This is a genomic window from Lactiplantibacillus garii, assembly GCF_003885105.1.
GTDB classification, from domain to species: Bacteria; Bacillota; Bacilli; order Lactobacillales; family Lactobacillaceae; genus Lactiplantibacillus; species Lactiplantibacillus garii.
On record NZ_QWZQ01000017.1, the window covers coordinates 1 to 57,671 of the forward strand.

52 protein-coding genes, 1 rRNA gene, 1 pseudogene and 1 other annotated feature (1 of these 55 running past the window's edge) are annotated in these 57,671 nt (G+C 48.5%); of the genes and pseudogenes, 34 read left to right on the forward strand and 20 right to left on the reverse strand.

Features of this window, described 5'->3' with window-relative positions:
• The 4 genes from rrf to D1831_RS06430 all read left to right on the forward strand — a co-directional run.
• Nucleotides 1-92: ribosomal RNA gene (gene rrf, locus D1831_RS06415) — 5S ribosomal RNA — on the forward strand; the annotation flags it as partial.
• A gap of 369 nt (nucleotides 93-461) precedes the next feature.
• A complete protein-coding gene (locus D1831_RS06420; protein WP_158610640.1) occupies nucleotides 462-4,115 on the forward strand; it encodes a MucBP domain-containing protein in 3,654 nt (1,217 codons plus the stop codon).
• A gap of 181 nt (nucleotides 4,116-4,296) precedes the next feature.
• Nucleotides 4,297-4,557 carry a DUF2187 domain-containing protein gene (locus tag D1831_RS06425; RefSeq protein WP_125072109.1) on the forward strand — a complete coding sequence of 87 codons (261 nt, stop codon included), beginning with the start codon at nucleotides 4,297-4,299 and terminating at the stop codon, nucleotides 4,555-4,557.
• Nucleotides 4,558-4,764: 207 nt separating this feature from the next.
• Nucleotides 4,765-6,189, forward strand: coding sequence for an MDR family MFS transporter (locus D1831_RS06430; RefSeq protein WP_125072110.1), 1,425 nt, complete (start codon nucleotides 4,765-4,767; stop codon nucleotides 6,187-6,189).
• A 114-nt stretch (nucleotides 6,190-6,303) separates the two neighbouring features.
• Here D1831_RS06430 and D1831_RS06435 read toward each other — a convergent pair whose 3' ends face one another.
• Nucleotides 6,304-7,206 (reverse strand): metal ABC transporter solute-binding protein, Zn/Mn family, encoded by a 903-nt coding sequence (locus tag D1831_RS06435; protein ID WP_125072111.1) that lies wholly within the window; start codon nucleotides 7,204-7,206, stop codon nucleotides 6,304-6,306.
• 169 nt (nucleotides 7,207-7,375) lie between these two features.
• Between D1831_RS06435 and D1831_RS06440 the strand changes: the two genes are divergently transcribed.
• From D1831_RS06440 to D1831_RS06475, 8 genes are all read left to right on the forward strand, one after another.
• Nucleotides 7,376-7,906 carry a CvpA family protein gene (locus tag D1831_RS06440; RefSeq protein WP_125072112.1) on the forward strand — a complete coding sequence of 177 codons (531 nt, stop codon included), beginning with the start codon at nucleotides 7,376-7,378 and terminating at the stop codon, nucleotides 7,904-7,906.
• Nucleotides 7,907-8,057: 151 nt separating this feature from the next.
• Nucleotides 8,058-8,426: a dihydroneopterin aldolase gene (gene folB, locus D1831_RS06445; protein ID WP_125072113.1), complete on the forward strand. Its 369-nt coding sequence runs from the start codon at nucleotides 8,058-8,060 to the stop codon at nucleotides 8,424-8,426.
• Complete coding sequence (gene folK, locus D1831_RS06450) at nucleotides 8,416-8,928, forward strand: 2-amino-4-hydroxy-6-hydroxymethyldihydropteridine diphosphokinase (RefSeq protein WP_125072114.1); 513 nt, start codon at nucleotides 8,416-8,418, stop codon at nucleotides 8,926-8,928. Before folB ends, folK begins: the two co-directional genes overlap by 11 nt.
• The gene (gene folE / locus D1831_RS06455; protein ID WP_125072115.1) at nucleotides 8,921-9,490 is read left to right on the forward strand and encodes a GTP cyclohydrolase I FolE; all 570 of its coding nucleotides are present in this window, start codon (nucleotides 8,921-8,923) and stop codon (nucleotides 9,488-9,490) included. Before folK ends, folE begins: the two co-directional genes overlap by 8 nt.
• Before the next feature lie 69 nt (nucleotides 9,491-9,559).
• Nucleotides 9,560-10,837 carry a bifunctional folylpolyglutamate synthase/dihydrofolate synthase gene (locus D1831_RS06460; RefSeq protein WP_404819886.1) on the forward strand — a complete coding sequence of 426 codons (1,278 nt, stop codon included), beginning with the start codon at nucleotides 9,560-9,562 and terminating at the stop codon, nucleotides 10,835-10,837.
• The gene (locus tag D1831_RS06465; RefSeq protein ID WP_125072117.1) at nucleotides 10,834-11,442 is read left to right on the forward strand and encodes a non-canonical purine NTP pyrophosphatase; all 609 of its coding nucleotides are present in this window, start codon (nucleotides 10,834-10,836) and stop codon (nucleotides 11,440-11,442) included. The genes D1831_RS06460 and D1831_RS06465 overlap by 4 nt, the downstream gene beginning before the upstream one ends.
• A 1-nt stretch (nucleotide 11,443) precedes the next feature.
• The gene (folP, locus tag D1831_RS06470; RefSeq protein WP_125072118.1) at nucleotides 11,444-12,595 is read left to right on the forward strand and encodes a dihydropteroate synthase; all 1,152 of its coding nucleotides are present in this window, start codon (nucleotides 11,444-11,446) and stop codon (nucleotides 12,593-12,595) included.
• Nucleotides 12,588-13,115: a DNA-3-methyladenine glycosylase I gene (locus tag D1831_RS06475; RefSeq protein ID WP_125072119.1), complete on the forward strand. Its 528-nt coding sequence runs from the start codon at nucleotides 12,588-12,590 to the stop codon at nucleotides 13,113-13,115. The genes folP and D1831_RS06475 overlap by 8 nt, the downstream gene beginning before the upstream one ends.
• Before the next feature lie 99 nt (nucleotides 13,116-13,214).
• Here the strand turns inward: D1831_RS06475 and D1831_RS06480 are convergent, their stop codons facing one another.
• Nucleotides 13,215-14,102 (reverse strand): cation diffusion facilitator family transporter, encoded by an 888-nt coding sequence (locus D1831_RS06480; RefSeq protein ID WP_125072120.1) that lies wholly within the window; start codon nucleotides 14,100-14,102, stop codon nucleotides 13,215-13,217.
• 253 nt (nucleotides 14,103-14,355) lie between these two features.
• Between D1831_RS06480 and trhA the strand changes: the two genes are divergently transcribed.
• From trhA to D1831_RS06495, 3 genes are all read left to right on the forward strand, one after another.
• Nucleotides 14,356-14,994: a PAQR family membrane homeostasis protein TrhA gene (gene trhA / locus D1831_RS06485; RefSeq protein WP_125072121.1), complete on the forward strand. Its 639-nt coding sequence runs from the start codon at nucleotides 14,356-14,358 to the stop codon at nucleotides 14,992-14,994.
• 386 nt (nucleotides 14,995-15,380) lie between these two features.
• Nucleotides 15,381-15,689 (forward strand): DMT family transporter, encoded by a 309-nt coding sequence (locus D1831_RS06490; RefSeq protein ID WP_125072122.1) that lies wholly within the window; start codon nucleotides 15,381-15,383, stop codon nucleotides 15,687-15,689.
• A 16-nt stretch (nucleotides 15,690-15,705) separates the two neighbouring features.
• Nucleotides 15,706-16,083: a DMT family transporter gene (locus D1831_RS06495; protein ID WP_125072123.1), complete on the forward strand. Its 378-nt coding sequence runs from the start codon at nucleotides 15,706-15,708 to the stop codon at nucleotides 16,081-16,083.
• A gap of 67 nt (nucleotides 16,084-16,150) precedes the next feature.
• Here D1831_RS06495 and D1831_RS06500 read toward each other — a convergent pair whose 3' ends face one another.
• The gene (locus tag D1831_RS06500; protein WP_125072124.1) at nucleotides 16,151-17,272 is read right to left on the reverse strand and encodes a vitamin B12 independent methionine synthase; all 1,122 of its coding nucleotides are present in this window, start codon (nucleotides 17,270-17,272) and stop codon (nucleotides 16,151-16,153) included.
• Between the two features lie 73 nt (nucleotides 17,273-17,345).
• Nucleotides 17,346-17,591 (reverse strand) — a binding site (T-box leader).
• A gap of 127 nt (nucleotides 17,592-17,718) precedes the next feature.
• On the opposite strand from D1831_RS06500, the gene D1831_RS06505 reads away from it, so the two are divergent.
• Nucleotides 17,719-18,762 (forward strand): AI-2E family transporter, encoded by a 1,044-nt coding sequence (locus tag D1831_RS06505; RefSeq protein WP_125072125.1) that lies wholly within the window; start codon nucleotides 17,719-17,721, stop codon nucleotides 18,760-18,762.
• Nucleotides 18,763-19,642: 880 nt separating this feature from the next.
• On the opposite strand, the gene D1831_RS06510 is transcribed toward D1831_RS06505, so the two are convergent.
• Nucleotides 19,643-21,097, reverse strand: coding sequence for a glycoside hydrolase family 1 protein (locus D1831_RS06510; protein ID WP_125072126.1), 1,455 nt, complete (start codon nucleotides 21,095-21,097; stop codon nucleotides 19,643-19,645).
• A gap of 112 nt (nucleotides 21,098-21,209) precedes the next feature.
• A complete protein-coding gene (locus D1831_RS06515; RefSeq protein WP_125072127.1) occupies nucleotides 21,210-22,028 on the reverse strand; it encodes an AraC family transcriptional regulator in 819 nt (272 codons plus the stop codon).
• Between the two features lie 105 nt (nucleotides 22,029-22,133).
• Here D1831_RS06515 and D1831_RS06520 point away from each other — a divergent pair, with 105 nt between their 5' ends.
• Nucleotides 22,134-23,405, forward strand: coding sequence for a PTS sugar transporter subunit IIC (locus D1831_RS06520; protein ID WP_125072128.1), 1,272 nt, complete (start codon nucleotides 22,134-22,136; stop codon nucleotides 23,403-23,405).
• Between the two features lie 82 nt (nucleotides 23,406-23,487).
• On the opposite strand, the gene D1831_RS06525 is transcribed toward D1831_RS06520, so the two are convergent.
• The 3 genes from D1831_RS06525 to D1831_RS14540 all read right to left on the reverse strand — a co-directional run bounded on the left by D1831_RS06525 (nucleotide 23,488) and on the right by D1831_RS14540 (nucleotide 27,791).
• Complete coding sequence (locus D1831_RS06525) at nucleotides 23,488-25,539, reverse strand: KUP/HAK/KT family potassium transporter (RefSeq protein WP_125072129.1); 2,052 nt, start codon at nucleotides 25,537-25,539, stop codon at nucleotides 23,488-23,490.
• A 414-nt stretch (nucleotides 25,540-25,953) separates the two neighbouring features.
• Nucleotides 25,954-27,390: an amino acid permease gene (locus tag D1831_RS06530; RefSeq protein WP_125072130.1), complete on the reverse strand. Its 1,437-nt coding sequence runs from the start codon at nucleotides 27,388-27,390 to the stop codon at nucleotides 25,954-25,956.
• A 251-nt stretch (nucleotides 27,391-27,641) separates the two neighbouring features.
• Nucleotides 27,642-27,791: a hypothetical protein gene (locus D1831_RS14540; protein ID WP_179950298.1), complete on the reverse strand. Its 150-nt coding sequence runs from the start codon at nucleotides 27,789-27,791 to the stop codon at nucleotides 27,642-27,644.
• Nucleotides 27,792-27,922: 131 nt separating this feature from the next.
• Between D1831_RS14540 and cls the strand changes: the two genes are divergently transcribed.
• Nucleotides 27,923-29,368: a cardiolipin synthase gene (cls, locus tag D1831_RS06535; RefSeq protein ID WP_179950299.1), complete on the forward strand. Its 1,446-nt coding sequence runs from the start codon at nucleotides 27,923-27,925 to the stop codon at nucleotides 29,366-29,368.
• A 64-nt stretch (nucleotides 29,369-29,432) separates the two neighbouring features.
• Here cls and D1831_RS06540 read toward each other — a convergent pair whose 3' ends face one another.
• The 3 genes from D1831_RS06540 to D1831_RS06550 all read right to left on the reverse strand — a co-directional run bounded on the left by D1831_RS06540 (nucleotide 29,433) and on the right by D1831_RS06550 (nucleotide 32,755).
• Nucleotides 29,433-30,215 (reverse strand): tyrosine-protein phosphatase, encoded by a 783-nt coding sequence (locus D1831_RS06540; protein ID WP_125072132.1) that lies wholly within the window; start codon nucleotides 30,213-30,215, stop codon nucleotides 29,433-29,435.
• Between the two features lie 254 nt (nucleotides 30,216-30,469).
• Nucleotides 30,470-31,441 carry a GMP reductase gene (locus D1831_RS06545; RefSeq protein WP_179950301.1) on the reverse strand — a complete coding sequence of 324 codons (972 nt, stop codon included), beginning with the start codon at nucleotides 31,439-31,441 and terminating at the stop codon, nucleotides 30,470-30,472.
• Nucleotides 31,442-31,465: 24 nt separating this feature from the next.
• Nucleotides 31,466-32,755 (reverse strand): adenylosuccinate synthase, encoded by a 1,290-nt coding sequence (locus tag D1831_RS06550; RefSeq protein WP_125072134.1) that lies wholly within the window; start codon nucleotides 32,753-32,755, stop codon nucleotides 31,466-31,468.
• Between the two features lie 317 nt (nucleotides 32,756-33,072).
• Between D1831_RS06550 and purB the strand changes: the two genes are divergently transcribed.
• A complete protein-coding gene (purB, locus tag D1831_RS06555) occupies nucleotides 33,073-34,371 on the forward strand; it encodes an adenylosuccinate lyase (RefSeq protein WP_125072135.1) in 1,299 nt (432 codons plus the stop codon).
• A gap of 143 nt (nucleotides 34,372-34,514) precedes the next feature.
• Here purB and D1831_RS06560 read toward each other — a convergent pair whose 3' ends face one another.
• From D1831_RS06560 to D1831_RS06570, 3 genes are all read right to left on the reverse strand, one after another.
• Nucleotides 34,515-35,852, reverse strand: coding sequence for a dihydrolipoyl dehydrogenase family protein (locus D1831_RS06560; protein WP_125072136.1), 1,338 nt, complete (start codon nucleotides 35,850-35,852; stop codon nucleotides 34,515-34,517).
• A gap of 147 nt (nucleotides 35,853-35,999) precedes the next feature.
• The gene (locus D1831_RS06565) at nucleotides 36,000-36,458 is read right to left on the reverse strand and encodes a nitroreductase family protein (protein ID WP_125072137.1); all 459 of its coding nucleotides are present in this window, start codon (nucleotides 36,456-36,458) and stop codon (nucleotides 36,000-36,002) included.
• A 73-nt stretch (nucleotides 36,459-36,531) separates the two neighbouring features.
• The gene (locus tag D1831_RS06570) at nucleotides 36,532-37,167 is read right to left on the reverse strand and encodes a class I SAM-dependent methyltransferase (RefSeq protein ID WP_125072138.1); all 636 of its coding nucleotides are present in this window, start codon (nucleotides 37,165-37,167) and stop codon (nucleotides 36,532-36,534) included.
• Between the two features lie 140 nt (nucleotides 37,168-37,307).
• Between D1831_RS06570 and D1831_RS06575 the strand changes: the two genes are divergently transcribed.
• Entirely contained in the window at nucleotides 37,308-38,432 is a 1,125-nt protein-coding gene (locus D1831_RS06575; RefSeq protein ID WP_125072139.1) for a glycerate kinase, read from the forward strand.
• Nucleotides 38,433-38,507: 75 nt separating this feature from the next.
• On the opposite strand, the gene D1831_RS06580 is transcribed toward D1831_RS06575, so the two are convergent.
• From D1831_RS06580 to D1831_RS06590, 3 genes are all read right to left on the reverse strand, one after another.
• Nucleotides 38,508-39,452 (reverse strand): alpha/beta hydrolase, encoded by a 945-nt coding sequence (locus tag D1831_RS06580; RefSeq protein ID WP_125072140.1) that lies wholly within the window; start codon nucleotides 39,450-39,452, stop codon nucleotides 38,508-38,510.
• Between the two features lie 486 nt (nucleotides 39,453-39,938).
• A complete protein-coding gene (locus D1831_RS06585; protein ID WP_158610641.1) occupies nucleotides 39,939-40,565 on the reverse strand; it encodes a DUF3862 domain-containing protein in 627 nt (208 codons plus the stop codon).
• A 631-nt stretch (nucleotides 40,566-41,196) separates the two neighbouring features.
• Nucleotides 41,197-41,895: a zinc metallopeptidase gene (locus D1831_RS06590; RefSeq protein ID WP_125072142.1), complete on the reverse strand. Its 699-nt coding sequence runs from the start codon at nucleotides 41,893-41,895 to the stop codon at nucleotides 41,197-41,199.
• 171 nt (nucleotides 41,896-42,066) lie between these two features.
• Between D1831_RS06590 and D1831_RS14545 the strand changes: the two genes are divergently transcribed.
• The 4 genes from D1831_RS14545 (at nucleotide 42,067) to D1831_RS06605 (ending at nucleotide 44,872) form a co-directional block, all read left to right on the forward strand.
• On the forward strand, nucleotides 42,067-42,234 hold the full coding sequence (locus D1831_RS14545) for a hypothetical protein (protein ID WP_179950300.1): 168 nt from the start codon (nucleotides 42,067-42,069) through the stop codon (nucleotides 42,232-42,234).
• Between the two features lie 463 nt (nucleotides 42,235-42,697).
• Nucleotides 42,698-43,537, forward strand: a complete 840-nt coding sequence (locus tag D1831_RS06595; protein ID WP_125072143.1) for a DegV family protein — start codon at nucleotides 42,698-42,700, stop codon at nucleotides 43,535-43,537.
• 176 nt (nucleotides 43,538-43,713) lie between these two features.
• A complete protein-coding gene (locus D1831_RS06600) occupies nucleotides 43,714-44,442 on the forward strand; it encodes an LrgB family protein (protein WP_125072144.1) in 729 nt (242 codons plus the stop codon).
• A gap of 10 nt (nucleotides 44,443-44,452) precedes the next feature.
• Entirely contained in the window at nucleotides 44,453-44,872 is a 420-nt protein-coding gene (locus D1831_RS06605; RefSeq protein WP_125072145.1) for a CidA/LrgA family protein, read from the forward strand.
• A 401-nt stretch (nucleotides 44,873-45,273) separates the two neighbouring features.
• Here D1831_RS06605 and D1831_RS06610 read toward each other — a convergent pair whose 3' ends face one another.
• Nucleotides 45,274-45,825, reverse strand: coding sequence for a GNAT family N-acetyltransferase (locus tag D1831_RS06610; protein WP_125072146.1), 552 nt, complete (start codon nucleotides 45,823-45,825; stop codon nucleotides 45,274-45,276).
• A gap of 190 nt (nucleotides 45,826-46,015) precedes the next feature.
• On the opposite strand from D1831_RS06610, the gene D1831_RS06615 reads away from it, so the two are divergent.
• Nucleotides 46,016-46,861: a metallophosphoesterase family protein gene (locus D1831_RS06615; protein WP_125072147.1), complete on the forward strand. Its 846-nt coding sequence runs from the start codon at nucleotides 46,016-46,018 to the stop codon at nucleotides 46,859-46,861.
• Between the two features lie 66 nt (nucleotides 46,862-46,927).
• Nucleotides 46,928-47,158, forward strand: a complete 231-nt coding sequence (locus D1831_RS06620; RefSeq protein ID WP_125072148.1) for a PLDc N-terminal domain-containing protein — start codon at nucleotides 46,928-46,930, stop codon at nucleotides 47,156-47,158.
• 73 nt (nucleotides 47,159-47,231) lie between these two features.
• Here D1831_RS06620 and D1831_RS06625 read toward each other — a convergent pair whose 3' ends face one another.
• A complete protein-coding gene (locus tag D1831_RS06625; protein WP_125072149.1) occupies nucleotides 47,232-47,717 on the reverse strand; it encodes a Fur family transcriptional regulator in 486 nt (161 codons plus the stop codon).
• Nucleotides 47,718-47,914: 197 nt separating this feature from the next.
• Here D1831_RS06625 and D1831_RS06630 point away from each other — a divergent pair, with 197 nt between their 5' ends.
• Nucleotides 47,915-48,496, forward strand: coding sequence for a hypothetical protein (locus tag D1831_RS06630; protein ID WP_125072150.1), 582 nt, complete (start codon nucleotides 47,915-47,917; stop codon nucleotides 48,494-48,496).
• A gap of 116 nt (nucleotides 48,497-48,612) precedes the next feature.
• On the opposite strand, the gene D1831_RS06635 is transcribed toward D1831_RS06630, so the two are convergent.
• On the reverse strand, nucleotides 48,613-49,872 hold the full coding sequence (locus D1831_RS06635) for a hypothetical protein (RefSeq protein WP_225422806.1): 1,260 nt from the start codon (nucleotides 49,870-49,872) through the stop codon (nucleotides 48,613-48,615).
• Between the two features lie 354 nt (nucleotides 49,873-50,226).
• Between D1831_RS06635 and D1831_RS06640 the strand changes: the two genes are divergently transcribed.
• From D1831_RS06640 to D1831_RS06670, 7 genes and pseudogenes are all read left to right on the forward strand, one after another.
• Nucleotides 50,227-50,484, forward strand: coding sequence for a hypothetical protein (locus D1831_RS06640; protein WP_125072152.1), 258 nt, complete (start codon nucleotides 50,227-50,229; stop codon nucleotides 50,482-50,484).
• Between the two features lie 156 nt (nucleotides 50,485-50,640).
• Nucleotides 50,641-51,093, forward strand: a complete 453-nt coding sequence (gene tnpA / locus D1831_RS06645; RefSeq protein ID WP_125072158.1) for an IS200/IS605 family transposase — start codon at nucleotides 50,641-50,643, stop codon at nucleotides 51,091-51,093.
• Nucleotides 51,074-52,213, forward strand: a pseudogene (locus D1831_RS06650) (RNA-guided endonuclease TnpB family protein). Before tnpA ends, D1831_RS06650 begins: the two are co-directional and overlap by 20 nt.
• A gap of 148 nt (nucleotides 52,214-52,361) precedes the next feature.
• Nucleotides 52,362-53,012: an endonuclease III domain-containing protein gene (locus tag D1831_RS06655; RefSeq protein ID WP_125072153.1), complete on the forward strand. Its 651-nt coding sequence runs from the start codon at nucleotides 52,362-52,364 to the stop codon at nucleotides 53,010-53,012.
• A gap of 156 nt (nucleotides 53,013-53,168) precedes the next feature.
• A complete protein-coding gene (treC, locus tag D1831_RS06660; protein WP_125072154.1) occupies nucleotides 53,169-54,815 on the forward strand; it encodes an alpha,alpha-phosphotrehalase in 1,647 nt (548 codons plus the stop codon).
• Between the two features lie 22 nt (nucleotides 54,816-54,837).
• On the forward strand, nucleotides 54,838-56,838 hold the full coding sequence (locus tag D1831_RS06665) for a glucose PTS transporter subunit IIA (RefSeq protein WP_125072155.1): 2,001 nt from the start codon (nucleotides 54,838-54,840) through the stop codon (nucleotides 56,836-56,838).
• A gap of 142 nt (nucleotides 56,839-56,980) precedes the next feature.
• Nucleotides 56,981-57,671 carry the 5' portion of an SDR family oxidoreductase gene (locus D1831_RS06670; RefSeq protein ID WP_125072156.1) on the forward strand. The gene runs 170 nt beyond the window's last position, so 691 of the gene's 861 nt are visible here — the first part of the coding sequence; the start codon lies at nucleotides 56,981-56,983; its stop codon lies beyond the right edge, outside the window.

Sequence of the window (57,671 nt, forward strand, 5' to 3'; positions counted from 1 at the left end):
CACCTGTTCCCATGTCGAACACAGAAGTTAAGCTTCTTAGCGCCGAGAGTAGTTGGGGGATCGCTCCCTGCGAGGGTAGGACGTTGCCATGCAAAGTTAGGAATCAGCTGCGGCTGGTTCCTTTTTTATATCCTAAAATTATTCAGCTGAACGCCGCTCGTTAACCGTGAAGAAACGGCAACAAGCGGCGTTTTTTGGTTAATTAATGGAAAATGAGAATAAGGATGCGATTGGTGTCATTAGTGGTGATATTGAAATCCCTATGATAGCATATGAAGATGTAGGTAGTTGTTTATTATTACAATTAACTGTTTTAACAAATAATTATTTTTGAGAATGATTTATAAACGAATAGTTAATATTAACAAATTTTAAAGCAATGCTTGAATGAATTTAGTTAATGTAAATAAACATCATAGGTAGCTTGCAACTTATTATTCACTAAAATGGAGGGGACCATTATGAGGTTAGTAAATGATAAATTACACTATAAGATGTACAAAAAAGGTAAACTTTGGCTATTTGCCGGAATGACCGTCGCGACACTCGCAAGCGGCGTACTGGTCGCTAGTGCGGATATGGGAGAAAATGTAAGCGCAGCCAACCAAGCGGCAGAAACGGTGGCAACGGAAGTACCCGCGGCAACCGTTGCGAAAACTGACACCGCAGTCACCTCTGCAACGGTTGCTAGCCCAACTGCCTCAGCATCTCAAACGAATCGGGAGCCATCAACTACGGCGAAGTTAGCAACTTCCGAAGCCGCGCCGCAATCTGCGCAACAGTCAACGCAAATTGATCCGGTTACGCCAACTGATAAACAGGATTCAACTACCCTTGTGTCGGGTACGGAACCGACTAGTAGTACACCCAAGTCAGAACCGGTAAGTGGTTCTACCGAACCCGAATCCACCAGTACGGAATCAACAGTTTCAGCTACCAGTGATGAACAATCGGAACAGCTTGCGACTACGGATAAAGTTGTGGAACCGGCACCGGCAAATACCCCGGACAAGGCTGAGTCAGCGGTACCCGCTGACCCAACGTCATCTGAACAAAAAGCGCCAGTCGTTTCGTCAGCTCCGGCTAAAAAGGCCCGGGCAGTGGCGAAGACCAAAGCGACGGTCGTCGACGCAAAGACGTTATCGGTCGCTAATGGGAGTAGCTGGACCATTGACGATACGGGTGTTTTAACGATTAACAGTGGGACGTGGGAATCCGTGGCTGGTGACGCCAATTCCTGGGTCAAAAGTAATTATTGGCGGACGGTCACGACCGTTAACATTACGGGACCGATTACCGTGACGGGTGGCACCCTTGTCAACGCGTTTTTTAAGCAAATCCAACCGATCATTAAGCCGATTACCAAGATTACGGGTCTGGAATACATTGATACGAGCAACGTGACGAGTCTAAGCGGCATGTTCTCAGGTAATAAAATTTCAGATTTTACGGGCATTCAAAACTGGGATACCAGCAAAGTAACGGTAATGACGTCCTTATTTTCTTCCAACAACGTGACCGACGAACGAAATATTCCGGTTCAAAATTGGAACGTTGGGAACGTCACGCAAATGGATAACATGTTCGCAAATACGCCCCTTCAAAGTCTCGACCTAAGTCGGTGGCGTCCGGTTAACCTGATGTCGGTTGGTGGCATGTTTAATAACTGTCCCAATTTAACGCGGGTCAACTTTACAGGGTGGCAGACGGCGGTTATTACGCAAGCTGCTAACATGTTTGCGGGTAATAGCAGCTTGGTGGAACTTGATCTATCCGGCTTTAACCTGACCCAATTGAAGGAAAATGGTGTGTGGAACGCCCTATTAGGAACTACTAGTCTGAAAACTTTGACCCTCAGTGACCAGTCCCGGTTATTGGTTGGAACACGGGACGCCGGGTTACCAACTATTCCAACGAGTGGGGACTACACTGGTAATTGGGTCGTTGCCAAAAAGGATGCTAACGGTAACTGGGTCGCGGCCACTAAGGAAAAGACGGGGAGTAGCGCCGACCTGATGAACTTATACAGTGTGAATAGCACGATTCCAACGGGAAACGTAACTTACATTTGGCAAGAAGCCGATCCCGTTGCGGCCGGTAAAGTTACGGTGAACTACGTGGACCAAGCTGGTAACGTGCTGAAATCGGGTGAGGCAACGTACCCCAACGGTCAGTGGGTCGGCAAAAGCTATACGACGCAAGCTGAGAACTTTGTCGGCTACGAACTAGTTGGTTTGAGTAGTAATAGTTTGGCCGCTAACGGCACGTTAACGCTGAACGGTGGAACGGTGACTTACGTTTATCGTCAGGCCGCTGGTAAAGTTACGGTGAACTACGTGGATGAAGCTGGCAACGTGCTGAAAACGGGTGAAGCGACGTATCCCAATGGTCAGTGGGTCGGACAGACCTACGTCACGGAACAGCAGAACTTTGCCGGCTACGAATTTGTCCGGGTGGCGAGCAGCGGTTTAGCGGCCAACGGGACGTTGACCGTCAGTGGTGGAACGGTGACCTATGTTTATCGCCAGGCCGCTGGTAAGGTCACGGTGAACTATGTGGATGAAAATGGGAACATTTTGGCAACGGGTGAAGCCACTTACCCGAATGGTCAGTGGGTCGGTCAAGACTACTCTAGTGCACCCAAAACGATTGCTGGGTACCAGTTTGATCGAATCGATAGTACCGGCTTAGCCGCAAATGGGATCCTGAATGCTAGTGGCGGAACGGTGACCTACATTTATAAGCAAACGGCGGGTAAAGTGACCATCAACTACGTGGACGAAGCTGGCAACGTGCTAGGTACTGGCGAGGCCACTTACCCGAACGGACTATTCGTTGGCAATCAGTACACCACTGACCAAAAGCAATTTACCGGCTATGAATTTTTACGGGTAGCAGGTAACGGACTGGCGGCTAACGGTACGTTGACCGCTGCTGGTGGGACGGTGACCTATATTTATCGGCAAGCTGCTGGCAAAGTCACGGTGAACTACGTGGATGAAAACGGCAATGTTTTGGTAACGGGTGAAGCAACCTATCCGAATGGTCAGTGGGTTGGTCAGGAGTACCAAACAAAACAGAAAACCATTAGTGGTTATGAATTTGTCCGGGTGGCTAATAATGGACTGGTGGCTAACGGCACGTTGACCGCTGCCGGTGGGACGGTGACGTACGTTTACCGGGTTATTAAGGCTGAAGGAACCGTCACAATCAATTTTATTGATGATACCACGGGAAAAGCCCTCACTGCTAAGACGGTGAGTGGGGATGAAGGGACGCAAGCAAATTTCAGTACGGCGGAACTCATTCGGTTTTATGAAGGTTTAGGCTACGTTCTGGTGAGTGATGATTACCCGGAAAATGGTGTTACCTATAACGACGGGACCCAGACGTTTAACGTTCATTTAAAACATAACTTTGTGAGCGTACCTGCAGAAAGTAAAACGGTCACCCGGACCATTCGCTACGTATACGCAAATGGTCAGTCTGCGGCGGCGGATCACGTTGCCCAATTGACCTTTACGCGGCGGGGCTACCGGGATCTCGTGACGAACACCGTAACTTGGGACGCGTGGACGGCCGATTCAACAACCTTTGCGGCGGTGGCGTCACCGATCATTACCGGTTACCATCCGGATCAGGACACCGTAGCTGCAATTACTAACGTGATGGCGGATAGTCAGGATCTGGTCGTGACGGTGACTTACACGGCTAATCCAGTTGACCCAGTTGACCCAGTTGACCCAGTTGACCCGGTTGACCCGGTTGACCCAGTTGACCCGGTTGACCCAGTTGACCCAGTTGACCCGGTCGATCCGGTTGACCCGGTTGACCCAGTCGATCCGGTTGAGCCAAATAAACCGGGACATTCAACGGGGACGTCGACGACACAGGCAGACGGTCTGACTACCCGTGTTAGGACAACAACGGATACTAACCATGACGATGTTTCCAGCGTGAATGCAACAACGGCTAATCAGCAAACCAAGACGCCCGCCGCTGCCGCAACCGACCTGCCACAAACCAATGAAACGACTCGTGGTGGTGCCTGGTCATTAGTGGGTGCGACGTTGTTGACCCTGCTTGGTTTGGTTGGGTACCGCCGTAAATCGTAATTCAAATTGATGATAAGGTTTTGAAAGTGGTGCGGCGCGCACCACTTTTTTTAGTGGACGTTTAATTTGAACGTTGACCGTCGTAACGATGTAAAAAGAATGTAAATTCGGGACCAATAATTGTTATTACCAGCATTAAGTGCTATGTTATTAGCATATTTTATGAAGTGGAGTGATGGTAATGGCTAATATTACTGTGGGAGACCGGGTTAAGTGCCAGAAGAATGGCAATACCGATCACGATTTCTATGCGAAAGTGGAAAAAATTTACGAGAACTCCGCGTACGTCACGATTACCCATTATGATCTGCGGGATGACATTAACGTGGCCGAACTTCAGTACCGGGCAGTCATCGCACTAAAGAAAATGAAGGTTGCTCAGCCAACTGATAGCGAAAAAGAAAAAATGCAGGCAGTTAGTGCGGCGATGTTAGCCGATTAAGCAGCTGCACGCTACTATATGGAAGATAAATTAACCGACTTGGGATACATTGTGCCCAAGTCTTTTTTTATGTAGCCAAACTTTATTGAAATGGTCTAGCAAATTTTTATTAACTAACCATGCGACTATCCCTGTACATCGAAACTTAGAATGGTACAATGGATTGTGATAGTTAATAACTGTTCTAAAGTAAGAGGGGGAATTATGATGAATGCAACCGATCAAACGGTGACCTTGACGGGTCGGCGACGGTTTTGGTTCATTTTTACGTTATTGACCGGGACGTGGACCATGTCGATCAGTCAATCGTCGTTGTCCACGGTTTACCCGACCTTCATGCGTGATTTTGGTATTTCAGCGTCAACGGTCCAATGGCTGACCACCGGGTTTATGCTGACGATGGTGGTGTTAATGCCGGTCAGTCCCTGGCTATTAAATAACATTGGGTTTAAGAAATTATTCTTAACGGTGTTGGTTCTATTTGACGCCGGCTCCATTATTATTTACTTTGCACCGAACTTTCAAGTTATGATGGTTGGGCGGCTGATCAAAGCGGCAGCGGTGGGAGTCCTGTTCCCATCCTACCAATCCATTCTATTGACGATCACGCCCGAGGAAAAACGCGGTACCACGATGGGGGTCGCGGGCCTAGTCATGGGTTCGGCCTTGGCATCGGGTCCCATTATTTCGGGGGTCGTTTTAAAGTTTACCGACTGGCACGGTTTATTTGCCGTTTTCATTACGGTCGCAACTATTTTGATTTTTCTTAGCTTTGTGACGATTAAAGACGTGATGGTCAACAAACCGTCTAAACTAGATCTGATTTCAATTGTGACCCTGCTTGGGTTTGCGGGTATTTTATACGTCGTAAATGAAATCGGCAAACCAAACGTTAACTGGACTTTCGGCTGGGTCTTACTCATCGTTTCAGTCCTAGCCGTCGCCTACTTTACGTACCGTCAGTTTCATTTGGAAACGCCGTTACTGGAGCTTCGCGTTTTGAAGACCTTTAACTATGATTTAGCCATTTTTCTAACGGCGATTTCCTACGTCGCACTGATCGTGGTGACGATCATCTTCCCACTGTATTACCAAGGGGTCTTGAAGGTGTCACCGTTTGTTTCGGGGATGTCGTTAGTTCCCGGCGCGGTGTTCCTCAGTATTTTGAACCCGCTCACGGGGCGCTTGGCTGAAAAAATCGGGTATAAGCAGATTATGTTACTCGGTATGGGAATGATCGTATTAGGATGGTTGATTCTCGCCGTAGTGACGGCGCAACTTAACCTAGTAACGATGATCCTAATTGCGGCGCTGATCGAAGGTGGGAACGCCTTTGTTATGATGCCCGCGGTTACGTTGGGTGCTAACTCGCTTCCTAACGAGTTGATTTCCCACGGAACGGCCGTGATTACAACGGTTCGGCAAATTCTGGGTTCGGCCGGGGTGGCCGTCGCCACGTTAGTTCTCTCTAACGTAACGGCTAGCCAGTTAAAAGCCGGTGTTCCTAGTTTAGCCGCAAACTTACACGGTTACCACGTCGTGTTCTGGATGATGTTAGGCATCGAGATTGTTGGGTTGGTACTCGCGTTAATGTTGCGTGACGGCCGCCAAACGACGAAGGATGAGCATTAGTATTTAAAATTAGAACGTAAATTGGTTTCGTTGAATTGAAAAGCCATCATTATTCTCCGCTCGGGGAATAATGATGGCTTTTATGGTTAGGCGTCCAAATTAAGGGCCCTTCAATTAACGCTGTTTTTGGATCTTAGCTAACTGCTGGTACTGACTTAACATCCAGCTTTCGTAAGTTTGGTTGGCGGGCAGCGTTTCGGTTACCTTTAAGACCGGTACGTTGTACTGTTTAGCCAACTTTACCATGTTCGTGATGATGTTACTGTCGGTTTGCGTGTTTTCCACAAAAAAGGCGATCCGGTGGTGCTTAATGTCTTGTTGCATTTGCTGAATATCTTTGGGGGACGGGTCGGCGCCTTCCTCAATCGACTTGGCAAAGTGGTTATTACTGATTTGATACCCGAGGGCCTTTAACGAGTAGTCAAAGACTGGCTCGCTAACCGCGACCTTTTGACCGGCAGGGTGATTTTTTAACCGGTTAAGTTTCGTAGTGATTGGTTTTAACTGCGTTTGGTAAGCTTTGGCCTGCTGATAAAAATACCGTTTATGCTGCGGCTGGATCTTAGCCAGGTCGGCCGCAATTTTGGTGGCCAGTTTAGGCATCGTGGTTGGGTCGTACCAGACGTGTTCGTTGGCCCCGTCCTTTTGGTTGGCAATTGACGTTCCCACTTCGATGACCCGGGCCCCGCTTGCCTTATTAACAATGAGCTTTTGCATCCAGTCGTCGTATCCCAGGCCGTTATAGATGATCAAAGCGGCGTTACTAGCCTGTTTGGCCGTTTTAACGGTGGGTTCAAAATCGTGTGGATCAATGCTCGGGCGGTTGATAACTGCCGTAACGTTACCGTACTTACCGGCCACTTTTTGAGCGGTTTGACCGTAAAAATCTAAACTCGTAATAATGTTGATCTTGCCACTACTAGTTTGTTGCGTGGCGTTTTTTGACTGGCAACCGGCCAACAGTGCGCTAATTCCCAGTAGTAGACCTAAGGTGACCCAGATTCGGCGGAAAGACATCGACAAAACCCCATCCTTTTTAAATCGTAATAATTACTGTTTACTTTAACTAAAAAACGGGTCAGCGTCAAGTATTAAGATAACGTTTAATCTTGGTCGTTATCGTATCCATTTGATCACCGACCTGCTAAAATAGCGGTACGATTGAAATAAAGGAGGCGGCGAACGCGTGATTTTTACAATTATCATTCTTTTTCTCTTAGGAACGGCAATCTTTAGGGGCTTTCACCGCGGATTCGTAATTGAAATGTTACATTTAATCGGGACAATTGGGGTCCTGATCTTTGCGCGGTTACTTTATCAGCCGTTAGGGACGACGATCAGCGGGCTGTTGACTAGTTTACATTTAATGACTGCGTCGGTTGGCAGTACCCTGATTATTAACCTAATTGCATTTTTCATTTTAACCTCGCTCGGTTGGGCCGTCATCCGAATGTTAGCGCGGGTTTCGCGCAGCGTGACCTGGTTACCCGTCATCAAGCAAGTGAACAGCTTAGCGGGTGGCGTCGTGGCGTTTGTCGTGTCGTACTTAGTGATTTTTGTTTGCTTATCACTAGCGAACTTATTCAATACGACCTTTATCCAAACGCAGATGGATAATTCACCGTTGGCGACGTTTATCGTTAAAAAAACGCCCGGTTTGACTAGTCAGTACTTGGGTGATTTGGTTAAATTTGACTCCGGTACGCAAAATTTATAATAAATACGGTTAGTTTGGCGCTCGGAAAACGATTCCGGGCGCCTTTTTACTGGGATTCCAAACGTTTCCGGTTTAAAACGGGTTATTTGTCGGATTACTCGCACGTTTCATGCTATCATTATAGGTAAAAACTAGCTTAAGAGGGATACTTATGGGAATGATTCGAATTAACAACTTACGCTTCCACACGTTTAACGGGGTACTACCAGAAGAACGCCGAAACGGGCAACAATTGGGTCTGGATATTGCCATTAAATACCCGATTGAAACGAAGGTCTTACACGACGACGTGCACGAAACGATTAATTACGCCGAAGTCCGGCACGTGACTGAACAATTTATTACGACCCACTCGTATAAGTTGATTGAATCGTTGGCGAACCACTTGTTAGAAACGTTGTTAGCCAGTTTTCCATCGGTTGATTTAGTTAACATTAAAATTCGTAAGTACAGTGTCCCGATGCCGGGAATCTTTGATAACGTCGAGATTGAGGTGGAGGGGGCGCCGGATGCCCAGTAATCAAGAACGGGTTTATTTAAGTGTGGGTTCCAACATTCACCCGCGGGTTCAAAACATTCAGCGGGCACTGCGACTACTCCGCGCCGTCGCGGCAATCACGGTGGTGGCCACCTCGCACTGGTACGAAACGGAACCGTGGGGCAACCGCGACCAGGCCAACTTTTATAACGTGTCGGTGGCACTGACGACGACGCTGACGCCGGACGAACTGTTAGCCGAATTACACGTGATCGAACAAGCCCTCCACCGGCGACGATTAATCCACTGGGGTCCGCGGACGATCGACCTCGACATTATCTTTTGGGGGGCACGGCAAATTCACACGCCACTATTAACGGTTCCCCACGCCCAAGCGGCCCACCGCAACTTTGTGTTATTACCGACCCAGGAAATTGCGGCGGATGACCCGCTGGTAGGCCCGCAAGTTGACCGACTGGTCGCAAAAAATCAGGATCAGAGTTGGATAAAAAAAGTGAGAAATGTGAGTGAGTTAGATGATTGATGAAAAGAACAAGGCTAAGATCGAACGTGCAGTCCGCGATATTTTAACGGCGGTTGGTGAAGATCCCGACCGGGCCGGACTGGTGGAAACACCGGAACGGGTCGCCCGGATGTACGCCGAGGTCTTTGCGACTAAGACGGCGGCACCGTTTGATAATTACAAGTTGTTTAAAGTGGAAGATCCAACTGAAATGGTGTTATTAAAGGATATTCCGTTCTATTCAATGTGTGAACACCACTTACTGCCATTTTTTGGAACGGTGCAAGTGGCTTACGTACCGCAACACGACCAAGTGATCGGATTGAGTAAGATTCCACGGCTGATTGACTACTGTGCGAAGCAGCCCAACGTGCAAGAACGCTTAACGGTCAACATTGCCAAGGAACTCCAGCGAATTTTGGACCCGGCCGGAATTGCCGTTTCCATTACGGCTCGCCACATGTGTATGGAAATGCGGGGCGTGTCGAAGCCCGGAGTTCATACGGAAAGCAGTTATTATAGTGGTCAGTTTAAGACGGACTTGGATTTAAAACGAGAATTTTTACAACGAATCGCAAAGTAGGGTGATTGGGTGGACACAGCAACCGTAACCAAAAAATATCAGGCGTTATTGGGTCGACTGAACCAGGCCATGTTAGCGGATAATCGTCAGCGCGTGCCGCTACTCCGGCGAATTATGGCTCATTTGGGGCACCCCGACCATTATTTTCACGTGATCCACATTGCGGGGACTAACGGCAAGGGCTCGACCGGAGCCATGTTAGCCAGTATTTTACGGGCCCAGGGTTATCAGGTCGGCCGGTTTAGCAGTCCGGCAATTAATGACGACCGCGAACAGTTACAACTTAATGGTCACTGGATCAGTCCGGCTGAATTCATTGATACTTACCACGAGATTGTGCCGGTTTTAAATAACATGGACTTACAGGCGCACGACGTTTCCATCTTCGAGTGGTTTTTCCTAATCAGTATGGTCTGGTTTCGTAACCATAACGTCCAGTGGGCCGTTGTGGAAGCCGGATTGGGTGGCCTGTACGATGCCACTAACGCGCTGGCGAGTCCCCAATTGACCGTGTTTACGAAAATTGCGCTGGATCACACCCGAATCCTGGGCCCGACGATCCGCGCCATTGCACAGAATAAGTCAAAAATCATCAAACCCCACACGACGGTCGTAACGTTGGCAGATCAACACCCGGACGCCCGCGCCGTTTTGCGGACGGAGGCCTTAAATCAGGGCGTGACCCTCGTAACGGCGGAGAAACTAACCATGACCACGCAACGCCAAACGGTCAACGGGATGGTCGTATCCGCGCACAGTCAACTATTTGACTGGTCAGACCTGCACGTGAATGTGAGTGGTGATTATCAGTTGCAAAATCTTAGTCTGGTTTTAACCGCCGTCGCGGTACTGCAACGGCAACAGGTGGCCCTGACTAAGGAAGCTGTTCGGGTCGGTTTACAACGAATCGTGTTACCGGGGCGGTTGACCGTTTTACAGCGGGAACCGCTAGTTATTGCGGACGGAGCCCATAATCCGGACGGAGTGGCCGCGTTGGTGCGTAGCGTCCAAACCCTATTACCCGGACGGGACTTGATTTACGTCGTAGGGGTTTTGCGTGATAAGGCCTACCCCCAGATGTTAAAACGTATTTTACCAACGGCAAGTTTATTGATTACTAATACACCGGCTAATCCAGAGCGAGCCCTGCCTGCCGGTGAGTTGGCACACACGGCCACTCGTTTAACGGTGACGGGGGGACCGGAGATCGTGGTGGAACCTACCATGGTCGCCGCTTTAGCCTTGGCACAACGACGGAGTACGGCTAACAGTGCGATTATCGTAACCGGGTCGTTTTACGTTGTACGGGAGCTCCAACAAGCCGGATGGAAGGGACTGGGACAATGAAAACGTGGTTGATTGCTTCCAACAATGGTGGTAAGAGCCGGGACTTGGCAGCTTGCCTGGCTTACTACGGCTTACGTGCGGAACCGTACTTGCAGCACCGACCCCAACTAATGTTCCCGCCGGAAACGACCACTAGTTACGTGGCTAACGCGCAGGCGAAGGCCCGCTTTGGCGCACAACGGCTAGGCGTGCCAGTTATCGCGGATGATAGCGGGCTAGAGATAGCGGCGCTACCCGACTTTTTGGGTGTGACGACCGCCCGCGACCTCGGCACGCACGTGGGTGGTTTTGACCGTAACCAGGAGATCATCACGGCAATGGCCGCGTTACCGAATGCGCACCGGCAAGCAACGATGCGGGCCACCTTAGCCGTTGCGTGGCCCAACGGTCGCGTATTAACCGCACAGGCAACCGTGGACGGTTACGTGACGCGGCACCAAGTCGGCGGATATTCCGGTGGCTTTGACCGGCTATTTTGGTTACCCCGTTACGGGCGGACTTTAGCAGAGCTGCCGGATCAATGGCGAATTCCGCTAACGCACCGCGGCCGGGCCGCTAGGAATTTGATTCAACAATTGCAGCAAACGAAAGGATCGGTGGAATAACATGCAAGTACAAGATATCACCAGTTCAATAGCACAAACCAAGGACTTTACCAGCGTTGCCCTCAACGCCCAAATTCAGCGGCAGCAACAGTTGGTATTACGTTTTAGTGACTATAATCGTGAGCAACAAGTTCAATTGACCCAGCTCTGTCAGCAACTGGACGGTACCGTCCAAGCGGGGCCGGAACAATTGACGGTCCTGTTAAATCAAGCGGCCGGCCGGCTATTGGCTAAACATTGGGCACGTTTCTTTAACGACCAGCCTACCGTTCAAATTCAACTGACCCAAATTATGAAACAGTATGATATTTTTTGGCAAGCCGGTGACCACCGCTTTAACCTGACGTCTAAGCCGTTAATTTACGGTATTATGAACATTACCCCGGATTCGTTTTACGATGGCGGGCAGTACAAAACGATGGCGGACGTTGTTAACCACGTTGGTGATATGCTGCAAGCTGGGGCGGACGTGATCGAAGTCAATGGTCAAACGACCCGTCCCGGGTTTAAGGAAGTTTCACCGGAAGTCGAATTAGAGCGGACGTTACCGTACGTCCGGGCAATTAAAGAACGTTTTCCGGAAGCCGTGATTGCTGTGGATACATATAAGTACCCGGTCATGCAAACGTTAATGACTGAAGGTGTCAGCATCATCAACGACGTTAACGCCTTTACGGATGATCCCCGTAAGTTGCGGTTGATGGCGGATAGTCGGGTGGGCTTACTGACGATGCATAGTAGTCGGGACCGTGAGTATCCTGATTTAACGAGTGGGATGCGGACCTTCTTTGAACAAAACTTAGCCGCGTTGACCGCTGCCGGGATCGATGTTGAACGAATTGCTTTGGACCAAGGTATTGGTTATTCACGGGTCGCGCATGGTGAACAGGACTACGTGATGATGCGGAACATCGACGAATTTAACTACTTGCGGCGACCAATGATGGTGGCGATTTCGCGTAAGGGCTACCTCGGACTGCTGCTCGGTTTAAAGAAAGAGGACCGCTTGCCAATGACCTTAGTCACCGAAACGGCTATGATGATGAAGGGCGGTCGGATCATCCGGGTGCACGACGTGGCCGAAACCCAGCAAATGGTCACCCTGTTAGAGCGAATTGAAAACGGCTACTGGTTGGTCAGCGACCATGATTAGTCCAACTGATTTTGACGACTTTACGGCTAACGGCGCCAAGGACTACGACGCCTACTTCGGAACGCCGACCCACGACGACCACGTTTTATTTGAATTGTTGACCGTAGGAATTTTACAAGTAGGTCTTAGTTGGCAGGCTGCGGCGGCGCAACTGCCCGTATTACGTCAATTCATGGACGGTTTGCGGGTCGAACGGGTCGCCGGGTACGAAGATCCCGAGTGGGAACGGCTGATGGCAACGCCGCAAGTCATCCATAACGGTCGGAAGTTGCGGGCGATTATTAAAGACGCCCGCGGAATCATCCTAATTCAGCGGGAATTTGGCAGCTTTAGCAACTACCTCTGGCAATACGTGGACGCCACGCCGTTATTGATGCCGGCCCCGGATGACGAGTTACCGCACCAGTCACCACTGGGCACACGGGTGGCAAAGGACTTGCATAAGCGCGGCTTTACCTTCGTTGGTCCGGTCGTGACCCACATGTTTTTGCTAGCGGCGGGGATCATTAAAGTTAATTAATGTGATCTGCTTAAGAATACTAAAGATGGTAATTACTTGTTTTTAAGCGTAAACAAAAATGATCAGCAATTAATGCTGGTCATTTTTTGGATGAATCAATTAAATCGAATCATCGGTGGTTTCAAAATCAACCTTGCCAAGTTCGACCTGGATGGTAATGTGGGTCAGCGGGAATTTTGAACTGAGTTCCTTATTCAATTTTTCCAAAAACTCGTTGTTGCCGTCCAAAGTGGAACGGCAAAGGTGAACCGTCATGGCGGTCTCTGTCGTACTCATGCCCCAGATATGGAGGTCGTGAACTTGGTTAACGGTCGGTTGGGCGACTAAGTAGTCGTGAATGGCTTGCTGGTCAACGTTACTTGGGACCGCCTCGAGTGAATAATTCATCGCGTCGCGCAGTAGGCCCCACGTCCCAATCAGAATAATGACGGCGATCAATAGTGAAACGACTGGGTCTAACCAGTACCAGCCGGTTTGTAAAATGATAAAGCCGGCTACGACCACCCCAACGGAAACGCCGGCGTCGGCGGCCATGTGCAAAAAGGCACCCTTAATGTTTAAATCGTGTTTTTGGCCCTTCATAAAGAGGAAGGCGGTAAAACCATTAACGAGGATCCCGATGGCCGCCACAATAATGACGTCCCATTCCGCGACCGGCCCGGGATGGGATAAACGCTGAATGGCTTCCACTGAAATTGCACCAATGGCGACCAGTAAGAAGACGGCGTTGAAGAGGGCGGCTAAGATTGACGAGCTCTTATAACCGTACGTGTACTTAGCGTTAGCACTCTTTTGACCGAGCCACAGGGCTAACCAGGAGATCAGTAAACCTAAAACGTCGCTGAGGTTATGACCGGCATCGGCAACGAGGGCTAACGAACCGCTGGCGAAACCGTACCCCGCTTCTAAAACGATGAAAACCGAGTTAAGTAGTACGCCAATTTTAAAGGCGCTGGTTTGTTGTTGAATTTGATGGTTGTGTTCCATAATTTAACACCTGCTTCTAGGTTAAGTTTACACCTTAAATGGGTGTATTGAATATATATGAATAAGCAAACATATGAATGACTGTTCATGTGTATTGTAACATGTGGAATAATTAACCACAATATGAAAGTAACGGGTGAAAATTCACTTTAAATTTACATTGACAAGATTATCTAGTTTTATAGACTAGATGTGTTGATATTGACATGTGATGATGGTATGCTAGTTACAACAAAAACATGAGGTGATCAACATGGGACAGTCGTCGCGGCGTTATCAAATTACGAACGAAGTTTTGAACTCAGCGACCCACGGAATTGGGATTGCGTTAAGCATCGTTGGGTTTGTTTTTTTGATGCTCAAGGCTTACGGGGACGGTTCCGCACTGGAATGGGCGGCGTTTATTATTTACGGTTGTTCGCTGTTTGTGTTGTATACCTGCTCAACCCTGTTTCACGGACTGTACTTTACCCGGGCCCGGGAAGTTTTTCGGATCTTTGACCATAGCGGGGTGTATATTTTGATTGCCGGAACATACACACCGTACAGTTTGTTGGCCATTAAGGGTTGGCTTGGTTGGACGATCCTACTCACGATTTGGGTTTTAGCAATTGCGGGGATCGTGGTCAACGCGGTGTGGCCCGGACGGTTACGTAAGGTCGAAACGGTCATCTACGTTTTGATGGGGTGGATGTGTCTCGCGGGTGGTAAACAGCTGTGGACCCACCTAGGCGTTACCGGTTTTTGGCTCCTCGTTGCCGGTGGCGTAGCCTTTACCTTGGGAGCTTTGCTATACAGCTTTCCGAAGATTAAGTACATCCACGTGATTTGGCACGTGTTTGTTTTGATTGGGACGCTACTCATGTATTTTTCGATTTATTTCTATATTTAAATAAAAATTGAAGGCGCTCAGTAAATCGTACAACGATTACTGGGCGCCTATTTTAGTGGAGAAAGGATTCCGGTTAGCGCCGCAGTCAGCCTGGTGCCAACCCCGCGTTAACTTACCCGCTCGGCTAATCTTCACCCGAAGTTCGCCTGAACCTCACACTTTATTGAAACGTGCTCGGGTCCGGCAACGGGTTCCGGTTAGCGACGCGGGCAAAATTATGCCCAGCCCGCATAACCTTGCCCGCTCGGCTAATCCTCACCCGAAGTTCGCCTGAACCTCACACTCTGTAACTAAACTGTAATCATCCAGGCGTTTCTTTTTATTGTGTTTTTTATAATTTTTCCGTAAAATGGTAGGACAACTGAAATTTTAGTGAGGTGAGCAAAATGGCATACGGTTTATTGTTTGGTGGCATTTTTATGGAAGTAGTCGGGAGCTTTTTCTTGAAGCGCGCGAACGGGTTTCGCAACTTGATACCCACGGTGATGGTACTAGTCGGGTATTTTAGTTCGTTAGTTTTAGTAACCTTAGCGATGCAACGCCTACCACTCGGGGTGACGTATGCCATGTGGGCCGGCCTGGGAACCTTTGCGACCGTCGTGTTAGCGGTAGTAGTTTACCGGGAACGGTTAAACCTGGCTAAAATTAGCGGGTTACTAGCGATCGTGATTGGAGCGATTCTGTTAAACGTTTAAAAAGGGGGAACTACAAATGCGAGCATGGGTACAATTAGTTTTTGCAATCGGGGTTGAAATTGCGGGTACCAGCCTGTTAAAATTATCAGCCGGTTTTAGCCACCCGTTCATCGGGATGGCCGGGATGTTACTATACGGCTTAGCTATTTTTAGTTTCTCCCGTGCGTTAAGTCGGATTCCGCTCAGTGTCGGCTACGCCGTTTGGGCCGGGGTGGGCACCGCGGTGACCGGACTCATTGGAATTTTACTCTTTGGCGAAATTATGACCGCAATTAAGGCAGTTGGGTTTTCGGCCATCATCGTTGGCGTAATTTTATTAAATGCGCCGGTTAAAGCCCCAACTAACGAGGCCACTGTGAGGCAATCTCGGTGGCGGACGCGGGTTAACCGTTAACTAATATAATCGGATTAATATTAAAAGGGTTTCCGGATAGTTTCCGGGAACCCTTTTAACGTAGTGGTTAGTCTTCTGGCCAGACGTCTTGAGCCGTTGCAATGACTAAGTTTAATTTAGCCCACTGTTGTGCTTCAGTTAACTGGTTACCCTCTTCGGTGGAGGCAAAGCCGCACTGCGTGGATAACGCTAAGTTGCTTAGTGGAACCTTTTCGCTGGCCGCTTGAATACGCGCCTTAACGTCGGCGGGATTTTCAAGTTCGGGGAACTTGGAGGTGATTAAGCCCAACACGATTTGTTTGTGATCATCGTGATTCCAAATTTGGTCGAGAACTTCGAACCCACCAGCCCGCTGGTTATCGTATTCGAGGAAAAGCCCATCGTAGTTCAACTGACCTAAATAGGGCGCAACCACGTCGTAACTGCCGGAGAAGAGGTAGGTGGACTTAAAGTTACCCCGACAAATGTGGGTAGTTACCGTCAAGTCGGCGGGTAAATCTTTTAACGCTGCGTTAATGACGGTCACCGCGTCTTCAGCCATCTTAGTGTACTTCGCGTGGTCTTCCTGATCGTCGTTAAGTTTACTAATCAAAAAGGCCCAGGTCGTGTCATCCAGCTGTACGTAACGACAGCCAAGGTCGTAAAAATGTTGGATGGTTTCGTGGTACGCCGTCGCCAGGTCGGTTAAATAAGCGTCCCAGCTATCGTAAAATTGCGCCCAGTTGTCACTGCGGTTGTCCCGAAACAGCATCGTCGGTGACGGAATTGTTTGCTTGGCTAAAACGCCGGCGGGAACTAGTGATTGTAAATATTTAAAGGCCGCAAAGAACGGGTGGTCCGGATTATAAGCAACTTTACCAACGAGTTCGGCATTATCGGTGCGGGTGTGGTCGCCCTTAAACTTATAACTTTTGTGGTAATCGTACTTACCGACACCGGTTAACCCCCAGAGAAAATCGAGGTGCCACCAGCTGCGTGAAAATTCGCCATCGGTGACCGCTTTTAAGCCGAGCTGAACCTGTTTTTCAACGATTCGTTTAATTTCGGTTTGTTGAATGGTGATTTCCTGTTCACGGGTAATTTCTCCGGCGGCTAATTGGGCGTGGGCCTTTTTGAGACTGGCCGGGCGGAGTAAACTGCCGACGACGTCGTAGCGGAAGGGTGCTTGTAAAGTGGTTGTAGTGGTCATAGATATCAAACTCCTTAGTTAGTGTAAAAGTTGGGAACGAAAAAAGCGTCGCCCTGAAATAATGTTTGTCATTATTCAGGACGACGCTGGGCCGTGGTACCACCTGGTTTTAAGCCGTATCACTACGACTTACTCAAGACAACTGCACGTGCAATTGCCAACTAGGCTAACGGCTAGTTAAACCGGCTTTGATTTGCTTAACTGTTCATCAAAGCGAACTGTACCCGAGACCATCTTCATTGGTTGCCCCGGTGTCGTTTCACCACCCCGACACTCGCTGTACGGTTTCACCAACTACTCATCTTTTAATCGTTCTTTAATTATTGAATTCTATCTTACGGGTCTTTACTCGGAAAGTCAAATTTAATTTAAAACCCCGACCAATCGTTCCCGTAAAACTTATCATAATGCTATAATGCAACTAATATATCAAATGGGGGTTCACGATGGATCGAATAATTCGTTTTTTCAAACGGGACGACGTTGACATGTACTTAACGCTGGCGTTTTTAATCGTTGTTATTTACTTGATGCGCGGCTTTGCGACCGTAATTTTGTTAACGACGATCTTTGCCTTTTTGGGGATTAAGGTTAGTCGTTGGTTAAATTTAAAAACGCACTTACCGTACTGGATCGCAGTCATTGTCGTTTACGTGCTGGTGATTGGAATTTTTATCGGTGCGCTTTCCTACGCCGCGCCGACGCTGGTCACCCAATTAAAGGTTATTCCGGACATGTTGGCTAAGGCGATTACGAATCACCCGGTCTTAAATAAAAATATCGATAAATGGGTTAACCAGGCTATTCATAGTAGTGAGTTAATTCAAAACGGGAAGTCAATTCTGGTCACGGGAATTAAGAAATTGGGGAACGTCGGGACCGGCTTTACGCACGTCCTCATGGCAATCTTTTTAAGCTTCATTTTTGCCGTCTCCCGTGGTCGGATGATGTTGTTTGGCCGCCAATTTTTAAAATCAAGATTTAAAAAGTTCTTTGGTAATATCTATTACTTAACGCATAAATTCATTATGATTTTGGGCCGCATCATTGAAACCCAACTAATTATCTGCACGATCAATACCGTCTTAATGACAATTGGGTTCATGATTATTGGCATGCCCAGTATCATGGTGTTAGCGATTATTGTCTTTATTTTAGGCCTCGTACCGGTTGCGGGGGTCCTGCTGTCCATGATTCCGTTAACGTTACTCGCGTTTGCCTCCGGCGGTATTATGCGGGTCGTTTGGATCATCATCCTCGTGATTTTAATCCACGCGTTTGAGTCCTACTTCCTACACCCCCGGTTAATGGCGGACCGGACCGATTTACCGGTTTTCGTAACGTTCATTACCTTAATCATCATGGAAAGTCTGTTAGGTGCCTGGGGCCTGATCATCGGGATTCCAATCGTCGCCTTCTTCCTAGACGTGTTTGATGTTCAAAACTCAGAACCAAGACGGGCGCCGTCAACCAATCATTCTGCTAAATAATATTAATAACGGCATACCAGTCCCCGGTCATTCCGGGGACTTTTTTTGAATTACACGCCCCGATTACTGAATGAAATCAAGGTTAAAATGGTTCTGGAAGTACGCTTAAGTTCTATAAGTTAGTGAGTGGTTTCCGCCTTCCGGTCGGCCGCGATTGGGCTGGAACGCGGTGGGCACAACTTGAAGCCAAGCACAGCCCGCTTGTCTCCAAGCTTGGCCTTTTACTAGGCCGAGAAAGGACCCCGGCCAAGTAAAATTTCACCGCTGAGCCCATCGCTGCTTTCCCTCCCGGCTAAAGGAGTCGTTGGCGCCGTGTAAAGTGGGCATAGGTTGTTATTAATTAGATTTCAATTTAAAAATTGCCCTTATGAAACTTAGAATAAACCAACTTAGTTATCATCGAAATTAAACTAGATTGCTAATTTTCCAATTGCCAAAACGCTACTACTTACCGGTTACGGGCGATTCCGTAATTAAAATTACAGAAACCGTTATTAAAAATAAAAACACCATTAAAGTTTTAAAAACGTGCACCAGCCGTAGCGCCAACGATTAGCTTAAGCCGGGAGCGACCGCGCTGATGAGCTCAGTGGTGAAATTTGACTTACGGTCGGTTTTTTCGACCGTTACGTCAAAGGCCGAGGTTGGAGACCGGCGTGGGTTTCGACGGGCTTCAACTCGTGCCCACCACGCTCCAGCTCAGTCAGCGCCGAGCGGGAGGCGAATATTGACACTAACTATGGAAATGTCGGCGCACTATGGCGTACTAGCATCACCGCAGTTTGACTAAGAGGGTAAAACAAAAAAACGGGCCGGCAGTGACCATGACTGCCGACCCGTTGAGATTCTCTTATTCAATTAGTAACCGACCACGAACGGGTTAATCTTGTAGCGTTTCACCATCGCTGGCGATGACCTTTTGGTACCAGTAGTAGCTGTCCTTGGGGTAACGGGCCAAGTCCTTAGCGTCCGTATCGTTTCGGTCAACGTAAACAAAACCGTAGCGTTTGTCGTAACCGTTGAGCCAACTTAATAGGTCGGTGAAGGACCAGGCACAGTAACCAAGTACGGGAACACCGTCGTCGAGGGCCCCCTTGAGGGCTAAAAGGTGTTGTTGCAGGTACTTAATACGGTAATCGTCGTGAACTTGGTGATCTTCCGTTAGTTGATCTAAGGCGCCCAAACCGTTTTCCGTTACTAGGATGGGTAACTGGTATTTTTCGTACAGTTGGCGGAAAGCGACTCGGAAACCAACCGGGTCAATTTCCCACCCGAAGGCGGTCTTTTCCAAATCGGGATTTTCAACCGAATGGAAAAGCAACTTTTCGGGACTAAGGCCGTTTTCGGCGTCACCGGCCATTAAGTACGGGTCGATGTTCGTCAACTGCTTGGTAGTCGTGGGAGTGTGGTGGGTTGGTGCTTCAACCGTCCCACCGTGGTAGTAATTTAGACCAATGAAGTCCGGGTGTGCTGATTTTAATAACTGGTCGTCAGCCGCCGTGACTTCGGGGGCGATGTTTAACGATTGCAACGTCCGCATAATTTTAACTGGGTAAGTGCCGCGGCAGTAAACGTCCATCCACCAGTCATTGTTGAACTGGTTGGCGTTGACGGCGGCTAACACGTCCGCGGGATTGCTGGTAGCCGGGTAAACTTCACCGTAGCCGAAGCTCGGACCGATTTTGCCACCAGGAACTAACTCGTGGAAGAGATTAATGGCCGTAGCGTTGGCCAAGTTGACCACGTGGTTCGCTGCGTACATCCGCTTGATGTCCTTGACGTTCGGTGGGTGTGATGCCCACCGGTAGCCTAGGGCGGTAAAAACGTTTTGTTCATTAAAAGTGACCCAATACTTGACGGCACTGCCTAAACGTTCAAAAACGACCCGACAGTACTTCGCAAAGGCGTCAACGACTTTGCGTGATTCCCAACCGCCATACTTATCTTGTAAGGCTTGGGGTAAGTCCCAGTGATAAAGGGTCACGACCGGTTCAACTCCGTGGGCTTTTAGGTCGGCGATTAAGTCGGCGTAAAATTGTAGTCCGGCTTCGTTGACCGCACCGTCGCCGTCCGGAATGATCCGACTCCACGCGATGCTAAAACGGTACGCTTTTAGGCCGAGCTGACCCATTAAAGCAACGTCTTCGTGGTAACGGTGGTAGTGGTCAACGGCCACGTCGCCGTTGGTTCCGTTCTTAGTCTTGCCCGGAATCTTAGCGAAAGTGTCCCAAATTGAGGGCCCTTTGCCGTCCGCGTGCGGGGCGCCTTCGATTTGGTAGGCCGCCGACGCCGCACCCCAGAGGAAATCGTGGGGAAATTGATTAGCAGGTTCCATAAATTAACAATGCCTCCTAAACTGACTTGTTAGCTTAAACTTAGCATAGCCGGTAGGCAAAGTAATTACCGAGATGTACGTAAAAATACCATAAAATGAAACTAACTCCAGCTTAAAAGTAAAAGTGCCTGAATTTACCGGGAGTCACCCGTTCCGCTCGTTTGAACATCATAATAAAGTAGCTGTAAGTATTAAAGCCAACCATTCTACCAATTTCTTCAACTGATAGATCCGGCTGATTAAGGAGTAGTTCCTTTGCTTTACGAATTCGCAAGTCAATTAAAATTTGGTGCGGAGTACTCCCGTAATAGGTCCGAAAAGTTTCTAGGATGTACTGAGTACTGTAGTGGGTGACCCGTTGAAAGTCGCGGTTATCTAAGTCGTCAGTGTAGTGGTCCCGAATCAGGTCCAGAATTGGCGCGATGATTTTCTGATAACCTTGCTGGTTACGCGGATTATCCAGCATGTATTTTTTCAATAGGAGTAAAAAACTGTAGACCAGTTCCGAGGACCCGTAGATGTGAAAGGGGTCGGTATTTTCGATAGCGTCGTAGTGGTTTTGAATGAAATCACGAATTTTAGCGTCGGGTTGACTAAGGTACAGGTAATCCCGAAAACCGAGGGTCGTGGTAATTTCACTCACCAGCGCCCCGCCAAACGTAAAGTAGCCCGTCCGCCAGTTGGCGTTTTCACCGGGAGTTGCACTGTGGTAACGATGCGGAATGCCCTGATTGATCAGGATACCTTGGCCCGGATTTAACGTGAGTGTTTGATTTTCAATCTCTACAATTCCACTGCCGCGATAAGTTTGTAGCCAGTGAACGTAGGGATAACCCTGAGGTCGATTAACCGCTTCCTGACGCCAATCGTAGCCAATACTATCTAAATAAAGTGGCAGTGAACGGTCTTTGTCTTTAAAACTATAGCGCATGGTTTCACCTTCAACTTGTGTTATTTAGTGAGCAATTTCTTTAATTACAATAACACAGGCCTATGGTATTGTGAACGCATAGAAAGAAATTAGGAGTTGATAAAAATGAAACCGCTAACTAATTGGTTCCAGAACAAATTTACCCCGGCACTAGCCAAGTTCGGGAACATGAAGTACCTCGTTGCGTTACGTGACGGGATGATTATTACCGTACCGTTTACGGTGTTCGGAAGTATTTTTATGATCATTGCCAACCTGCCAATCAATGGCTGGAGCAATCTGATCAAACCGATTCAACCGATGCTTCAAGCACCAGTTACCATGACCTTTGGTATTTTGGCCCTAATCGTTGCAATTGGGATGAGCTACCAAACTTCGAAGGCCAACCACATTGACCCGTTATCCGGGACCGCCATTGGGACGGTAGCGTTCTTAATGGCCATGCTGAACAATAAGGGGACCATTGATTTGGCCGACCTTGGTTCCGGCGGGATGTTTACCGCGATTGTGATCGCCATTTTATCTTCTGAAATTATGCGATTCTTTATTAAGCGTCACATCGTCATTAAAATGCCCGATGCCGTTCCACCGGCCGTTGCCAGTTCGTTTGCTTCCCTATTACCAGGGAGTGCCGCCTTATTAGTTGTTTGGGTCATTCGGGTCGTTTTCAACATTCAAATCAACAGTGTTATTCAAGCCATCTTCTCACCGCTCGTGGTCGGTTTGAACAGCTTCTGGGGTGTTGAATTTATTCTCTTCTTGACGTTACTCATGTGGACCGTTGGGATTCACGGTAACAACGTGATTGGGGCGGTTGCCTCACCAGTTTACCTGCAATTTTTGACTGCTAACATCAACGCCGTTTCGGCTGGCCGCGCTGCCACCCACGTTACGGCGGACGGTTTCCTAAACTTTGGGATGAACATCGGTGGGACTGGTGCCATCTTAGGATTAGTGATCTGTATGTTGTTTGCTAAGAGTCAACGTTACAAGCAGTTAGGCCGGTTAGGTTTTCTGCCTTCCGTCTTCCAAATTAGTGAACCAATTATGTTCGGGTTCCCGGTTGTTTTGAACCCGTCACTGATGATTCCGTTTATCTTAGTTCCAATGGTACTTCAAGGAATTAGTTACTTCCTAATCAAGTACGGTATCATTGGCATGATGATTGCCCAAGTACCGTGGACCACGCCAACCATGCTGAATGGGTACTTGATCACTGGTGGTGACTGGCGGGCACCGGTATGGCAGTTTATCCAGTTAGTCATTAGTGTGGCGTGCTACTGGCCATTCTTTAAAGTTTGTGACCGGAAAGCTTACGCTGAAGAACAACAGAGCGCGGCTGAAGAAGCCACTGCTGGGGAACACGCCCAAGCTTAAAACGGATTACGAATTTAATCTATAAAACGAAGCGTCCCCCGTAACCGGTGATCAAAATCGGTTGCGGGGGACGCTTTTTACGTTATTTTTTAGCGTGGTGACGCCCACCCTTTTGGGGGTGCATCGCGTGGTGGACTTGCAAACTAGTTAACGTAGGGTCGGTTGCCGGTGTCGTAAAGAGCGGAATGGTTTCTTCCAAAACGTCGCTGAATTCCAAGCCGTACCAGATGGCGGGGGACGGAGTAATGTTTTGGAGCAGGACCCGGCCGCCGATTAGGAGGCGGTCCAGTTGGTGCATCGTCGGGTAACTCGCAAGGTCCATGATCTGCTGGTTTTGAACGACGAACTTAAAGTCACCGACCCGCCGCGGTTTAGTCGTTCCGTAGTTGGAGCGTTGCGGGTCGATACTGCGATTGTTGATTAAGGTGGTGACGATCTGCCGCAAGTATAAATTGACGTGTTGGGATTTTCGAAATCCTAAGTTGAGCTGGACTTCCACAATATTGCGGGTCCCGAGCATGTCGATGCTGTAATTACAATCGTACGGGCGGTTCGTTTCGTTAATCGTAATGAACCAGTAAACCTTTGCCCGCTTGGGCCGCTTATCTAAGATGGAGTAGAGGATGGAACGTTTGACGCGGTGTTGGTGGTCAACCTTCGCCAAATAAACTAGGTTGGTCGCAAACAGTGGGATGCGGTCGTCGTGGCTGAGTTGGATCAGCTGTTGACGGTAGTCGAGGATGTTGATTTGTTCGTTGGCCCGGTTATATTTTAAGCGGCGTTTATTACCAAAGAACCAGGTGACCATGATTAAAAAGATGGTCAACGTTAGTCCGAGGGTCAAATACCCCCCGTGAATAAACTTAGTTAAACTGGCCGTTAAAAAAACGGTTTCCAGCAGGCCAAAGCCAATTAACAGCGCAAGTGCCGCGTGTCGGTGGCCCTTCATGCAGACCCACTGACTTAACAGAATGGTGGTCATGAGCATGGTGATCGTAATTGCTAAGCCGTACGCCGCTTCCATGCGGGCCGATGATTGGAAAATCCAAACGATACCCAGGGTCCCGGCACAGAGTAACCAGTTAATGGCACCGATGTAAATTTGACTGCGAACGTTGCTGGGATGGCGGATGATCATCCGGGGCAGAAACTTTAACCCGATGGCTTCATCGACTAAGGTGTATGAGCCGGTGATCAGGGCTTGTGACGCAATGATGGCGGCTAGGGTCGCAATGATAATCATCGCAATTCGCAAATTGGCGGGGACCATTTCGTAAAACGGGTTTAAGTTGGTCGCGTTTTGCCAGGTGGCCGTGTTGTAATGACCAATGATCCAAGCGCCCTGACCTAAATAATTCAAAATTAACGTGAGGTAAACGAAGGGCCAGGTCGCGTTAATATTGGCCTTACCAACGTGGCCCATGTCGGAATAGAGGGCCTCCGCCCCGGTCGTTGCGAGAAAGACGCTGCCGAGAATGAAGATGCCCATTTTGTTGGTGGGACTAAATAAGACTTGTAGGGCGTATAACGGGGAAAGGGCCTTTAAAATTTCGGGAGCTTGTCCAATGTTAATGACACCAAAAACACCGATGGCCGTGAACCATAACAACATAATCGGCCCAAACGAACGGCCAATTACGGCGGTACCAAAGCCTTGGATCATGAATAGAATTAATAGGATTCCGGTAACGGTCAGGGGGACTAACCACGGGTGTTGACTAAAAATCGCAAAGTTAGGAATTCCCCGTAAGCCTTCCACGGCGGAGGTGACCGTGACGGCTGGGGTTAGCGTTCCGTCGGCGAGTAGGGCGGCGCCGCCAATTAGTGCAATAAAAATTAGCCACTTAGCCCGGTGACGGACGAGGGCGTATAACGCAAAAATACCACCTTCATGGTGGTTATCAGCCCGCAAAGCAATGATGACGTACTTAACGGTGGTGATGAGCATTAACGTCCAAAAAATTAGGGAGACGCTCCCGATGACGTAGTCGGGGGTGGCCTGGTTTAGCGCCCCGTTATCGTTAATGATGGCGTTCATAACGTAAAGTGGTGACGTTCCGATATCGCCGTAGACGACCCCTAGCGTAATCAACATGCCAAATAGCGAACGTTTTTGCACTTTTTGCTTGTCCATCGTTGTCTTTCCCCCCCGTCGCGCCGTACTTGATTGGTGCCTCATACTATACTAGGTTTTGCGTAGGACTGGGAATTTTACCGCTCCAAACGGGACGTTTTCCCCCGTTTTTCCGGCGGGCTTTGTAAGCTGAATGAAGTTTCACGGTCAGAGTGTGCCAAAAGTCGGTTAGCTGGTGAGCGTTAACGGCGTATGGCGAATAATCCTGGGCTTGGATTGTTTGACATACGGGGTTAAGCGGAGCCCGCTGACTTTTGAAACCCGTTTCGACAATAATTATTCGGAGATGAAAACGAGACCGTGACTTTTGTCACAGCCTCATAAATTTAACGCGGTCAGGCTGCTTGGTTCAAAAAAAAGCGACCATCCCCAACCGGGAACGGTCACTTGTGAGTTGTCATCAGTTAGAAACCGTTACTTGGTGAACTTAGACGGCTTTTTAGCCAGAATACCGTTTAACTTGGAGTGCTTGATGGAATAGCTGAAGTAAACGATCATCCCGACGGCTAACCAAATAACGAACCGTAACCAGGTGACGGGTTTTAAGTTGATCAGTAAGAAAACACAGCAGATAATGGACATAATTGGAACAAATGGAACCCACGGGGTGCGGAACGGCCGGCGTAAATCGGGTTGGGTCTTGCGTAAGTGCAAAACGGAGAACGAAACGAGTACGAAGGCGGTCAACGTCCCAATGTTAACGAGTTCGGCCAACGCGGCGAGGGGAATGAAGCCGCCCATGACGGCCGCGATGACGCCGAATAGCAGGGTGGACTTTACCGGAGCGCCCGACTTTTTATCAATGGCACTGAAAACGGGAGGGAGTAAACCGTCGCGTGACATTGAGAAGGAGATACGGGTTTGGCCGTACAGGCAAACGAGCATTACGGTCGTCATACCCAGAATGGCACCTAAATCAACAATTCCGGCAATCCAGTTTTGACCAGAATAGACTAAAACCGCGGATACCGGGTGATCAATGTACTTCGCGAACATCCGAAACGGAACGACTCCGGTCATAATGGCGGATACGCTGACATAGAGGATGGTACAAATCCCCAGCGATAGGAGCATGGCTTTGGGCAACGTTTTTGATGGTTCCAAGGTCTCTTCAACGCTGGAAGAAATGGCGTCAAAACCGATGAAGGCGAAGAACACGCTGGAAGCTGCGCCGAAGACCCCCTTCATCCCATAGGGCAGGAGTGGTGTCCAGTTGGCCGGTTTAATAAACCGCATGGCCGTAAAAATGAAAAGGAGCACGATGGCAATCTTAATGACTACCATGACGTTGTTGACCCGTTTGGTTTCCTTGACCCCCACGGAAAGTAACGTCGTGATCAGTAAAATGATGGTGAACGCCGGTAAGTTAAAGAAGCTCGTCACGCCCGGTGTGGAACCCGCCGCGGCGCTTAAAACGGTCGGTAATTTGAGCCCGAAACCGGCAATGAATGATTGAAAGTACCCGGACCAGCCGGCCGACACCGTCGAAACGGCAAATAGGTATTCAAGCATTAAATCCCAACCAATGATAAACGCAATAATTTCACCTAACGTGGTATACGAGTACGTGTAAGCCGAGCCGCTTTCGGGAACCATTGCGGCAAATTCGGCGTAACAGAGGGAGGCAAACAAGCAGGCCACCGCGGCCATTACGAACGAGATCATTAAGCCGGGTCCGGCAGTCAGTGCCCCGGTCCCGGTCAAGACAAAAATCCCGGTCCCAATAATTGCGCCGATACCAAGCATGGTCAAGTCGAAGGTTTTCATTTCTTTACGGAGTGGACTGTGGTAGTGGGCTAACATGTCGTTGATATCCTTTTTTCGAAGTAATCGATTGTGTGATAAATCCATAAACATCGCCCCATTCGTTTTAATGATTCTTATTTTAATCGGATTATTAATTTTGATAATGGCTAATTAGCTTTAAAAATGGTGGAATTTTAGCTAATTTAGCTAAAATTAATTTAAATAAACGAATTATATGGGCTTCTGATAAGCGAATTGTTCTAGATAGTCACTATGGTGAACCTACCGGACTAAAAAGTTTTAAGGAATAAAAAAAATAGGCCCGGGTTTTACCGGAACCTATCTATAGAACGCTTTTAACGGTGTTTACGAAAGTAATTATAAGCTACGGACAGTAGAATGATGATCAAGAGTATCCCGATTGCGGCCCGCGGTCCGGCCGCCCGTTCCGTCATGTGAAACATCCGGATGGGACCGAGGCCGTGGACGCCAAACATTGCTAACATTTAAAAATCCTCCTTAGCGCGATTATTACCGTTTTTATTGAAAAATGCAAAAATTCCATTCGCAAAAGATTATTATTGCAATGGGTTCTGCGGTAGAATGAATTTATCATTAAAATAGGTGGGTGCCTTCATTGCAATATATTTTGCCAATTATAAACGTCATTGTGATTATTAACGCGGTGGCAGCGGTTATTACGGTTTTCCGTGACCGTCGGGATATTGCGGCGACCTGGGCTTGGCTGCTCGTGTTGATCATGATTCCGGTTGCCGGATTCGTGGCGTACGCGTTTCTGGGCCGGAAGTTGCCGAAAAACCGGTTATTCCGATTAAAAAAAGAGACCCAAATTCGCTTAGAGCAAATGATTCAACGCCAGCGTGACGAGCTCGGTTCGGAACTGATGCCGGCCGACGCGGTTACGAGTTCAGTGCGGGGGATGGTCAGCTTGTTCTTGAATTCGGACGGGGCGTTGCTTAGTCGGAAAAATCGGGTCAAAATTTTTACGGACGGCCACGAGAAGTTTCACGCCATGTTTCAAGATATTGAGGCTGCTAAAAAACATATTCACATTGAATATTACACCTTTTATAACGATCGAATCGGTAACGAGTTGCTGCACTTGTTAGAACGGAAGGCGGCCGAGGGAGTTGACGTCCGGGTTTTGTACGATCCGTGGGGGTCGATGGGCACTTTTCGGAGCTTCTTTAAACACCTGGAAGAACTGGGCGGGCACGCCCGACCATTCTTGGGCGCGCATTCGGCGATTCTCGACTTTCGGTTAAACTTTCGTGATCACCGGAAGATTGTGGTTACGGACGGGCGGGTCGGCTACGTCGGTGGTTTTAACGTTGGCGATCAGTACCTTGGGCGCGACAAGAAATTCGGTTATTGGCGCGACACCCATTTGCGGATCGTAGGCTCCGGCGTGTTCGAATTGCAGGAACGCTTCATTCGCGATTGGAACGCTACCGACGCGGAACACCGGATCGAACCGTCCGCCGAAATGTTCCCGGTGATCAAGGTTAAGGGGAACACGTCGTTACAAATTGTTTCGAGTGGCCCCGACAACGATGGCCAACAAATTAAAATGGGTTATATTAAAATGATCATGACCGCGCAACAACGTTTGTGGATTCAGTCACCGTATTTGATTCCCGATGATTCGGTACTGGATGCAATTCGCATCGCGGCCATGTCCGGGGTCGACGTACGGATCATGGTACCGGATAAACCGGACCACGCTTTCGTCTACCGGGCAACGCAATATTATGCCAGCGAACTCGCGGAAGCTGGCGTCAAAATTTATTATTATAATAATGGTTTTATTCACGCCAAAACGATGGTGATTGATGGGCAAGTGGCATCGGTCGGTTCGGCTAATATGGACTTTCGAAGCTTTAAGTTAAACTTTGAAGTGAACGCCTTTTTGTACGATACTGACTTAGCGAAGGAACTAGAAACGGTTTTCCTACGGGATCAGGACTTAAGCAGTCTGGTCACCGTGCAAGATTTCAAGGACCAGTCGTTCTGGTTGAAGTTTAAGCAAACCTTCTCAAGACTATTATCGCCAATTCTATAGCTTTAACTGGTAAGACCAAAAACGTACGGCTTAGTTAGGAAAGACAACTAAGACCGTGCGTTTTTTAATCCAAATAGAGTTTTTTCAAGTCGTTTACGTCGGCAACTGACAGACCTAAAACGTCGTGCAAGTAGCCCAGGCCACTTCCATAGAGGTCGTCAAAGACCCGGAAGACCATTTTTAAGTTATCGGCTTCAACGGACATGGCGACGTTGAACTGACTGGCAAGGTCACCGGCGTTAGCCTTAGTAATGATGGTGTCAGTATCCATGCTGTCCGCCGCCATGAAGACCGCGTTAGTCAGCAAGTAGTCTTGCATGATGGTTTCACGCGGGACGTCGAGGGCGGTCATGATCAGGGCGGCGGCGACACCGGTGCGGTCCTTGCCCGCTGCACAGTGGAAGAGGACGGATTGGTTAGGTTCGGTGTTTGCTAGTAAGGTGGCGAAGAGTGTTTGCCAAACTTTAACGGGATGACTGTCGGTCACCATCTGTGCGTACGTTTGGGCGTTAAACGAGTCGTCAACGACGAGCCGTTTGATCAGCCGTTTTAGGCGGCGGTCAAAGCGCCGGTTGTCGGTAAAGGGGTAAACGGACGTGTTGAGATACTTAGTCCGTTTAGGGTAGCGGTCCGGGGACATCTGGGCCTCGTTCTCCTGCCGCAGATCAATGTCGTACCGCAGGCCGTAATCGTCCAAGTAAGCTAAGTCCGATTTAGTTAAAAGTGACATGCCGCCGCAGCGAAGCAGCTTTTGCCACTTAAGGGTCTTGCCGGCCGCGTTTTCGTAACCGCCGAGTTCCCGAAAATTGATACCGTGTTCCAAGCGTAAAACCCGATTATGTTCCATAAGTGATTACCTCGATTAGTGATTTAATCTAAGTATAACCGCTTTCATTGCCGCTGTCAGGGGAAATTGAGGGCTAGAAGTATCAAAAAAATACGGAGACAAACTTTAAGGCGTGTAAATTACCCAAAGTAAACGGGAAAATTTACACGCCTTGCATTTTCGTGGCAATGGTGCAGAAAAGTGGGTCACAAGTCAGCTTGTCCCGCTTAACGTAAAACAATCTGACTTGTGACCCACTCTAATCTGTTAAAAGCTTAGTCGCCGTTATAGATGGAATTCTTCACAATCACGTAGTCGCATTTCGTGATGGCTTTTAAATCGCGTCCGCCGGCATAGGAAATGGAGGATTGAAGATCTTCTTGCATTTCATTTAACGTGTCGGCAAGGTGTCCACGGTAAGGGACCAACATTTGTTTACCCTCGACGTTTTTGTGTTCGCCTTTTTGGGTTTCACTAGCCGAGCCGTAATACTGTTTGTAAGTTTTGCCGTCGATTTTAATGACGTTACCCGGGGATTCCTGGTGACCGGCTAACATGGAGCCAATCATGACCATGGTGGCGCCAAAGCGAATGGACTTGGCGATGTCACCGTTAGTCCGGACACCCCCGTCCGCGATAATTGGTTTGCGCGCCGCTTTGGCACACCACCGCACGGCGGCTAGTTGCCAGCCACCGGTTCCAAAACCGGTCTTGATTTTAGTAATGCAGGCCTTACCGGGCCCGACGCCGACCTTGGTAGCGTCGGCGCCGGCGTTTTCTAAGTCACGAACCGCCGCCGGAGTGGCAACGTTCCCGGCAATCACAAAACTTGTTGGCAACACTTTTTTAATGTGCTTGATCATTTCAATCACGCTGTCGGCGTGGCCGTGGGCGATATCAATCGTCACATATTCGGGAACGCAGTCGTTCATGGCTAATTCGTCGATAAAGTCATACTCGGAAGATTTGACTCCCACGGAAATGGAAGCGAACAGGTTGGCAGTGTGCATACTTTCAACAAAGGCGCGCCGCGTTTCTGGCGCAAACCGGTGCATAATGTAAAAGTAATCGTGGCTGGCTAACCACTTTGCAAGTTCTTCGTTGATGACGGTTGCCATGTTGGCGGGAACTACCGGGATTTTAAACCGGCGGCCGCCGAGCTCCACGGTCGTGTCCGCTTCCGAACGGCTGTTGATGACACACTTGTTCGGAATTAATTGAATATCTTCGTAGTCAAAAATTTCCATTGCCATAAGTCCAGCACTCCTTAATTAGTTCCAGATATCGTGGTCGATAACGTTAGTTTGTTCGCGGTCGGGACCAACGGAGAAGGTCGCAATTTTGACGCCGACCAATTCTTCGATCCGCTTTAAGTAGTTGCGGGCGTTTTCTGGTAATTCAGCTAACGTCTTGACACCGGTAATATCTTCGTCCCAACCAGGCAGTTCGTCGTAGATTGGTTTGCAAGCTTCCAATTCTTTTAAGCTGGCTGGGTAGTGGTAAATCGTTTCGCCGTTTAAATCGTAGGCGGTACAGATTTTAATCGTCTTTAAGCCGGTTAACACGTCTAAGCAGTTTAAGCTGAGGTGGGTTAAACCGGATACCCGCTTAGCGTGGCGTAAAACGACACTGTCAAACCAGCCGATACGCCGGGGCCGTTTCGTAACGGTTCCGTATTCATGAGCGGTTTCGCGAATGAAGTTCCCGACTTCGTCAAATAGTTCGGTTGGGAACGGGCCGTCACCCACGCGGGACGTGTAGGCTTTGAGGACACCAACGCAGTTATCGATCTTAGAAGGGCCGACGCCGCTCCCGATGGTAACACCACCGGCGACCGGGTTGGAAGACGTGACGTAAGGGTAGGTTCCTTGGTCAATGTCTAACATGACCCCCTGAGCGCCTTCAAATAAGACCCGTTTGCCATCATCCAGTGCGTCGTTGATCACTACGGAAGTGTCGGTAACGAACGGCTTTAATTTTTGGCCGTACGCGTAGTATTCTTCAAAGATATCGTCAAATTTTAGTGGTTCCATGTCGTAAAGCTTGGTAATAATTTGGTTTTTTTCAGCTAAGTTTCGTTTTAGGAGGGTGGCAAAGGTGTCCTTATCCAAGAGGTCCGCGACCCGAATCCCAATTCGTTCGGCCTTGTCCATGTAGGCCGGACCGATCCCTTTGTTGGTGGTCCCAATCTTACCGCTGGCCTTGGCTTTTTCTTGTGCACCGTCTAGGACGATGTGGTAAGGCAAGATAACGTGGGCCCGGTTAGATACCCGGAGGTTGTCGGGGTTCACACCGTTATCACGTAAGTAATCTAGTTCTTCAACTAAGGATTTCGGGTTTAGAACCACGCCGTTACCAATAACGGCTAACTTGTCATGGAAGAAGATCCCGGATGGAATCAGTCGTAATTTAAAAGTTTTACCATTAAATACGATGGTGTGGCCAGCGTTGTCGCCGCCTTGGTAACGTGATACCACATCTGCTTCCTGACTTAAAAAGTCCGTGATCTTTCCTTTACCTTCATCGCCCCATTGGCTACCTACTACTACGACTGATGCCATGTTTTTCCACCTCATTAAATAGTTTTAATTATGAATGTTCAATAGCAAAGAGCAGTGAAACGTTCACCACTCCAACAGCAATGAGTATAGCAATTTTTATCGTAAAACGCAACTTTAAATCCGAATGTTCTTATTTAGCGTTCTTTTTAATGTTCATGGTTAAGGACAAAATGCTGAAATATAAGCGGTTTTATTCCGTTGCTAATGAAAAATAAGTGGACTTTTTCATTGTTCGTCCCTACCCAACCCGCAGCCGGTATGGTATAATAATGTTCGTGTTTTGTTAGTGAATAAGTCAATAGAAATGAGGATTTGCAATGATTGATCGTTATACGCGTCCTGAAATGGGCAAAGTATGGTCGCTAGAAAACCAGTATCAAGCTTGGTTAGAAGTTGAAATTGCAGCGGATGAAGCTTGGGCAGAGTTAGGCAAGATTCCGGCCGAAGACGTCGCTAAAATTCGGGATAACGCTAAGTTTGACGTTGACCGGATTGCCGAGATTGAAGCCGTGACGCACCACGACGTCGTGGCCTTTACCCGGGACGTTTCCGAATCATTAGGTGATGAACGCAAATGGGTGCACTACGGTTTAACGAGTACCGACGTGGTCGATACCGCACAAGGCTACCGTTTAAAACAAGCGAATGCCATTATTCGTCAAGATTTACAAGCTTTACGCACCACACTAGCACAACAGGCTAAAAAATATAAATACACCGTTGAAATGGGGCGGACGCACGGTGTTCACGCCGAACCAACGACCTTTGGGCTGAAGTTAGCCCGCTGGTACTCCGAAATCAACCGCAACATTGAACGCTTTGACCACGCGGCGGCCGGCGTTGAAGCGGGCAAGATCAGTGGAGCGGTTGGGACGTTCGCCAACATCCCACCGTTCGTTGAGAAGTTCGTTTGTGACAAACTGGGAATTCGGGCGCAAGAAATTTCGACACAAGTTTTACCACGGGACTTACACGCTGAATACATTGCAACGATTGCTTTGATGGCAACTAGTGTCGAAGTGATTGCCACCGAGATTCGGGGCTTACAAAAGTCTGAAACTCACGAAGTTGAAGAATTTTTCAACAAGGGCCAAAAAGGCTCTTCGGCCATGCCGCATAAACGGAATCCAATTGGTTCCGAAAACGTCACTGGTTTGGCCCGCGTCTTACGCGGCCACATGATGACGGCTTACGAAGACGTTCCGTTATGGCACGAACGTGATATTTCGCACTCTTCGGCTGAACGGATCATTTTACCGGATTCCACCATTTTGATTGATTACATTTTGACTCGAATCAATAAAATTGTTTCTAACTTAACGGTCTTTCCGGAACGAATGAAGCAAAATATGGACGCAACGTACGGGTTGATTTACAGCCAACGGGTCCTCCTGAAGCTGATTGATACCGGGATGTCCCGGGAAGCGGCTTATGACTTAGTACAACCGCTGACCGCCAAAGCTTGGGATGAGCAGTTACATTTCAAACCGTTAGTTGAAGGAAACGCCGAGATCCGCCAACACCTAGATCAGGCCGCCATTGATGATGCGTTTGATTACCACTACCACTTACGGCACGTGGACGATATCTTTAAGCGTTTGGGCCTAGATGATTAATTAAAACGAACAAGCTAAAGCGCACGTTTTAGCGGGTTTACTACAAAATAAGGCGCCTAAATTACTCAAAAACTGAGTAGTTTAGGCGCCTTAAAATTTTGTTAGCGTAGTGGAGCAGTTGGACTTGAAAAATTGAACTGGGTTTATGCCCGGTGCCAAGCGGCGTAACCAATTGTTGGGAAAAGTCCGATCAGCCGGTTGACCTGATTACGGTCCATTTTAAACTCAATGGCGGGAAGGAGGGCGTTGACCGCGTTTTCCGCCTGGTCACTCATTTCCGTGACGCCTACGAGGTGACCCGCGGCGTCGTGCACCTGCTTACTCTGGGCAAGCGGTTCGCGGTCGACTTGATAGTACCAGTAATTGGCCAAGTCGTTGGTCGTTACTTTGAGCCCCTGAGCAGCGGCTTGCTCGACTGTGACACCGGCCTGGGCGATCCGTGGTGACGTAAAGACCACCGTCGGAATGGTTGGAAATTGGATTGGGGCGGTCGTTTGGCCCGAGAACAATTGCATTAAATATTTTGATTCAAAGTAGGCGGCCGGGGTAACTTTTGGTTGATCGCTCTGAATTACGTCACCGGCGGCGTAAATATTGGCAACCGTTGTTTGCAGGTGGTCGTTAACTTGAACGCCAGTGCGGGCATCAAATTGAACGCCCACTTTTGTGAGTCCTAAGCCGTCCAAGTTAGGGATACGGCCAGTGGCGTCGAGAATCCAGTCGGTCGTAAGTTGTTGATGGTCCCCGTAGTTAACGCGGTACTGGTCGCCTGCTTGTTCAAAGGACTGAACGTTGGCGTTCGTGATGAACGTGACGCCGCGTTGTTTGAGGTCCGCCACGACCTTTTGGACGAATGGTTGGTAAAATTTGCGCAGGACGGTGTCACCGCGGAGTAGTACTGTGACCGCAGCACCGGCTTCGTTAGCCATGGTGGCAAATTCCATGCCGATATAGCCGCCACCCACGATTGTCAGGTGGTCTGGTAGCTGGGTCAAGTTCATGAAGGCTTCACTGTCGTGGGCGAGTTCGGTCCCTGGGATCGCGAGTCGGTGGGGCTTTAAGCCGGTTGCGATGACAATTTTTTCGGCCGTCACGTCCTGATTACCGTTGATCGTCACCGTGTGGGCGTCTTTAAACTGTGCGTGACCCTTAATGATTTTGGCCCCGGCGTCTTCTAACCGCGCGGTCAATCCCTGGGGTAACGGGTCAATGATTGATTGTTTATGAGCAACGTTAGCCGTCCAGTCAATTTGCGGGTGGTTTTTAAGAACGGTTCCTAACCGGTCAGCTTCTCTGGTGATTTTAACGGCTTCGTCCAGCGTGATTTTGGCGTTACAGCCACGGTTAGGACAAGTCCCACCAATTAAGCCGCTTTCGATAACGCCGACCGAGACACCGGTGGCAGCCAGCGGGGCGGCCCCGTCAAACGTTGCGTGGCCGGCCCCAATGTAGAGTACGTCGAAATCAAATTTAGTTGTCATTATGAATAGTCCTCCTATAAATGATTTGCTGGCTTAAGCATAACGGGTTTTAAAAGCGCTGACAATTAATTTGATTAGTTTCCTTATTTTTAAAATAAAAAAACAACTTCTTAAGGGGCCGCCCTAAGAAGTTGTTACCAAGTCTGATTATTTAATGATTTCTTTTTTGATCCGATCGTCCGGTAAATTCCGGGGTGTAAAGGTTTCTGTGGTTTGACCTAAGGTTAGCACAACCAGTGGTTTGAAACCGGCGGGTAGAACGTCGGCTGGAATCGACCCTAAACTGGCCATGTTGTAGTTGGCACCCAGACCAAGGTCTTCGGCGGCCAGTTCCATGTTGTGGACAATGATGCCGGCTGAGACGCCTTCCATGGTGGTTGCGGCGTTTGCAGCGACGATGATCACTGTTGGCGCACCGTGAATTCCGTTCAATTGGGCCAAAACGTCTTCCTTTTGAATGGCAATGATCCGGTAGTTTTCAAACTGGCTCATGCCAACTGCCCCGGCGTTACCGGCCTTTAAAATCGTTTGAAGCTGTTCGTCAGAAATTTGACCGTTAAATTCCCGAATGGCTTTTCGGGACTGGATCATTTTGAGTGTTTCCATTATAAAATACCCCCACTTAAATTGAAATTAACTTAATCATACCCGTTTTTGAATCCGTTTGCACGCTCGTTTTTTATTTAGCGTGGTGCCGTTGGTGGGATTGCCGGTCGTACTTACGCTGCAGTTTTTTAGAGAGGGTGTGTTCCTTGGCAGCGTTTTTCTTTTGCTTTTTAAAAGGCCGCTTTTCCGCGTAAAAGACACAGTAGTCATTTAAGACGGTTACCTGAACGTGACCAAAAGTACTGCGGATTTTATTTTCGTACCACTTACGGCGCTTAGTGACCATGTAAAGGTGGCCGCCCATGGTGAGGTGGCGGTGAGCGTCCTCAATAAAGTTTTTAGCTACCGCGAAGTCGGTGTGGTACGGCGGGTTAGATAAGACGAGGTCAAAGGATTGTCCCGCAAGCTTTTCAAAACCGTTACTTTGTAAAATAGTGGGGGTCACCCCGTTACGCTGGGCATTCATTTTAGACAGACCAACCGCGTTTTGGTCAACGTCGACCATCGTGACGCGGTCGTGCGGATACTGGGTTGCCAGGTAAATACCAACAAAGCCGAAGCCGCAACCAAGGTCTAGTACTCGTAGACCGTCTTGGGTGTGGAGCTGTTCCATCATTGATTCGGTACCGAGGTCTAGGCCGTGGGGAGAAAAGACTTCGGGGTCAGTCTCGAATTGTAGCGTGGTTGCTTGATAGTTTATGGTTAACATAAGAGATGCTCCTTAATGAAACTGCTTTCCCGTTAAGCATACGTGTTCGGGAGTGGTGAGTAAAGTCTGCGGCGGTAATTGTGTCGTTTCAAGCTGACGCTTATACTAAAACTAACGATGAAGAAAAAGAAGGAATTTTGATGCACGCTTTAATTGCAATTGATTCGTTTAAAAATTCGATGACTAGTTTAACGGCCAATCGGACCGTAGCGACAGCGCTTGCGAAACACCACGTAACGGCGAGCCAGGTCGCAATTGCTGACGGGGGTGAGGGCACCGTCGCCGCTTTTTTAGCGAACCAACCTGGTGGTCAAGCCGTCACCGTAGCAACCGTCGACCTAGCGCAGCGCCCAATTCAAGCCACGTACGGTTATTTTGCGGAACAACACTTAGCCGTGATTGAAGTTGCGGCGGCCTCCGGGATTCAATTTTTAACGGCCGGTCTTAACCCCGCTAATACCAATACATACGGGACAGGATTATTGATCAAGGCGGCGATTGAACACGGTGCGACTAAAGTGATTTTAGGACTAGGCGGTAGTGGCACCGTTGACGGTGGTGCGGGTATTTTACGGGCTCTGGGAGTTGGCTTTTTTGATAAAAATGATCAGCCGTTGATGATGGTTGGGGCCGACCTAGCCCGGGTAGCACGAGTTGATACGAGTAAGGTGTTGCCGAAGCTTAGCCGAGTGACGTTCATTAGTGCCGCTGACGTGACTAATCCGCTGACGGGGAAACTGGGCGCAACCCGTGTATTTGGCCCCCAAAAGGGCTTGGATAGCGCCCAGTTGGCAACGTACGACGCGGCCATGGCCAATTATATGCAAGTGGTAACAGGCAGTGTTGAGAAGCACCCGGCCGACGGGGCAGCCGGTGGAATTGGTTTCGCTTTACGCTACTTTTTACACGCCCAAGTTCGTTCGGGATTTGAACTGATTGCCCAACTAAGTCACCTTAAAGCCCAGATTCAGCAAGCTGATTTAGTCATTTCGGGCGAAGGCCAGGTCGATGACCAGAGCTTTATGGGCAAGGTCCCTATTCAAATCAGTCACCTAGCCCAAGCGGCGGGAAAGAATTGTTACTTATTGGTAGGTAATCAGAAGGGGGCCGCGGCGACCTTCGCAAAGCAGGGAGTAACGGCGGTCCTACCGATCGTTGACCGGGTCATGACCCTAGAAGAGGCGCTGCAACGGGGACCGGAAAACCTAGCACGGACGGCTGACCGCTTAGCCCGACTGATTACTAACCCCGTTAAATTAAACTAAGCGTTACGGCTTACAGTTAGTTATTAATCAAAAATGCGCCCAACCATCAATTAGGTTGAGCGCATTTTAACTGGTCTAATTATTTTGGGGCAGGTAATTAGCCAAAAAGGCGGTTACGTGTTGTTGGTAGGCTACCGGGTCAATCCAAAAACTTTCGGCGTGAGTGGCGTTGGGAACTTGCCACATTTTTTTAGGACCGCCAGCGGCTTGGTAGTTTTTCTTTAACATCCAGCTCGGCACGTAAACGTCTTTTTCACCGTGAATGAAAAAAATTGGTCGGTGGTTGTGCCGTAACTGTTCTACGGAACTAACGTCACTTAAAAAGTAGCCCATGCGGTGGCGGTTAATAAAACTAACAATCGGCACGAAAGGGTACTTAGGCAGGTGAAACTGGCGCTTTAACAAGTAGGCCAGTTCCTCTTCAATGCTAGTGTAGCCGCAGTCGGCAATGATGGCTTGAACTTGGTTGGGCAACTTTTCACCACTCATCATCTCGACGGTGGCGCCTCCCATGCTGACACCAAAAAGGACAATTTGACTGCGCGACCCGTTGTTTTTAATGACCCGGGCGATCCAGCCGAGGTAGTCGCGCCGGTCTTGCCAGCCGAAGCTAATGTACTTACCGGCACTTTGGCCGTGACCGCGGTCGTCGGGTAACAGGACGTTGTAACCCATCTGGTGGAACATATAGGCGTAGTTGGCCATGGTTTCACCGTCACCCTTGTAACCATGGGAAACGATGACGGTCCGGTTACTAGTTGTGCTGGCCGGAACGTAGGTGGCAACTAGCCGGTTGGCTTCATCGTTGATGTTTAGTTGCCAAGTTTGAACGGGCTGACGGTGCAGCCAGTCGACGTAGGACCAGTAGGCACTGGCATACTTTTGCTTATCGGCAGACGTTTCGGGAACGTAGTCGACCCGTTTAAAGGCAAAGTTGTATAGCTTTTCGCTCGCAAGTAGGGTCGCTGAAAAAAGGGTAACTGGGGCCCCTAAAGCGGCGAGCAGGCGGCGCTTTTTCAATTTGATCACTCCTCATTCTCTCACCTAATCATCATAAGCCCGGGACGGGTGGGGGAGCAAGTTGGGATGCGGAAAATTCAGCTGGTTCGTTCGTAAAAATGGCTGGGGTTTGCCGCGGAAGTACGTAATTAACGGTGATTGCCGAAACGTGCTCTGGCCCAGCTGCTCCCTGTGCTTGCTATGCTACCAGCACCATGCCCAACCCGCATGATAAATGCTCAGGAGCAACCCGCTTGGACCTCACACTCTACAAAAAAACCACCGCCTCAGCGATGGTAGGAGTAGTTCATTTCGCAAGGTGGAGTGCCCAGCGAAACTGATTTTCATTAACTTTGGAGGAGTAAATGAAAAAGGTTCTGATGACTGGGCGTAAAACTCAGTCACCATGTTATCAGTATAGTCCTTTGATTGTTAAAAGATAAACGAAAACACCGTTTATTCGACAATGATTACGTGAACGGGTCAAGTGTTGCAGTTTTACCGCGATTAGATGGCCGTGCGGGACTTGGTCGTTAACTGGTTATGTTGAAACGTTAACGTCACGTTTGCCGCGGGCTGGCCCTGAATGTGATCGTACGTGACCGTTTGGACGTTCTCAGTTGCGGTCCCCCGGTTAGAAACGACGTTGGGCGTTCCGAGTTTAGCAGTAACTTGGTCGTAGGCCGCACCGGTCGGTAATTGATCCAGAGCTGCCGTAGTGATTTTGGTGTTTGGGTCTAACTTTGCGTCCCGGTAATTCTTCGCAACGACGCTATTATCGTGGAAGCTAACGCTGACTACGGCCCCGGCTAAACTTTTATCCGGATTTTCCCAAACGTAGGTTTTGACAGGACGGTCGTAGGCGTTTAAATGCGTGTAAGTCGTGTGATTAGGTTTACCGAGTAATGCCCGGACCTGTTCAATGGTGCTGGCATAGTCGTCTGGTTTAATGGCTAGTTGAATGCGATCAAAATTAGCACGGGTTACCCCCGGAATAAGTTTAGTTGTGCTGGGCCGCGAGGTGGCGCGGCGGTCGTCGTGGTGTGTGGCTGAAGACGTTGCGGTAGGATGACTACACGCGGTTAACGTCAAAAGTAACAGGCCTGAAAGTGCCACGATGATGTTTCTGAACATTGGTTGATTCCCCCATGGTTTTGAAAAACGGTCTAGTCCTTTTTCAATAAAGATACCATTGATTTTCAGAGATGTACATAGGTGCCGTGAAAAAGTGAAGAAAATGATGTGGACAATAAAAAACCACCGTATCGGGGAATACGGTGGAAAAAGGAGTAGGGTAGGCATGCGACGGGGAATCACATGCCACTATGAATTTCATTACTTTGGAGGAGTAAATGAAAAATTTTAGGTTGTGTTATAGCTGATTGAGTTAACCTCAATTGCTATGATGTAATCATACCGAGGGCGTGTGAAGAATATGTGAACGAACCGGTTTAATGTGGTGAAAAAAGTAATAAGGAAAGTTAAAGAGTGCAAAAAAAGCCGGTCAGCTTCTGAGCAGAGCCTAGGCCCGCCGATAATCAACGGTTTGTGTTGATTGTCGGCGGGCCGTAGCTCAGCGCAGGAAGTTGGCTTTTTTTGCACGTTTCTAAAGCGGCAATGGAGGGTTTAAAGGCTAAGATGTGCCGCAATAATGAGGGTGGTAGGCTGTGGTGGGCTGTAACTAGCGCGAGCAACATCGGTAATAAAAAAAGGATCCACAACCAACGTTTTTCAACGGTTGTGGATCCAAAATAGTTTCGTCATTTTAATTGTCGTCGCGATGACCACCGAAAAGAATAATCAACCGCAGTAGTTGTAAGAAAGTTGACAGTGCGGCGGCCACGTAAGTCAACGCGGCGGCGACCAATACTTTCCGTACCATGGGAACTTCGTCGCGGGTCAAAACTTGACCGTTGGACAGGATTTGTAAAGCTCGGCGTGACGCGTTAAATTCTACGGGGAGTGTCACGAGTTGAAATAGTAGTGCTAATGAAAAGAGAAAAATACCAACGTGGATCAGCGTTTGGTTGTAACTGAGTAAAACGCCGACGATGATAATCGGTAACGATAACGTTGAACCGAGGTTAGCCGCCGGAACCAGGGCCGTACGTAACCGCATGGGCCAGTAGTTGACGTGGTCTTGAACGGCGTGACCGCATTCGTGAGCAGCCACACCAATGGCTGCCACCGAAGTTGAATCAGCTGTAGATTCGGATAGGCTCAGGACCTTAGTTTGACCATTATAGTTATCGGTCAAATCACCACTGATTTTTTGGACGCCAACGTCGTTAATGCCGGACTGCGACAAAATGAACCGGGCCGCGTCACTACCGGAGTAGTTGGACTGGCTACGGTACGCGTCAAAGTGGCGGAATGTACGGTTAACGTACGCGGACGCTGCCATTGAAATGACCAAGCCAATGATCACGAGTAAATAAGTTGGATCAAAAAATGAATAGAACAAACTGATTCCTCCTCATGGTTGGGATGTTGTTAACGGATATTTTAGCAGATTTAATGAACGGATACCAAATCAAGATTGGTCAGAAGTGTTTTTTCTGTTGCCTTACAAACGGACTCGGTATAATTCGGGGTGTCTAGATGTTACCGAGTTCAAAGTTAGGGGTAAGGACAAATGGAGAAAGTATATCGCACGCTAACCTATGGGGAGATTCCTTTAAGACTTGACTCCGGTAAGGGGTGGGTGTTTCCAAAGGGTGTCGAGATTAAAGCCAAGGTCAATATGGACACTGGGGAAGTCACGTTTTTTATTGAGCCGCAGGATTTGGAAGCATTGAAATAAACTGATTGAGCACGGGTGTTAGGTGACCCCGCTGTCACCTAACACCCGTGTTATTTTTGAAACCCGGATACCAGCACGTCAAAAAACCTCCGTACGGGGAATACGGAGGAAAAGGGAAAGTAAATGTTAAATTAGGATACACACACATCAATCCATTGCTTGGGGGGTAATGAATGATTAAAGTTAGGGGGTCGTTAAGGAATGGGGAGTTCCTTAATGACTATGAACACAGTATAGCGGCTGGTCATGAAGAAATTGTGATGGCAAAACACTAAAAGGGTGATCTTCATTTGAAAAATTGGTAGTACCCGTTGAGCCTTGCACGCTTTTACAAAGTTTATAATCAAATTATGTTACGTACGCAACTAAAGGGCGCCCAAAACATTGATGTAGCGCGCTTGTCTGCTTGGAAAAAAGGCGTGATGCTATAATCGGTACAACTTAATCGAAAGCGTGATTTCTAATGAAGATTAAAATCGTCACTGATTCTGCGGTCCAGTTGACCGCGGCTGAAATTAAACAATATGATATTCAAGTTGTGCCGTTGCTAGTGGGGTTTGGCGGCGATTTGATCGCCGACACCGCGGTTGACCCGGCGGAATTTGACCGACAAATGAGCATTAGTCCCGTCTTGCCAACGACGAGTCAACCGCCCATTGGCGACTTTGTGAGCGTGTACGATGCGTTGACGGCGGACGGAAGCCAAGTCCTGTCACTCCATTTGACGGAAACACTTAGTGGGACGGTCAACGCGGCCCGCCAAGCAGCTAAGTTGAGCCAGGGGGACGTTACGGTCGTTGACACGCAGGCAGCCGATCGCGGGATGGCTTTTCAGGTCCTAACCGCCGCCCGAATGGCGCACGCCGGGGCTAACATGGCGACCATTCTAGCTAAAATTGCGGTCATTCGGCAGCATACTAAAACTTACCTGTTTGTCGATACGCTGGATAACCTCGTTAAGGGTGGCCGGGTTCCCAAGTTAGCAGGAGTTGTGACCAACTTGATCAAACTGAAGTTTGTGTTTGAATTGGTTGATGGCAAGCTAAAATTTTACACCCGGGGGCGCGGAAAAAAAGCGTTGATCAAGGCGCAGGAACGGATTTTAGCTGAGTTACAGGATGCGACCCGAATCGAAGCGGCGGGTATTTCGTACGTTGGCGATCCGAGTGTGGCCCGTGAACCGGAGGCCCTCTTAAAAAAGGTGACCCCCCAAGCAGATCTAATGTGCGCGCGGACTAGCGCCGTCATAGCAACTCACGCCGGCGTGGGCGCGTACGCCCTGATGTTTTATACTGTGGATTAAATTTAGTGTGTCGTTTTACTATTAAAATATTATTAGACATGCTATAATTAATAAATAATGAATTAGAGCCGTGTTGGCGCACTGTTCTGAGCCTAACCACCATGTAAATGATGACTAGACCCGGATAGGGCGCCTTTTTTGTTACTCCCAGTCACTAAAAGAAAGTAGGAAAACGTGTGAATTATCTTCTCAATAATCCATTTTTCGGGATTGGACTCTCAGTCCTGGTTTACGGGATTGGCGAGTATTTATATCACAAAACAAATCGCTTCGTATTGTTCCAACCGTTATTTTTTGGAATGCTGCTCGGGATTGGTTTACTGGTATTGATGGCGTCGATTCTTCGAGCTCCCGTTCAGAAAGTTTATGAAGCGTACCAAGTGGGTGGTGACTGGCTATTCTGGTTCGTCGCACCCGCAACGGTCTCGTTTGCGGTGCCGCTGTATAAACGCAACGACATTTTTAAAAAGCACTGGGACGTGATTTTGATTGCGCTCTTCTTAGGACTGTTATTGTCATTATTTGGGATTTACGGGGTTTCTCGGTTGTTAGGGCTAACCGACGCAGCCATGGGTGCCATGCTGGTGCAGGCCGCAACGACCGCCATCGCACTGCCAGTAGCGGAAGCGGTTGGTGGGGATGCCGCCATTGCGGCGTTCGCCGTTATTTTAAACTCTGTCTTGGTTTACGCGTTAGGTGATCACTTTATTCGGTGGTTTAAATTGCATAAGAACCCGTTGGGCGCTGGCCTAGGTTTTGGAATCGCCGGTAATGCCGTGGGCGCGACTAAGGCAATTGAAGTGGGCGAAGCGGCGGGTGCGACCGGTGCAATTGCGTTCGTGATTGCTGGAATTCTCGTTAACTTCATGGTTCCGGGGTTTGCAAGTTTGGTTGGTTTAGGTTAGGAGGAAATTAATGAAAAAAGGTACTTTTATTAAGCAAATTATGATTTACGGTGTGATCCTATTTGTCAGTAGTTTACTCTCATACTTGTCCGGTCAATTGTGGCCCGCATTTCCCATGCCAACGGCGTTAATTGGGATGGTCATGCTGTACCTGTTACTGACGTTTAAGGTTGTTAAGTTGGAGCAGGTTGCCGGGGTCAGCAACTTCTTTGTCCAGATTATTAGTTTAATTTTTATTCCATCTGGGATTGCGTTGGTGACCAAGCTGGACGTTTTAAAGGCGGAGGGGCTCCAAATCATTCTGGTCGTTATGCTTTCAACACTGATGTTACTCCTATTTACGGCTGGAATTGCCTGGATTTTGGTTCAGGTCAAGGAGTGGTTGATGACGCGGAGCAATCGTTCAGCAGCGGATCTTGAAGAGGATTAAATCCAGGTGGCACTCCATTTACCTCGTTGTAGATTGGGTACCAGTTGGATCTAATGAAGCGGACCCGGGGAAGCAAACGTTCCTGAGCCCGCTATTTGACTGGTTAGTCAAGCTTTAGCCACGACGGCGTTAGTTTTTGCCAAATAAAAAGCCACTACATCAGCGGATGCAGTGGTCAAGGAGTAGGAAACATCAAAGTGGGGGCTTTGATGAACCCCATTCATAAGACTTGGGGGAGTCCATGAATGAAAATGATTGTTAATCGACGTTATGGCAGCAACGCCACCAACAATCGCAAAACTAAAGAATATTAAGGATTGACAGTTAGTTGGTCACTTACTATCAATCTGCGACTATTATAATTGCAATCCCGTAAGCCTGCAACTAATTGAGCTGATTAATTATTTCAAGGAAATTCGTGGTTGAAAATCTTCCGCAAATAAACCCATGTGGTACAAATCGTAACGATGCCCGTCACGCTTGACGGCGCGCGCGTTCGTTCCCTCAAATTCGAAGCCGCTATTTTGGTAAACTGCGATGGCAGATTGGTTTGTTGCGATGACGTCCAAACAAACTTTGTACAGGTTTAATTCGTTAAATCCGTAGTTGAGCATAAGATTTAACGACTCAGTACCATAACCTTGACCGCGATCTTCGGCGTTGCCGATTGCAATGGCTAGCTGGCCAACTTGATTGTTCCACTCAATGTTAAACAGGGTGACGAATCCTAGCAAGCGTTCGTCCGCTAAACTATGAATGTGAAAATAAAATTCGGTATTTTGATCTAAGTTACGGTAGGTACGTTCCAAGTCTTCCCCGGATAAGGGACGGGCTGGCGCGGTATCCATTTTACGAACAAAGTCGGCGTCGGCGTACCAATCACTGATTTCGTCAAAGTCTTCTGGTTGGGGCACGTTTAACGCAACGCGCGGACCCACTAAAATATTTTTCAATTGCGATCCCCCGTTTATTTAAAACTTTTTCTGAAAAGAACCATGGTTCCATCATAAGCCACTTTTGCGTAAAGGGCTACTGTCAGTAAATTTACATTTATTTTATATGATGGGTTGGTAAAACTTTACGTTGACTGGCTATATTAAAGTTAACCATTTGGTGAATATTTTAGGTAGAGAAGTGATTAGAATGCAATGCTTACACGTGATTCAGATTTCTGATCCACATTTGACGCCCCACGGACAGGTCCCGGCGCACCATCAACGGGTTGATCCATGGGCCAAATTGGCGGCAATTATTGATGATTTACGGCAACTACCGTTTCAACCCGATTTAATCGTCTTTACGGGGGACCTGATTCATAATGGCAGTGCCGATGACTATCAGCGACTACACGCGGTCGTGCATACGATGAAGTCAGAATTTAACTGTCACGTGCGCGTTATTCTGGGTAACCACGATTGCCGGGCGGCGTTTTACACCGGTTACCTACCAGCCGATCCCGGACCGTACTACGCTAACCGAATGCGCATTGGCAATAATGATTTTTACTTTTTGGATTCTAAAGTGACCGGCTACGAAGCGGGGTGGTTAGCGCCGAGTCAATTACAGTGGTTGGGGAAACACCTCCGACAGGCGCCAACCAAACGGGCCTTTCTTTTTTTACACCACCCCTTAGACGGCCCGACCATGGGGAATATGCACTACGCGATTTTACAAAATACACCGGCGTTGCTATCGGTATTACGGGGACATAACGTTGGCGGCGTTTTTAGTGGGCACGTCCACTTTCCCACGACCTACGTTAACGGTGATCACGTTTTAAACGTGGTCGCGGGTTCGGCCGCCTATGATATTAATTGTACCAATCCGCGTCGGCACCTAGTTCGGGAAAGTAGCAGTTACCAAATCATTACGATTGATCATGGCCAGGTCGGGGTCACGACCCGGCAATTGTTACAGGACAGTGCCGTTATTGACGAATTTGCAATTACGAGTACCCGTTTTTTGGGCAAACGTCCCAGCGGGTATTGAACTTGATAGCGTTTGCAACGATGTCGGCGTATAATTGAGTTAATTAAATTCGAGGGGGCCTGCACCATGTTCAAACACTGTTGTCAGCACCGACATTCCCGTAAACCATTATCTCGTCACGTATGGCAGCGTATTTTACCACTCGCCGCGCTAGAAGTGACGGCCAGTACCATCGTTATAACGGATGTTTTACGAGTTAAATCCGTCCGTCACGGGCATAAAATTGGCTGGTTACTATTAGCCTTTGTGCAACCAATTGGACCGTGGCTCTATTTCGCGTTTGGTCAGGAACGATAGGCATTAATTAAAAACGGGGGTCGTTGGGGAACCGAGTACTTAGTACGACGTTTCCCCAGCAATCCGCGTTTTTTTAGGATTCACTGTGTGTTAAATTTAACCGTTTTAAATCCGCGGTTTTAGTGACTTGTAGTAGCTTTTGGCAGTCGGGGCACAGTCCGTAGACTTCCATGTTATGACCAGTGACGAGGTAGCCGGATAACGCGGCTGCCTTAGTTTCGACACCCGATAAGTCGGGTTCAAAAACGTCGGTGATTTTTCCGCAGTTCTCACAAACAACGTGGTAGTGCGGTCGACCAAAGAAGTCGTAGTGGGTGCCAGCGTCGCCGTTTTGGAGCTCGATGACGATGCCTAGGTCGACAAATAGTTTTAAGGTGTTGTAAACCGTCGCCAAGCTTAAGTTTGGCAGTTGGGTATCTAAGGCCTGGTAAATGGTTTCTACTGAAGGGTGATTATGGTGTGTAACGAGGTAGGTCAGGATAATCTGCCGCTGGGGGGTTACCCGGATCTTGTGGTCTTTTAATTGCTGCAAGGCTTGCGTTAACATATCTTCTGCCATGACGCGGTTCCTCCTTTGTAAGATTCAACCTTATTAAACCACACTTATTAGAAGGATTCCAATTTAGAAACGTTACTAAATGAAACTTTTGACAAAATTAAGCAATGAAATAGTCCGGAGTGGTTTACGTGCCTGAATTTGCTCGCTACACTAACGATAGTTAAGTTTTTCAGTCACGTGTGATGGGAGGGCGAACAATGAAACAACAAATTGTACCAGCTTTACCAACGGAACGGGTTCAATACGAGCAGTGGTACCAATTAGGTTTAGCAGCCATGACGGCTACGACGATTCGTCTGAGGCGCTTGGCGCATCAGCGCGAGGATGGGTTAGTCGGTTGGTTACCGCAGTTTACGGTTCGTTGTTCGGCGCCCAATGCGGATCAACGCTTGACGGACGTTCAACGCGCAGTTGCCCAGTTGGCGGTTGCTCCGACCAGCGTGCTAGTTACGACCGAGTGGGTTGAAGCGACGTTTACGTTTGTCGGAACTCCGGGAAAGGCCGCGGTTTGGAACGCGACCGATGGGGCCTTGTGGCGCTTATACGACGGACTCCTGACCAGTTTAGTTGGAACGGAATTTCAACCGTTGACTCAAATTCGGGTCGGACTGACCCGGGGCAACGGGCTTACTCCCCAAGTAGTACGGCCCAGCTTTGCGGCGTACGCCGCGCCGACGACTAATTTGACCGTTATGGCCACCCCACCGGAGTTAAGCCAGTATGCGCCCACTGCGAAACCGGAGCAGGGAGGTAAACTAGTCCCGTTTAAACCCTTTTAAATCAAAATAGTGGTACCACCATAAATTTCAAAAACGCGTCCATTACTCGGTTGATTGAGTAATGGACGCGTTTGGTTCTAATAATAATTGTACGTTAGGTTTGCCACGGTAGCGAGCTATTCAGCTTTGGTATTAACGACGTGTTCAACACTGGTGGTCGTGGTCAGTTTAGTTTGTGCCCAGACTAATAGTTGGGCCTGAATGTTTTCTAAAATTTTCATGGATAATTGGTAGTCGCGCTCGGAACCGTTACTGTTGAAACTCAGTGTGCAGGTACCGGCAAAGGTGCTGGCGGCAATTTCCATTGTCGGGGTGATTCGAAAAGCCCCGGAAAACACACAGTTAACGACCGTTAACCCGTGAAATTTAAGCCGCTGTTGGTCAACGACGCCAAAATTGGTGTAGGTCAGTGGGCGCTGAGCCAGCCATCGGCGTGTAACTTTGCGCATTAAACTAATTGGCATCGTGTGGTTCATTTTTTGCAAGTTAGTTAACCGGTAAAGGAAGGCGGCACGTTCACGTTCGGTGGTCAATAAGTCGTGGACCTGGTTGACCAATGTACTGAACGGTGCGTCAACGTCTACTTTAATCGTCAAGAAGACGTTACCGGTTAAGTTAGCGATGCGGGTGGTTTTTTCAGCTTCTGGAGTGAACCGGCGGAAGTTGATGGGACACGGCAAGGTAATCGTCGTGTGGCCCGTTAAGACTTGGAGGGCCTTAGCGTACGCGGCCAGAATTGCTTCACTGATGCCCACGTCCTGAGCCTTAGCGACCCGCCGCACCCGCATAAACTGCTTACTGCTGAGCATGACGTGACCGCCGTGACTTAGCGTGATCCCCGGATAGTGGGGAAGCTTAACGGCGTCGGTCGTCAGGTTAGGGTGTGGCCGGGGCCGGGAAAATTGGCGTTGAAGTTGCGTCATCACGGGACGCAGCCGGCGCTCGTTTTGATAGCCGGTCAGGTCATCAAAATTATAGGCTTGCGCAAGTAAGTAAAGGTACTCTTTGAAACCGGTACTGTCGGTCAGGAGGCGACTCATGAAGGCCTGCAAAACGTCGTACTGGTCGTGATGGATCACGAAGAGCTGTAGTTGGGGGCCCTTTATAAAGTCAAAAGCGCCGTTTTCGGGACTATAGGGACTTTGAACTTCGTGAACCAGGTCGTTAACGGGCTGGTCAGTGACCACGAACCGGTTATGGTCGGCCTGATAACCAGCAAAAATTTCGGGGACGATCTGCGCGGAGGCGAGGACGGCGGCCTTTAGCCGTTCAACGTCGATCTTGCTAGAAAAGACGATTCGTGAACGCATCAACGGCGCCGCGTCATCCGTGAGTAACATATTTAAAAAGTCGAGTACTTCACCACGATAATACACTGTTAACCCCCCGATCAATTAATCTAACAGTTAGTATAACAGACTCCAATCCGTGGGGTTGGGTGGGAGGCTGGTTTTTGAAAAAAGTTAATAAACACCGGCTTAAATCAAGTTTGGGCGGGAGTCGCCATACTGGTAAAGCAACCTAGTTTGTTAGATTGCTGAAAGGCAAAGTAAGTAGAGGGGGTGAAAATAATTGGCCGGATAGTGAAACCGGTTCCGAATTTTGCAAAAAAACTGGTATACTGAAATTAAGCCTAACTTAGTATTCGGTGTGTTCCGGTGCTAAGTTGTCCGGTAATTAGCCGCAATCGACTAATTCGGGATTAAAAATAATAGTAAGGGGTTTTTCGTATGAACAAGGAACGTAAGTTGATTTACGTCATTTTAAATGACGAAGATGTCGAATATGATCTAGAAGAATTACCAGATCAATACGTGGTTTACATTCGGCAACAAAAGGGCGATCCGCGCGACAAAGCGTTAGTGAATACTGAAATTCAGAAATTATTTAAAGATGCCGAGTTAAACTTTGAGGAAAAGGTTAAACCAGCCAACCACAAGGCCGACATTGTGTTGGTCGTAAAACGGACCTCCGTTGCGGACGACTAATTAAAGAACTGACCCCGGCGTTACGGGTTTTCGTAACGGGAGGTCAGTTTTTTTGAACCGGGCGAGGAAACACGTTCTTTAAAGAGTGTGTTTCCTCGCCTATTATTTTTGTGCAAAGTGCATATGGGTGTGAAAAATCGTGCTATAATTACTTACATGAAAGACAAAAGTAGATTAACATATGGTAGAACTTCCGTGTTTAATCTCAATTATCATATTATCTGGGGTACTAAATATCGCAATCGTGTCTTGAAAGGCAACGTTGAGATTGTATTGAAGCGTATCTTGCTAGAAATAGCTTCAAAATATGGTTTTAGTATTGATTATATGGAAATTGGAAAGGACGACCATCTTCACCTATTAGTTAGCGCACCCCCTAAGCTATCCGTTACCAATATTGTTCGCTGGCTTAAAGGAATTAGCGCATATCGATTGTTTAGAGAATGCCCAGAATTACAAACAAGTTATTGGAAATCAACCAACCGCCACTTATGGTCACCAAGTTATTATGTTGAAAGTATTGGCACAACTAATCAGCAAACAGTCGCAAAATACATTGATGATCAACGTTTAAAGGCGGTGGAATTGAATGACCCTGCAAGCAATTAAAATTAGAATATATCCAAATTTAGAACAGCAAACGAAAATAATTGATAACTTCGGTTGCTGTCGTTTTGTTTGGAACCAGTTATTAAACATGCAGATTGAGCGTTATCATAATGGTGGGTCGTATGTCAGTAGGTTCGGGATGAATTATTTGATAAAACGTTTAAAACAAGAGTACCCATTTCTCAAACAAGCCGATGCCACTAGCCTAGTGAATGTTAGTCGTGATTTAAATCAGGCGTTTCAGAAGTTGTTTAAGGAACACGTGGGCCACCCTAAATTTAAATCGCGTAAATTCCCCAAACAAAGCTATCAGGCTAATTGCGTTAACCATAATATCAAACAAATAGATAGCCATCACGTTAAACTGCCAAAGCTAGGCATGGTTTCTTTCAAAGCAGGTCGTCAAATTACCGGTATAATCAAAAGCGTCACGATCCGTCTGTCAGCAACTGGTAAATACTACGCCATTTTCCTAGTTGATAGTGAAATTTCACAACTTCCAAAGACCGGTCAGTTCGTCGGGATTGATATGGGCGTTGCTGATTTAATGATTACTAGTGATGGTATCAAGTTTCCGACGATCCGTTTTGATAAAAAGTTAGCCCAAAAGAAACACTACTGGGAAAAACGGTTGGCTCGTAGACGGTTACAAGCTAAAAAAGAAATTGCGTGGGATCACCACAATAAAGTAATCGCACCCCGTGAGCTATCTGATTTCAGCAACTACTTAAAGGCTAAACACATGGTTGCCAAATATAATGAAAAGATTGCCAATCAACGTCATAACTACCTGAATCAACTCACAAAGCAATTAGTTGAACAGTATGATGTGATTAAAATTGAAGATTTGAAAACCAAAAATCTGCTTAACAATCACAAATTGGCACGGGCAATCGCTAACCAAGCGTGGCGGGAACTGCATTCACAACTAGCCTATAAATGTGACTGGTACGGGAAGTAGTTAGTCACCGTTAACCCTAGCAAGACCAGTCAAATTTGCGCCAACTGTGGCTATGATGATGGTAAGCACGGGCTAACGATTCGTCAGTGGACGTGTCCTAATTGCGGTATTAGTCACGATCGAGATATTAATGCCGCTAAGAATATTCTAGGTGCTTAAAAAGACTGTCTAGGCTGGGAACCAGCCGTGGTCAATAGCTGTAACCGCTACGTGTAAGTCAGCAGTGTTCCCAGAAGCCCGGTCATTTATGGCCGAGTAGTTCACGTGGCATAATAAACGGTAATTTGACTTTTAGGGGGTGAAGGTAATGACGATTGAAGAGCTATATCAAAGGATGTTTAAAACGATGGGCCCGCAACACTGGCTCCAGCCGGGCGTCCCGCCCGCAGAGACTCCTTGGGAGATTTTATGGGGCGGTATCCTGGTGCAAAATACGAACTGGCGCAACGTGGACTACGCCCTGGTAAATTTGAAAACGGCCACCGGATTTGAGCCGGAACGCCTGCTGGCCCTTTCAACTGAACAGTTAACCGCGCTAGTGAAGCCGGCTGGGTTTTACACCCGTAAAGTACCAACGCTACAAGGCCTTGCGAAGTGGTGTGGGCAGTATCAGTTTGATTTAGTCACACTGCGGTCCCTGCCAGCGGTGCAACTACGGCGGGAGTTAAAAGCGTTACGTGGTGTTGGCGACGAGACCGCCGACTACTTTAGTATGTACGTTTTTAACCAACCGACGATTATCGTTGATACCTATTTGCGACGGTTGTTTGGTTGGTTAGGGCAACCATTGCCCAGCAGGTACTTACAGGCCCAAGCAAAGATTCAAGCTAACTGGGCCCATGATTTTACGACTGCGCGGGAGTTTCACGCGTTGATCGTTGAATTTGGTAAGCGGGTTAAAACGACCGCGGACTTCGAAACGTCCTTTTTGGGTGGGCAACGATTGACCCTCGATTAAGAAGGTAGTTGAACTAATAAAGTCGTTTGTTCAGTGCTTATATAAACGAACATATTGGGTGAACTTGTTTGACCGTCAATTTATTGACGGCTATTATTATAAACATAAATGAAAGCGCTTTTATTATTTTACAACCTAAATTGGGGGAGGGTTTAAATGCAACTTTCAAAACAGGTGATTTATCAAATCTATCCGAAATCGTTTTATGACAGTAACGGTGACGGGGTGGGTGACTTACGGGGGATTATCGCAAAACTACCATATTTGACCCAACTGAACATTGACATGATCTGGTTCAACCCGTTCTACGTTTCGCCTCAAAATGATAACGGGTATGATATTCAAGATTATTATCAAATTGACCCACTCTTCGGAACGATGGCAGATTTCGAAGAGCTGGTTCAAAAGTTAAAGGATGCCGGTATCGGCGTGATGCTGGACATGGTGTTTAACCACACGTCAACGGCTCACGAATGGTTTCAAAAAGCGCTGGCTGGTGATCCGGAGTACCAAAAATACTACTACCTCCGGCCCGCTAAGGCGGATGGTTCGTTACCAACGAACTGGGAGTCTAAATTTGGTGGTTCCGCGTGGGCCCCGTTTGGTGACACGGACCAGTACTATTTACACCTTTACGATCCGACCCAGGCCGACCTAGACTGGCACAATCCGGCGGTCCGGCAAGCCTGTGCGGACGTCATTAACTTCTGGCAGGCAAAGGGGGTTCAAGGATTCCGCTTTGACGTCATTAACGTGATTGGTAAGGACCAAAAATTAGTCGACGCGCCGCCCGGAACTCAGAGCAAGTTGCTCTATACGGACCGGCCAATCGTTCACGACTATTTAAAAGAGTTAAGTTCAGCGAGTTTTGGCAAGCACAAGCACGACGTTACGGTGGGGGAATTGTCCTCAGCGACGCTGGCGAACAGTGTGGCTTACTCCCGCCCGGACGACCACGAATTGTCAATGGTCTTTAATTTCCACCACTTAAAAACGGACTACGATCACGGGCAAAAGTGGACCGACCGCCCGTTTGACTTTCAAGCCCTGAAAACCATTATTAATGATTGGGCAATTGGGATGGATGCTGGCGGTGGTTGGCAGGCCCTGTTCTGGAATAACCACGACCAGCCACGGGCAGTTGATCGTTTTGGCGACGTGACCCATTACCGGGAAAAATCGGCCGAGATGTTAGCCACGACCATTCACCTCCTCCGGGGGACCCCGTTTATTTACATGGGGGAAGAAATCGGGATGACCAATCCAAAGTACCATCAGATTGAGGATTACGTGGACGTGGAGTCACTCAATGCTTATCACAAATTGCTTAAGGACGGTCACCCGGAGCGGGCGGCGTTCCACTTGGTACACGTGAAGTCGCGGGATAACGCCCGGACCCCGATGCAGTGGACGGCAGAACCACTAACGGCCGGTTTTACGACCGGGACGCCGTGGTTGAAGCCGACCAACCAGGACGCGGTCAACGTCGCCAACGAACTGGCTCACGGTGAGATCTTCAACTATTACCAACGCTTGATTACGCTCCGAAAACGCTATGACGTGGTTTCGGATGGGGATTACGAACCGTTACTTGTCGATCATCCGCAGGTGTTAGCTTATATCCGCAAGTACCAACAACAGAAATTAGTCGTTTTAAATAATTTTTACGGTCGCAAGACAACGGTCACGTTACCGGACGAATTCGTTAACGCCCGGGTGTTGATTTCTAATTATCAGCACGTGGTTGCCGGAAAGTCCGTCATTTTACGACCATACCAGTCAGTTGCTTTGTTACGCGATTAGAACAGAAGGGGGAGAATCGCAGATGAAACAAGTGCAATTATTAACGCCGGTCGCGGGGAAATTGATCCCGTTGAACGCTATTCAGGACCCGGTATTTTCACAAGGCATGATGGGCCAGGGGTTTGGAATTGAACCGACCGTGGGAAACGTGGTTGCTCCGGTTAGTGGTGAAATCACGATGGTGGCCGATACGCTGCACGCCATCGGCTTTAAAGCTAATAACGAATTGGAAGTATTAGTCCACTTAGGAATCGACACCGTTGAAATGGGCGACCGGCCCCCGTTTAAGATTCAAGTGAAGGCCGGGGACCACGTGGAAGCGGGCGACCCGATTGGAACGATGGACATTGAAGCCGTTGCGGCGGCCGGTAAACGGACGACCGTTATTTTAGCGGTCACGAATTCGGCGGACATGGTCGCTAATTTGGATGCCCAGTTAGGTGACGTTAAAGCGGGTGTGGTCGGAGCCGTGGTAGATTTAAACCGGGAAGTCCAACCGGTCGTTAACACGCCTAAACCGCAGGGCAAGGGGAGTAAGTACGACGCCTTAGCTACCCAGATCATTACGCAGGTTGGTGGCGCGGCGAACGTGAAGAGCGTGATTCACTGTATTACCCGGGTCCGCTTCTATCTAAAGGACGAAAGCCAGGCCAACGACGAGGTGATCCGGGACTTAGACGGGGTCATCGACGTGGCTAAAGCCGGTGGTCAGTACCAGGTGGTGATTGGACCGGCCGTGAATGACGTGTACGATGCCATTATTAATCAATTAGGACCGGGCTTCGGTGACGACGAAGCGTCGACCGCCGCGATGGAAAAGGAAGCTAACCGGGCGGCTTGGCAAAAGATGACGCCGTGGCAAAAGGTGAAACACGGTTTTAGTAGTTTAATTGGGGTCATTACTGGTTCAATGATTCCGGTGATTGGACTCCTGGCAGCTTCCGGGATCTTAAAGGGAGTCCTGGCGTTACTAACCACCTTTAACATCGTTTCGGATAAGGCGCCGACCTACGTAATTATTAACGCGATGGGTGATTCGGTCTTTTACTTCCTGCCAATTTTCGTCGGCTTTACGGCGGCTAAAAAATTGGGCGCCGACCCCGTGATCATGGGAATTGTCGGTGGGGTATTGACGTACCCGACCATCGTGGGCTTAGCGTCCGGTGGTAAGGTGACCGGTCACTTGCTGGGAATGGCGATTAACGCGGATTTCTTCGGCATTCCGGTGCACGTGGCGTCTTACACGTACTCAATCTTTCCGATGATTGCCGGTGCCTGGTTGGCAAGTAAGCTGGAACCGTGGTTAAAACGGGTGATTCCAACGGTGTTAAGGATGATTTTTGTTCCACTGATTGAAGTTGTGTTGATTTCTGGTGTGATCGTCATCTTCATCGGCCCGTTAATTACCGCTTTTTCCGGGGCGCTGGCTGCCGGAATCATGGGAATTTACCAACTCAGTCCGGCGATTTCCGGTTTGATTATTGGTGGTTTTTACCAAGTCTTAGTTATCTTCGGGTTGCACTGGGCAATTATCCCAATCGTGGTCAACGACATTACCACGACTGGTCACAGTTCAATCAACGCGATTGTTTCCGCCACGATGGTGGCCCAAGGTGGTGCGGTCCTCGCCATTGCTTTGAAGACTAAGGTTGCGAGCGTCAAGGAATTAGCTTGGCCGGCCACGATCTCCGCGTTTTGTGGGGTGACCGAACCCGCCATGTACGGGATCAACTTGAAGTACGGGCGGACCTTCGTAACTGCCAGCATCGGTGGTGCCGTTGGTGGGTTCTTAACTGGTTTGCTAAACGTGAACATGTGGGGCTTTGCCGGGTCACTGATTGGGGTAACTTCTTTCATTAACCCGAAGGGGCTGGACTTTAGCTTATTCGGCTTCTTGATTGCCTCGGCTGCCACGATTATCGTTTCCTTTACGTTGACGTACCTGTTTGGCTTCTCGGACGCGGACGTTAAGAACGTTAAAAAGGCGCCAGCGAAGAAACATTTGGGTGAACAGGTTGCGTAACACTCAACTGAACAGTTAAACCATTGGTCGGGCAAACGGTGCCCGACCTTTTTAATGGCCCGTATCAGACTAACTGATTGACAAAACGGCGTAAATCGGTTTAAATGTAACTTATAAAGTTACATGAAGGGCGGAAGTTAACATGAAATATACGATTACGGGTGCTACTGGGCATTTAGGCCGACAAATTGTGAACGCCATGGCCAAGCTGGTACCGGCGAACGAACTAAACTTGGGCGTGCACACGCTCAGTAAAGCGGCGGCGTTGAAAGATCAGGGGATGGCAATCAGTGCCATTGACTATAACGATGCCGCCAGTTTAACGGCGGTGTTACGGGATAGTGACGTGTTTATTTACGTCCCTAGCAAGAGCCACGATAGTTTTAGCCGGGTCACGGAGTTTGAAAACGTGCTTCAAGCGGCGACGACCGCCCACGTCAGGCACTTGCTAGTCATGGGATTCATTGCGGATCAGGTCGATAATCCGTTCGCACTGTCCGCGTTTTACGGTTACGTACCGCGTCGGTTGGCCGCTAGTGGGCTGCATTACACGATCATACGTAACGCGTTATACGCCGATCCACTCGTACCGTACTTGCCCGAATTAATTGAACGTCAAAACGTGATTTACCCAATGGCTGACCAGGCGCTAAGCTTCATTAGTCAGGCGGATAGCGCCGCCGCGTTTGCCAAGGTGGCGACCACCCCGGCCCTGTTAGCAGACGGGCGGATTTACACGTTGACCCAGCAACGTAATTACACGATGCTGGAACTAGCGGCCGTGTTAAGTCGGGTGAGTGGGCAGCCGATTGGGTATCAGCCAGTTAGTTTGC

Coding starts and splice junctions, on each gene's coding strand:
- D1831_RS06420 (WP_158610640.1), top strand. CDS start 462: ATGAGGTTAGTAAATGATAAATTACACTATAAGATGTACAAAAAAGGT.
- D1831_RS06425 (WP_125072109.1), top strand. CDS start 4,297: ATGGCTAATATTACTGTGGGAGACCGGGTTAAGTGCCAGAAGAATGGC.
- D1831_RS06430 (WP_125072110.1), top strand. CDS start 4,765: ATGAATGCAACCGATCAAACGGTGACCTTGACGGGTCGGCGACGGTTT.
- D1831_RS06435 (WP_125072111.1), bottom strand. CDS start 7,206: ATGTCTTTCCGCCGAATCTGGGTCACCTTAGGTCTACTACTGGGAATT.
- folB (WP_125072113.1), top strand. CDS start 8,058: ATGGGAATGATTCGAATTAACAACTTACGCTTCCACACGTTTAACGGG.
- folK (WP_125072114.1), top strand. CDS start 8,416: ATGCCCAGTAATCAAGAACGGGTTTATTTAAGTGTGGGTTCCAACATT.
- folE (WP_125072115.1), top strand. CDS start 8,921: ATGATTGATGAAAAGAACAAGGCTAAGATCGAACGTGCAGTCCGCGAT.
- D1831_RS06460 (WP_404819886.1), top strand. CDS start 9,560: ATGTTAGCGGATAATCGTCAGCGCGTGCCGCTACTCCGGCGAATTATG.
- D1831_RS06465 (WP_125072117.1), top strand. CDS start 10,834: ATGAAAACGTGGTTGATTGCTTCCAACAATGGTGGTAAGAGCCGGGAC.
- folP (WP_125072118.1), top strand. CDS start 11,444: ATGCAAGTACAAGATATCACCAGTTCAATAGCACAAACCAAGGACTTT.
- D1831_RS06475 (WP_125072119.1), top strand. CDS start 12,588: ATGATTAGTCCAACTGATTTTGACGACTTTACGGCTAACGGCGCCAAG.
- D1831_RS06480 (WP_125072120.1), bottom strand. CDS start 14,102: ATGGAACACAACCATCAAATTCAACAACAAACCAGCGCCTTTAAAATT.
- trhA (WP_125072121.1), top strand. CDS start 14,356: ATGGGACAGTCGTCGCGGCGTTATCAAATTACGAACGAAGTTTTGAAC.
- D1831_RS06490 (WP_125072122.1), top strand. CDS start 15,381: ATGGCATACGGTTTATTGTTTGGTGGCATTTTTATGGAAGTAGTCGGG.
- D1831_RS06495 (WP_125072123.1), top strand. CDS start 15,706: ATGCGAGCATGGGTACAATTAGTTTTTGCAATCGGGGTTGAAATTGCG.
- D1831_RS06500 (WP_125072124.1), bottom strand. CDS start 17,272: ATGACCACTACAACCACTTTACAAGCACCCTTCCGCTACGACGTCGTC.
- D1831_RS06505 (WP_125072125.1), top strand. CDS start 17,719: ATGGATCGAATAATTCGTTTTTTCAAACGGGACGACGTTGACATGTAC.
- D1831_RS06510 (WP_125072126.1), bottom strand. CDS start 21,097: ATGGAACCTGCTAATCAATTTCCCCACGATTTCCTCTGGGGTGCGGCG.
- D1831_RS06515 (WP_125072127.1), bottom strand. CDS start 22,028: ATGCGCTATAGTTTTAAAGACAAAGACCGTTCACTGCCACTTTATTTA.
- D1831_RS06520 (WP_125072128.1), top strand. CDS start 22,134: ATGAAACCGCTAACTAATTGGTTCCAGAACAAATTTACCCCGGCACTA.
- D1831_RS06525 (WP_125072129.1), bottom strand. CDS start 25,539: ATGGACAAGCAAAAAGTGCAAAAACGTTCGCTATTTGGCATGTTGATT.
- D1831_RS06530 (WP_125072130.1), bottom strand. CDS start 27,390: ATGGATTTATCACACAATCGATTACTTCGAAAAAAGGATATCAACGAC.
- D1831_RS14540 (WP_179950298.1), bottom strand. CDS start 27,791: ATGTTAGCAATGTTTGGCGTCCACGGCCTCGGTCCCATCCGGATGTTT.
- D1831_RS06540 (WP_125072132.1), bottom strand. CDS start 30,215: ATGGAACATAATCGGGTTTTACGCTTGGAACACGGTATCAATTTTCGG.
- D1831_RS06545 (WP_179950301.1), bottom strand. CDS start 31,441: ATGGAAATTTTTGACTACGAAGATATTCAATTAATTCCGAACAAGTGT.
- D1831_RS06550 (WP_125072134.1), bottom strand. CDS start 32,755: ATGGCATCAGTCGTAGTAGTAGGTAGCCAATGGGGCGATGAAGGTAAA.
- purB (WP_125072135.1), top strand. CDS start 33,073: ATGATTGATCGTTATACGCGTCCTGAAATGGGCAAAGTATGGTCGCTA.
- D1831_RS06560 (WP_125072136.1), bottom strand. CDS start 35,852: ATGACAACTAAATTTGATTTCGACGTACTCTACATTGGGGCCGGCCAC.
- D1831_RS06565 (WP_125072137.1), bottom strand. CDS start 36,458: ATGGAAACACTCAAAATGATCCAGTCCCGAAAAGCCATTCGGGAATTT.
- D1831_RS06570 (WP_125072138.1), bottom strand. CDS start 37,167: ATGTTAACCATAAACTATCAAGCAACCACGCTACAATTCGAGACTGAC.
- D1831_RS06575 (WP_125072139.1), top strand. CDS start 37,308: ATGCACGCTTTAATTGCAATTGATTCGTTTAAAAATTCGATGACTAGT.
- D1831_RS06585 (WP_158610641.1), bottom strand. CDS start 40,565: ATGTTCAGAAACATCATCGTGGCACTTTCAGGCCTGTTACTTTTGACG.
- D1831_RS14545 (WP_179950300.1), top strand. CDS start 42,067: ATGGAGAAAGTATATCGCACGCTAACCTATGGGGAGATTCCTTTAAGA.
- D1831_RS06595 (WP_125072143.1), top strand. CDS start 42,698: ATGAAGATTAAAATCGTCACTGATTCTGCGGTCCAGTTGACCGCGGCT.
- D1831_RS06605 (WP_125072145.1), top strand. CDS start 44,453: ATGAAAAAAGGTACTTTTATTAAGCAAATTATGATTTACGGTGTGATC.
- D1831_RS06615 (WP_125072147.1), top strand. CDS start 46,016: ATGCAATGCTTACACGTGATTCAGATTTCTGATCCACATTTGACGCCC.
- D1831_RS06620 (WP_125072148.1), top strand. CDS start 46,928: ATGTTCAAACACTGTTGTCAGCACCGACATTCCCGTAAACCATTATCT.
- D1831_RS06625 (WP_125072149.1), bottom strand. CDS start 47,717: ATGGCAGAAGATATGTTAACGCAAGCCTTGCAGCAATTAAAAGACCAC.
- D1831_RS06630 (WP_125072150.1), top strand. CDS start 47,915: ATGAAACAACAAATTGTACCAGCTTTACCAACGGAACGGGTTCAATAC.
- D1831_RS06640 (WP_125072152.1), top strand. CDS start 50,227: ATGAACAAGGAACGTAAGTTGATTTACGTCATTTTAAATGACGAAGAT.
- tnpA (WP_125072158.1), top strand. CDS start 50,641: ATGAAAGACAAAAGTAGATTAACATATGGTAGAACTTCCGTGTTTAAT.
- D1831_RS06655 (WP_125072153.1), top strand. CDS start 52,362: ATGACGATTGAAGAGCTATATCAAAGGATGTTTAAAACGATGGGCCCG.
- treC (WP_125072154.1), top strand. CDS start 53,169: ATGCAACTTTCAAAACAGGTGATTTATCAAATCTATCCGAAATCGTTT.
- D1831_RS06665 (WP_125072155.1), top strand. CDS start 54,838: ATGAAACAAGTGCAATTATTAACGCCGGTCGCGGGGAAATTGATCCCG.